36 protein-coding genes and 2 rRNA genes are annotated in these 43,208 nt (G+C 56.8%); 18 read left to right on the forward strand and 20 right to left on the reverse strand.

Annotated features, from left to right (window positions below):
- The first annotated feature begins 7 nt into the window (after positions 1-7).
- Positions 8-1,069, forward strand: a complete 1,062-nt coding sequence (locus tag BM395_RS12295) for a methyl-accepting chemotaxis protein (protein WP_483153952.1) — start codon at positions 8-10, stop codon at positions 1,067-1,069.
- Positions 1,070-1,287: 218 nt separating this feature from the next.
- Here the strand turns inward: BM395_RS12295 and cysS are convergent, their stop codons facing one another.
- A complete protein-coding gene (gene cysS / locus BM395_RS12300) occupies positions 1,288-2,670 on the reverse strand; it encodes a cysteine--tRNA ligase (RefSeq protein WP_170827749.1) in 1,383 nt (460 codons plus the stop codon).
- Between the two features lie 101 nt (positions 2,671-2,771).
- Positions 2,772-4,436: a glutamine--tRNA ligase/YqeY domain fusion protein gene (locus BM395_RS12305; RefSeq protein WP_090512205.1), complete on the reverse strand. Its 1,665-nt coding sequence runs from the start codon at positions 4,434-4,436 to the stop codon at positions 2,772-2,774.
- 397 nt (positions 4,437-4,833) lie between these two features.
- Between BM395_RS12305 and BM395_RS12310 the strand changes: the two genes are divergently transcribed.
- Positions 4,834-5,328 carry a peptidylprolyl isomerase gene (locus BM395_RS12310; RefSeq protein ID WP_069900155.1) on the forward strand — a complete coding sequence of 165 codons (495 nt, stop codon included), beginning with the start codon at positions 4,834-4,836 and terminating at the stop codon, positions 5,326-5,328.
- A complete protein-coding gene (gene lpxH, locus BM395_RS12315; protein WP_090512208.1) occupies positions 5,325-6,050 on the forward strand; it encodes a UDP-2,3-diacylglucosamine diphosphatase in 726 nt (241 codons plus the stop codon). Before BM395_RS12310 ends, lpxH begins: the two co-directional genes overlap by 4 nt.
- A 78-nt stretch (positions 6,051-6,128) precedes the next feature.
- Here lpxH and BM395_RS12320 read toward each other — a convergent pair whose 3' ends face one another.
- The 5 genes from BM395_RS12320 to BM395_RS12340 all read right to left on the reverse strand — a co-directional run bounded on the left by BM395_RS12320 (position 6,129) and on the right by BM395_RS12340 (position 11,609).
- Complete coding sequence (locus tag BM395_RS12320) at positions 6,129-7,658, reverse strand: DHA2 family efflux MFS transporter permease subunit (protein ID WP_069900153.1); 1,530 nt, start codon at positions 7,656-7,658, stop codon at positions 6,129-6,131.
- Positions 7,659-7,737: 79 nt separating this feature from the next.
- Positions 7,738-8,934, reverse strand: coding sequence for an HlyD/EmrA/EmrK family protein (locus BM395_RS12325; RefSeq protein WP_090512210.1), 1,197 nt, complete (start codon positions 8,932-8,934; stop codon positions 7,738-7,740).
- A gap of 15 nt (positions 8,935-8,949) precedes the next feature.
- A complete protein-coding gene (locus tag BM395_RS12330) occupies positions 8,950-10,419 on the reverse strand; it encodes an efflux transporter outer membrane subunit (RefSeq protein ID WP_090512212.1) in 1,470 nt (489 codons plus the stop codon).
- Entirely contained in the window at positions 10,416-10,889 is a 474-nt protein-coding gene (locus BM395_RS12335) for a MarR family winged helix-turn-helix transcriptional regulator (RefSeq protein WP_090512214.1), read from the reverse strand. Before BM395_RS12335 ends, BM395_RS12330 begins: the two co-directional genes overlap by 4 nt.
- A 114-nt stretch (positions 10,890-11,003) precedes the next feature.
- Positions 11,004-11,609 carry a MiaE family protein gene (locus BM395_RS12340; RefSeq protein WP_069900149.1) on the reverse strand — a complete coding sequence of 202 codons (606 nt, stop codon included), beginning with the start codon at positions 11,607-11,609 and terminating at the stop codon, positions 11,004-11,006.
- Between the two features lie 253 nt (positions 11,610-11,862).
- Between BM395_RS12340 and BM395_RS12345 the strand changes: the two genes are divergently transcribed.
- Positions 11,863-12,726 carry a universal stress protein gene (locus BM395_RS12345; RefSeq protein WP_090512217.1) on the forward strand — a complete coding sequence of 288 codons (864 nt, stop codon included), beginning with the start codon at positions 11,863-11,865 and terminating at the stop codon, positions 12,724-12,726.
- Positions 12,727-12,753: 27 nt separating this feature from the next.
- Here BM395_RS12345 and BM395_RS12350 read toward each other — a convergent pair whose 3' ends face one another.
- Positions 12,754-13,230 carry a DUF1289 domain-containing protein gene (locus BM395_RS12350; protein WP_069900373.1) on the reverse strand — a complete coding sequence of 159 codons (477 nt, stop codon included), beginning with the start codon at positions 13,228-13,230 and terminating at the stop codon, positions 12,754-12,756.
- Positions 13,231-13,824: 594 nt separating this feature from the next.
- On the opposite strand from BM395_RS12350, the gene acnB reads away from it, so the two are divergent.
- From acnB to alaC, 4 genes are all read left to right on the forward strand, one after another.
- Positions 13,825-16,434 carry a bifunctional aconitate hydratase 2/2-methylisocitrate dehydratase gene (gene acnB, locus BM395_RS12355; protein ID WP_090512220.1) on the forward strand — a complete coding sequence of 870 codons (2,610 nt, stop codon included), beginning with the start codon at positions 13,825-13,827 and terminating at the stop codon, positions 16,432-16,434.
- Positions 16,435-16,656: 222 nt separating this feature from the next.
- Entirely contained in the window at positions 16,657-17,862 is a 1,206-nt protein-coding gene (locus BM395_RS12360; protein ID WP_090512222.1) for a CmpA/NrtA family ABC transporter substrate-binding protein, read from the forward strand.
- 18 nt (positions 17,863-17,880) lie between these two features.
- Positions 17,881-18,459 (forward strand): ANTAR domain-containing response regulator, encoded by a 579-nt coding sequence (locus BM395_RS12365; RefSeq protein WP_090512226.1) that lies wholly within the window; start codon positions 17,881-17,883, stop codon positions 18,457-18,459.
- A 325-nt stretch (positions 18,460-18,784) separates the two neighbouring features.
- Positions 18,785-20,023: an alanine transaminase gene (gene alaC / locus BM395_RS12370; RefSeq protein ID WP_090512228.1), complete on the forward strand. Its 1,239-nt coding sequence runs from the start codon at positions 18,785-18,787 to the stop codon at positions 20,021-20,023.
- 46 nt (positions 20,024-20,069) lie between these two features.
- On the opposite strand, the gene BM395_RS12375 is transcribed toward alaC, so the two are convergent.
- Complete coding sequence (locus BM395_RS12375) at positions 20,070-20,462, reverse strand: hypothetical protein (RefSeq protein WP_069900143.1); 393 nt, start codon at positions 20,460-20,462, stop codon at positions 20,070-20,072.
- 203 nt (positions 20,463-20,665) lie between these two features.
- Here BM395_RS12375 and BM395_RS12380 point away from each other — a divergent pair, with 203 nt between their 5' ends.
- From BM395_RS12380 to cobA, 8 genes are all read left to right on the forward strand, one after another.
- A complete protein-coding gene (locus BM395_RS12380) occupies positions 20,666-20,980 on the forward strand; it encodes a transcriptional regulator (RefSeq protein WP_069900142.1) in 315 nt (104 codons plus the stop codon).
- 298 nt (positions 20,981-21,278) lie between these two features.
- Positions 21,279-21,722 carry a thioesterase family protein gene (locus BM395_RS12385; protein ID WP_069900141.1) on the forward strand — a complete coding sequence of 148 codons (444 nt, stop codon included), beginning with the start codon at positions 21,279-21,281 and terminating at the stop codon, positions 21,720-21,722.
- A 746-nt stretch (positions 21,723-22,468) separates the two neighbouring features.
- Positions 22,469-23,680: a nitrate/nitrite transporter gene (locus BM395_RS12395; protein WP_090512231.1), complete on the forward strand. Its 1,212-nt coding sequence runs from the start codon at positions 22,469-22,471 to the stop codon at positions 23,678-23,680.
- Positions 23,681-23,767: 87 nt separating this feature from the next.
- On the forward strand, positions 23,768-25,435 hold the full coding sequence (locus tag BM395_RS12400; RefSeq protein ID WP_090512233.1) for a bifunctional protein-serine/threonine kinase/phosphatase: 1,668 nt from the start codon (positions 23,768-23,770) through the stop codon (positions 25,433-25,435).
- A 271-nt stretch (positions 25,436-25,706) separates the two neighbouring features.
- Entirely contained in the window at positions 25,707-28,163 is a 2,457-nt protein-coding gene (nirB, locus tag BM395_RS12405) for a nitrite reductase large subunit NirB (protein WP_090512236.1), read from the forward strand.
- On the forward strand, positions 28,160-28,471 hold the full coding sequence (nirD, locus tag BM395_RS12410) for a nitrite reductase small subunit NirD (RefSeq protein WP_090512239.1): 312 nt from the start codon (positions 28,160-28,162) through the stop codon (positions 28,469-28,471). The genes nirB and nirD overlap by 4 nt, the downstream gene beginning before the upstream one ends.
- Positions 28,472-28,503: 32 nt before the next feature.
- The gene (locus BM395_RS12415) at positions 28,504-31,212 is read left to right on the forward strand and encodes a nitrate reductase (RefSeq protein ID WP_090512241.1); all 2,709 of its coding nucleotides are present in this window, start codon (positions 28,504-28,506) and stop codon (positions 31,210-31,212) included.
- Between the two features lie 30 nt (positions 31,213-31,242).
- Entirely contained in the window at positions 31,243-31,977 is a 735-nt protein-coding gene (gene cobA, locus BM395_RS12420) for a uroporphyrinogen-III C-methyltransferase (protein WP_090512244.1), read from the forward strand.
- 71 nt (positions 31,978-32,048) lie between these two features.
- On the opposite strand, the gene BM395_RS12425 is transcribed toward cobA, so the two are convergent.
- The 8 genes from BM395_RS12425 to ppsA all read right to left on the reverse strand — a co-directional run bounded on the left by BM395_RS12425 (position 32,049) and on the right by ppsA (position 39,981).
- Positions 32,049-33,014, reverse strand: coding sequence for an OmpA family protein (locus BM395_RS12425; RefSeq protein ID WP_069900133.1), 966 nt, complete (start codon positions 33,012-33,014; stop codon positions 32,049-32,051).
- A gap of 110 nt (positions 33,015-33,124) precedes the next feature.
- Positions 33,125-33,715: an RNA polymerase sigma factor SigX gene (sigX, locus tag BM395_RS12430; RefSeq protein WP_069900372.1), complete on the reverse strand. Its 591-nt coding sequence runs from the start codon at positions 33,713-33,715 to the stop codon at positions 33,125-33,127.
- Between the two features lie 90 nt (positions 33,716-33,805).
- Positions 33,806-34,630: a mechanosensitive ion channel family protein gene (locus tag BM395_RS12435; protein WP_069900132.1), complete on the reverse strand. Its 825-nt coding sequence runs from the start codon at positions 34,628-34,630 to the stop codon at positions 33,806-33,808.
- Position 34,631: 1 nt separating this feature from the next.
- Positions 34,632-34,877 (reverse strand): CrfX protein, encoded by a 246-nt coding sequence (locus BM395_RS12440; protein ID WP_069900131.1) that lies wholly within the window; start codon positions 34,875-34,877, stop codon positions 34,632-34,634.
- A gap of 55 nt (positions 34,878-34,932) precedes the next feature.
- Positions 34,933-35,928: a CorA family divalent cation transporter gene (locus tag BM395_RS12445; RefSeq protein WP_090512246.1), complete on the reverse strand. Its 996-nt coding sequence runs from the start codon at positions 35,926-35,928 to the stop codon at positions 34,933-34,935.
- Positions 35,929-35,973: 45 nt separating this feature from the next.
- Positions 35,974-36,462 carry a ribonuclease E activity regulator RraA gene (gene rraA, locus BM395_RS12450; RefSeq protein ID WP_069900129.1) on the reverse strand — a complete coding sequence of 163 codons (489 nt, stop codon included), beginning with the start codon at positions 36,460-36,462 and terminating at the stop codon, positions 35,974-35,976.
- A gap of 133 nt (positions 36,463-36,595) precedes the next feature.
- Positions 36,596-37,546: an alpha/beta fold hydrolase gene (locus BM395_RS12455; protein ID WP_090512250.1), complete on the reverse strand. Its 951-nt coding sequence runs from the start codon at positions 37,544-37,546 to the stop codon at positions 36,596-36,598.
- A gap of 62 nt (positions 37,547-37,608) precedes the next feature.
- Entirely contained in the window at positions 37,609-39,981 is a 2,373-nt protein-coding gene (gene ppsA / locus BM395_RS12460) for a phosphoenolpyruvate synthase (protein WP_090512252.1), read from the reverse strand.
- Between the two features lie 177 nt (positions 39,982-40,158).
- Between ppsA and ppsR the strand changes: the two genes are divergently transcribed.
- Positions 40,159-40,977 (forward strand): posphoenolpyruvate synthetase regulatory kinase/phosphorylase PpsR, encoded by an 819-nt coding sequence (ppsR, locus tag BM395_RS12465; protein WP_069900126.1) that lies wholly within the window; start codon positions 40,159-40,161, stop codon positions 40,975-40,977.
- Positions 40,978-41,066: 89 nt separating this feature from the next.
- Here the strand turns inward: ppsR and thrH are convergent, their stop codons facing one another.
- On the reverse strand, positions 41,067-41,684 hold the full coding sequence (thrH, locus tag BM395_RS12470) for a bifunctional phosphoserine phosphatase/homoserine phosphotransferase ThrH (RefSeq protein WP_090512255.1): 618 nt from the start codon (positions 41,682-41,684) through the stop codon (positions 41,067-41,069).
- A gap of 185 nt (positions 41,685-41,869) precedes the next feature.
- Between thrH and BM395_RS12475 the strand changes: the two genes are divergently transcribed.
- Positions 41,870-42,604 carry a phosphoadenylyl-sulfate reductase gene (locus BM395_RS12475; RefSeq protein ID WP_069900124.1) on the forward strand — a complete coding sequence of 245 codons (735 nt, stop codon included), beginning with the start codon at positions 41,870-41,872 and terminating at the stop codon, positions 42,602-42,604.
- 262 nt (positions 42,605-42,866) lie between these two features.
- Here BM395_RS12475 and rrf read toward each other — a convergent pair.
- A 5S ribosomal RNA gene (gene rrf / locus BM395_RS12480) occupies positions 42,867-42,982 on the reverse strand.
- A gap of 124 nt (positions 42,983-43,106) precedes the next feature.
- A 23S ribosomal RNA gene (locus BM395_RS12485) occupies positions 43,107-43,208 on the reverse strand; the annotation flags it as partial.

Consider the following 43,208-nt stretch of genomic DNA (forward strand, 5'->3'; position numbering starts at 1 on the left):
CGCACAGCTGATTGAAAGCAACTGGGCCTTGCTGGCGACCGTTGCTGCCTCGATCCCGCTGGGCTTGATGGCACTCAACTGGCAACAGCGCGGCCTCCAGCGCCTGCTCAAACTGTCGGAAGAAACCATCAGCGATCCGATGATTGCGCAGATGTACACCAGCAGCAAAGGCGCTGTAGCGCGCCTGGAAATGAGCGCACTGAGCCAGGAAGCGCGCCTTAAAACCTGCCTGACCCGCTTGCTCGACAGCGCCGAGAATCTCGCTGAACAAGCCAGCCAGGCCGATACGCTGGCGATCAACAGTTCTTCCGGTCTTGAACGCCAACGTCAGGAAACCGAACAGGTGGCCACGGCCGTCAACGAGATGGCTGCGACCACACTGGAAGTCGCCAGCAACGTTGCACGCACGGCGATTGCCACTCAGGAAGCCAACCGCCTCACCCGCGAAGGTCGCACTATCACTGCGCAAACCCGTGAAGCCATCGAGCGCTTGTCGGTGTCCGTGGGTGAAACCGGCGAAACCGTGACTCGTCTGGCGCAGGACAGCAACGAAATTGGCAGCGTGGTCGATGTGATCAAAGGGATCGCCGACCAGACCAACTTGCTGGCCCTCAACGCCGCGATCGAAGCGGCGCGTGCGGGCGAGATGGGCCGTGGCTTTGCCGTGGTCGCCGACGAAGTACGTTCGCTGGCGCAGCGCACCGGCGAGTCAACCGGACAGATCCACCAACTGATCGCCAAACTGCAGCGCACCGCAGAAGAGGCCGTGGTCGCCATGCAAATCGGTCGTTCGCAGGCCGATGAAGGCGTCAAGCAGGTTCTGCTGGCGGATCAGGCGTTGATGGGTATCAGTGACTCGGTGGAAAATATCGCCGGCATGGCCGACCAGATCGCCGCCGCCGCTGAAGAGCAAAGTGCGGTCGCCGACGAGATCAACCGCAACATCACCAACATCGCCCAGTTGTCGGACCAGACCGCAGAAGACGCACAACAAACCGCTCGCCTGAGCCAAGCCCTCACCGGCAACGCCAAAGGCCAGCAGTCGCTGGTGGAGCGCTTCAATCGCTAAGAACGGGTGCAATAGCGGCGGCTGAGCAAACAGCCCGCGCTGAATAAAAAAGCCGTTATCAGTTACCTGGTAACGGCTTTTTTTGTGGCCTCGGAAACGCTGCAAATGCAGGGCGTGGAACAGCCGGATCGACCCGGCTTTACTGACTACAGGTGCGAAAACTCTATCCCGCTGTAGCCAGCAGTTTCAGCGCAGAAGCGTTAAGCGGCGCTGCCAGCTTATTCAGCCAAACGCCAGGTCGTGCCGCCTTTGCCGTCTTCCAGAACCACACCCATTGCCGTCAGTTGATCGCGGATGCGGTCGGACTCGGCCCAGTTCTTGTCGCTGCGTGCCTGCAGGCGCGCGGCAATCAGTGCTTCGACTTCGGCTGCATCGACCTTGCCTTCGGCACCGGCCTGCAGGAACGCTTCAGGCTCCAGTTGCAGCACACCGAGCACGCCCGCCAGCTCTTTCAAGCGCGCAGCCAGACCCGCAGCCGCCTGGACGTCGGTGTCGCGCAGGCGGTTAACCTCACGGACCATTTCAAACAGCACAGCGCAAGCTTCCGGCGAATTGAAGTCGTCATCCATTGCTTCAGAGAAGCGCGCTACGAATGCATCACCGCCCGCCGCCGGCGCTTCTGGCAGACCCTTGAGCGCGTGGTAGAAACGCTCCAGCGCGCCTTTGGCTTCCTTGAGGCTGTCTTCCGAATAGTTGATCGGGCTGCGGTACTGGCTCGACACGAGGAAGTAACGCACCACTTCGGGGTGATACTTTTGCAGCACTTCGCGAATGGTGAAGAAGTTGCCCAATGACTTGGACATTTTCTCGCCATCAACGCGCACCGCCCCCGCATGCATCCAGGCGTTGGCGTAGAGCTTGCCGGTCGCCGCTTCGCTCTGGGCGATTTCGTTTTCGTGGTGCGGGAACACCAGATCCGGACCGCCGCCGTGAATGTCGAAGGTTTCGCCAAGGCAGCAGGTCGACATCACCGAGCACTCGATATGCCAGCCCGGACGGCCTTCGCCCCACGGCGACTGCCAGCTTGGCTCGCCCGGCTTGGCGCCTTTCCAGAGTACGAAGTCGAGCGGGTCTTGTTTCGACTCATCGACTTCGATACGCGCGCCGATGCGCAGGTCTTCGATTTTCTTGCGCGACAGCTTGCCGTAACCGACGAACTTGCCGACACGGTAGTAAACGTCACCGTTGCCTGGCGCGTAGGCGAAGCCTTTGTCGATCAGTGTCTGGATCATCTGGTGCATGCCGGCGATATGGCTGGTCGCACGCGGTTCGATGTCCGGGCGCAGCACATTCAGGCGCGCTTCGTCTTCGTGCATGGCGGCGATCATGCGATCAACCAGCACCTCAAAACCTTCACCGTTTTCCTGTGCGCGACGAATGATCTTGTCGTCGATATCGGTGATGTTGCGCACGTAGGTCAGTTCATAGCCGCGATGCCGCAACCAGCGTGCGATCACGTCAAACGCGACCATCACCCGGGCGTGACCAATATGGCAGAAGTCATAAACCGTCATGCCGCAGACATACATGCGCACATGGTTGCCTTCGAGGGGTTTAAGTTCCTGCTTGGTTTTGCTCAGCGTGTTGTAGATGGTCAGCATAATCAATCCTTAAACGCGGCCCTCACAGGCCACTTAATCTTCGAGTGGCTGCGCCCGCCATCACAATGGGCGGGCGCAGCTGACTCAGCGCTGCAACGGGCTCAGGCCCAGGAATCGCGCAGCGTTACCGTGCGGTTGAACACCAATGCTTCTGGCTTCGAGTCTTTCGAGTCGAGGCAGAAGTAGCCTTCGCGCTCGAACTGGAAGCGGTCTTCAAGGTTGGCATTGGCCAGTGACGGCTCAGCGCGGCAGCCCTTGAGCACAACCAGCGAATCGGGGTTGATGTTGTCGAGGAAGCTTGCGCCCTCCTCGGCTTTTTCCGGATTGGCCGAACGGAACAGGCGGTCGTACAGGCGCACTTCGCATTCGACGCTGGCGTCTGCCGGAACCCAATGCACAACACCCTTGACCTTGCGCCCTTCCGGGTTCTTGCCAAGCGTTTCGGGGTCGTACGAGCAACGCAGTTCGATCACATTGCCGTCGGCATCTTTGATCGCCTCATCGGCGCGGATCACGTAGCTGCCACGCAGACGGACTTCACCGCCCGGCTCAAGACGCTTGTAGCCCTTTGGCGGGTTCTCTTCGTAATCACCGGCGTCGATGTAGATCTCGCGAGCGAACGGCAGCTCACGCACGCCCATATCCTGCTTGGGATGACGCGGCAGGCTCAGCGTTTCGATCTGATCTTGCGGGTAGTTGGTGATGACCACTTTCAGCGGCTTGAGCACGCACATGGCGCGCGAAGCGTTGGCATCGAGGTCGTCACGAATGGCGAACTCAAGCATGCCGATGTCCACGACGCCACCGGCGCGGTTGACGCCGATCAGGTCGCAGAAGTGACGGATCGACCCTGGCGTGTAACCACGGCGGCGGAAGCCGACCAGTGTCGACATGCGCGGGTCATCCCAGCCACTCACGTGACCTTCGTCGACCAATTGCTTGAGCTTGCGCTTGCTGGTGATGGTGTAGTTGAGGTTCAGGCGCGCGAATTCGTACTGACGCGGCTGCGCCGGAACTGGCAACTGCTCAAGGAACCACTCGTATAGCGGGCGGTGATCTTCAAACTCCAGCGTGCAGATCGAGTGGGTAATCCCTTCGATGGCATCGGACTGGCCGTGGGTGAAGTCATAGCTCGGGTAGATGCACCACTTGTCACCGGTCTGGTGGTGATGGGCATGGCGAATACGGTACAGGATCGGGTCGCGCAGGTTGATGTTCGGCGCGCTCATGTCGATTTTTGCCCGCAGCGAACGCGCGCCGTCAGCAAACTCGCCTGCCTTCATGCGGGCGAACAAGTCGAGGTTCTCTTCAACCGAACGGTCACGGAACGGGCTGTTCTTACCCGGCTCGGTGAGGCTGCCACGGTAGGCGCGCGACTCTTCCGGCGACAAGTCGCAAACGAACGCCTTGCCTGCCTTGATCAGCTCGACGGCCCATGCGTAGAGCTGGTCGAAATAGTTGGAGGCGAAACGAATATCACCCGCCCAGTCGAAGCCCAACCACTGCACGTCCTGCTTGATCGAGTCGATGTATTCCTGATCTTCCTTGGCCGGGTTGGTGTCATCGAAACGCAGATGACAATCACCGCCAAACTCTTTGGCCAGGCCAAAGTTCAGGCAAATCGACTTGGCGTGACCGATATGCAGGTAGCCGTTCGGCTCCGGCGGGAAACGCGTGATCACCTTCGCATGTTTGCCTGATTCCAGATCTGCCTGGACGATAGGACGAAGGAAGTTAGTGGCGACAGGAGTCTCTGGCTTGCTCATGGGATCCTTTGAAGGTGCAGGTGCGCGGCATGCGCGGCCGACTAAAACAGGGAGACGCATCAACTTGAGAGCGCCCGGACCCATTACTGAAAATGCGTTGAACCCCGCAACAGAGGGGTCAGTGCCAGGCCAAATCGGCCACAAACACGAAGATTTTCAGCCACGGGGGCAGGCGCAATAGTTTTTTAGCGAATCCAAAGCGCCTATCATAGCCGAAGCTGTCAACCCCCTGACAGACCCAAGCGCTAGATCGCAACCGGAAATGTGCGTTGGAAAATGCACTCGGCAAGCGGCCTGACACCCCGTAAACTGTAAAGCCTCGGCCAACAAGCTCTGTACCTGTAGCGATACAGATGCAGCCAAGGCCTGCGGTTTCAATGACAGAGCGATTAAATCAATGATCAAGTTGCACACCAACTACGGCGTTATCACCCTGAACCTGTTCGAAGACAAAGCCCCGGAAACCGTGGCTAACTTCAAGGAATACGTGAAAAGCGGCCACTACGACGGCACTATTTTCCACCGCGTAATCAGCAACTTCATGATTCAGGGCGGCGGCTTCGACACCAGTATGAAGCAGAAGTCGACCCGCGCCACCATCAAGAACGAAGCCAACAACGGCGTATCCAACAAGATTGGTACCGTTGCCATGGCCCGCACCATGGAGCCGCATTCGGCTTCTGCGCAGTTCTTCATCAACGTCGCCGACAACACCTTCCTCAACCACACTGCACCGACCGTTCAGGGCTGGGGCTATGCGGTATTCGGCGAAGTGACTGAAGGCATGGACGTTGTTGAGAAGATCAAAGGCGTTGCCACCACCACCAAGAGCGGCCATCAGGACGTTCCGGTTGATGAGGTGGTCATCGAGCGTGCTGAGATCGTTGAGTGATCTTACTGATCTCCGATCTGCACCTTGAACAGGAGCGCCCGGACATAACCCGGGCGTTCCTGCATTTCCTGCAAACCCGCGCCGTTCATGCCGAGGCGTTGTATATCCTCGGGGACTTCTTTGAAGTGTGGATTGGCGATGATGCCATCAGCCCTTTTCAACGCACCATCAGCACCGCCCTGCGCGAACTGAGTGAAACTGGCACGCAAATTTTCCTGATGCATGGCAACCGCGACTTCCTTATCGGCAAAGCTTTTTGCCGTGAAGCCGGCTGTAGCCTGCTCAACGATCCAACCCTGCTCGAACTGCCGAGTGGCCCCGTTCTGTTAATGCACGGCGACAGCCTGTGCACGCGCGACGAAGCCTATATGCGCATGCGCCGCATCCTGCGCAACCCGCTGACCTTGTGGGTATTGCGCCATCTGCCGCTGAGCACCCGCCACAAGCTGGCGCGCAAGCTGCGCAATGAAAGCCGCAGCCAGACGCGCATGAAGGCCGCCGATATTGTCGATGTGACGCCGGATGAAGTCGTCAGCACCATGCGCCGGCATGGCGTGCGCACGCTGATCCACGGTCACACCCACCGCCCCGCTACGCACAAGCTCGAAATTGATGGGCAGACCGCTACGCGCATTGTTCTGGGCGACTGGGACAGGCAAGGCTGGGCACTGCAAATCGATGATCAGGGCATGCGCCAGAGCGCATTCAGCCTGAGCGACTAACAATACTTCAGCGATTAAAAAGCCTGCTGTGCGGTTAACCCAGCAGGCATTTTCATGTGCGTTTACTTTGCCCGCGAATCAGTGCCCTGCCGCTTCTGGCCCGGCCTTGGCCGTGAACGGCGGCTTGGCGAGCCACACCAGCAAGACCAGCCCGAAAAACATCCAGCCGAGCAAGGTGAAGTAGTCGACGGTGGACATCATGTAGGCCTGGCTGTTGAGTATCTGCTCAAGCTGCGCATAGGACTGCGGTCCCGGCCCGCCGAGTTGATTCAGCGCCTCACGCGTGGCCGGCTCATAGGTACTGAAACTTTCGCTCATGTACGCATGATGCTGATCGGCGCGACGAATCCAGATCCACGTGGTCAGGGAAGCCGCGAAGCTACCGCCCAAGGTTCTGAGGAATGTCGCCAGCCCTGAACCATCGGCAATTTCGTGGGGCGGCAGATCCGACAGCAAAATGCTCAGTGTCGGCATAAAGAACAGCGCAACGCCGATGCCCATGAACAACTGCACCAGCGCTACGTGCTGGAAGTCCACCTGATTGGTGAAGCCAGCGCGCATGAAGCAGCTCAGGCCAATCGCCAGAAACGCCAACCCGGCCAGCAAGCGCAAGTCGAAATTGTGTGCGTAACGCCCGACAAAGGGCGACATCAACACCGGCAACAGACCAATCGGCGCCACCGCTAAACCGGCCCATGTGGCGGTGTAGCCCATCTGAGTTTGCAGCCATTGCGGCAGGATCAGATTGATGCCGAAGAAGCCCGAATAGCCCAGCACCAGCACAATGGTGCCGATGCGAAAGTTGCGGTGAGAGAACAGCCGCAAGTTGACGATCGGATGCTTATCGGTCATTTCCCAGATCACGAAGATGCTCAGCGCAATAACTGAAATAAGCGTACCGATGATCACGAAGTTGGACTCGAACCAGTCAAGATCATTGCCCTTATCGAGCACCACCTGCAGCGCGCCCACCCCGATTATCAGGGTCAGCAGGCCAATGTAGTCGATGGGCTGGCGGCTGGTTTCGACCGGACGATGGCGCAATTGCTGGCGCACCACCAGGGTTGCGAAAATCCCGATGGGCACATTGATGAAGAAGATCCACGGCCAGCTGTAGCTGTCGGTAATCCAGCCGCCCAGAATGGGCCCGGCAATGGGCGCCACAACGGTCACCATCGCCAGCAGTGCCAAGGCCATCCCCCTTTTTGCCGGAGGATAAACCGCGATCAGCAGCGTCTGCGTCATCGGGTAAAGCGGGCCGGCAACCAGCCCCTGAATCACCCGAAAGCCGACCAATTCAGGCATCGACTGGGCAATGCCGCAAAGAAAAGAGGCCAGCACAAAGAGCATGGTGGCCCAGAGAAACAGTTTCACTTCGCCAAACCGCCGGCTCAACCAGCCGGTGAGCGGCAAGGCGATGGCGTTACTCACCGCGAACGAGGTAATAACCCAGGTGCCCTGCTCGAAGCTGACGCCGAGATTACCGGCAATGGTCGGCAAGGCAACGTTGGCGATTGTGGTGTCGAGCACCTGCATAAAGGTCGCGAGAGACAGACCGATGGTGCACAGCAACAAGCTCGGCGGGCTGAATGATGCTTGTGAGCTCATTACAAATCCTTGCTATCTAGTCGAGGCTGTAGAGCGCGAGCGCCAGACCTTGCCGGCGCTCGTGTCGATTACGGATGAATCAGCGTTTGGCCGACTTCAGCGGCGCGCTGTTTTCCTCGATCAGCCGGGCGATCAAGGCGTCGGCCTCGCTCATCTGGCGCTCATACACATTGGTGGTGAACGAGGCCTCCACAGGCGCTTGCTGCGCCAGCATCGGGCCGCTCTGGTCACGCAGGTTGACCGTCACCTTGGTCGACAGTCCGACACGCAACGGATGCTCGGCCAGTTGCTCGGCATTGATATGAATCCGAACCGGCACGCGCTGAACAATCTTGATCCAGTTGCCGGTGGCGTTCTGCGCCGGCAACAAGGCAAACGCACTGCCAGTTCCTGCACCGAGGCTGTCGACACTGCCGCTGTACTTGACGTCGCTGCCGTAGATATCCGATTCAATATCAACGGTCTGGCCGATGCGCATCTGGCTGAGTTGGGTTTCCTTGAAGTTGGCATCGATCCATAACTGATCGAGCGGAATCACTGCCATTAAAGCCGTGCCGGGCTGCACCCGCTGACCAAGCTGCACAGTGCGCTTGGCCACGTAACCGGTTACCGGCGCCACCAGCGTGCTGCGCGCATTGTTCAGATAGGCCTGACGCAGGTTGGCAGCGGCGGCCATGACGTCGGGATGCGAAGCAACAGTGGTGTCATCAATCAGCGCCTTGCTGCTGCTCAACTGCTGCTTGATGTTGGCCAGCGCACTTTCGGCCGACGCCAGATCATCACGTGCATGGGACAGCTCTTCAGCCGAGATCGCGCCTGTTGCCGCCAGCGTTTTACGGCGGTTGTAGTTGTCGCGGGCTTTCTGCAACGTGGCCTGCTGGGCACGTACCTGCGCTTTCATGGCGTCGACGTTGCTGAACATGCCGCGCACCTGGCGCACAGTCTTGCCCAGATTGGCCTCGGCACTCAGCAGGCCGATGTGCGAATCGCTTGGGTCAAACTGAATCAGCGTTTGGCCGGCATGCACCAAGTCGCCGTCATCAGCGCCAATGCTGATTACCGTGCCAACCACTTGCGGGGTTATCTCGACCACGTTGCCGTTGACGTAGGCATCGTCGGTTTCCTCGCTCCAGCGTCCAAAGAACTCGTACCAGGCCCACACCCCGAGTGCGCCGGCGATCACCAGAAACAGGACCACCAGCAAGCCTGTTTTACGCTTGCGCGAGTTGCTCGCATCCTGTGCTTGCTCGTTTGAATTTGTCGATTCAGTAGCCATGTTGATTACCTTGATTTATTCGCTGCGTGCGGCAGATACAGGGACGTTAGGCACGTTGTTGCCGACATTGAAGCCGCCACCCAGTGCTTGCATCAACTCGATGGATAGGTCGATATGTTCGACGTTCAGGCTGGCCAACTGACGTTGTGCCTGGAGCAACTGCTGCTCAATACTGAGCACGTCGAGGTAGTTGCCAATGCCCGAGGCGTAGCGCTGTACCACGGTGTCGTACGATTCCTTGGCGATGTCCGCGGCATGTTGCTGGGTGACAATCTGCTGCTTGATCGAGCGCAGTTGATTGAGCGTATCGGTGACATCACCCAACGCCCCGACCAGCAACTTGTTGTATTGCGCCACAGCCAGGTCGTAGTCGGCATCACGCGCATCGAGGTCGGCGCGCAGACGTCCACCGTCAAAGATCGGCAGTGTCACAGTTGGAGCAATATCGAAGAAACGGCTGGGTGAGCCGAACATGGCATCGCCCAACAGCGACTGCACCCCGGCGCCCATATTCAGGTTCAGGTTCGGGTAGAAACGCGTCTTGCTGGCATCAATGCCTTTACTGGCTGCCTCGACCCTCCAGCGCGCAGCGATAAGGTCCGGTCGACGCCCCAGCAATTCGGCTGGCAAGGTGGCCGGCACCGCCACTGCGGCAGCTTGCAGCACTTGCGGCCGGCTCAGTTGGTTGCCGCGGTCCGGGCCTTTGCCAAGCAGAATCGACAGCGCCACTTTGGCGCTCTGCAAACGCTTGCCGGCATCCTGCAACTGCTCTTGCGAGCTGGCCGCCAGGCTCTCGGTTTGCTGGTATTGGTAATGGCTGTCTATGCCAGACTGCAAACGGCTCTGGCTCAACTGGAGCATTTGGCTGGTGCGTTTAACATCTTCTTCAGCAAGGTCGTACAACACATAGGCCTGAGCCAGATTGTTATACGCCCGGGCGACATCCGCCGACACCGTCAAACCCGCGGCGCGCTGATCCACTTCGGCCGCGCGTGCCTGGCCCAGTGCAGCTTCCCAGCTATCACGCTGGCCGCCCCACAGATCGAAGGTGTAATTAAATTCTGCGCCCAGTGTACGCAAGGTGCTGTAGCGACCGCCCTCGCCTAACGGGTCTTCTATGCGCGACAAGCGCGAGCGCGTAACACCCGCACTGGCATCGACAGTCGGCAAGCGATTGGCATCTGCGGCAGCCACTACAGCCGTTGCCTGATGCGCACGGGCACTGGCGATTTGCATATCCGGGCTGTTGACCAGCGCTTCGCTGATCAGGCTGTCGAGCTGGGGATCACCGAGGTTTTTCCACCAATCCGTCGCAGGCCATGCAGCGGGCGAAACCTTCACATCCTTGAGCGACTCACTGCTCTTGAGGTTATTGGAGTCGAGCCCCAAACCCTCGGGCAGCAAACCGGAGTAATTGGCGCAACCGGCCAGGCTCATGGCCAGCAGTACGCCTGCAATGCGCAAGGCAGGAAACTGTGTGCTCATTTTGCACCTATGTGTAACGCAACAATGGGATCGTCAACAGCGAGCAGAATCTTCGTCAGGCTGGCTTCCAGCGCCTGAACTTCTTCAGGTTCAAGCACGCCGACGAATTCGCCCATGGCCGCCGCGCCGACTTCGGGCAAGTGCGCTGCCAGCTCAAGCCCGCTGGCAGTCAGGGCAAGTCGCACCTGGCGCCGGTCTGTTGCGCAGCGCTTGCGCACGAGCAGTTTCTTTTGTTCCAGACGGTCGAGCATGCGTGTCATCGAACCGCTGTCCAAAGCCAGATAGCGGCACAAGTCTGCCGGCGTATCGAGCTCATACTGCGCGATGATGATCAGCACCTTGAATTGCGCCGCCGTCACATCCAGCTCCGCCAGATGCTTATCGAGCAGGCGATCTTTGAGCAATGCAGCGCGCGCCACCAACAGGCCGATGGAGGCGTACTTAAAGTTTTGCGTGATAGATTTTTTCATTAGACACCCAATAGCTGCCTAGGCAGTTAGTGGGCGCAATTTAACTGCCTAGGCAGCTATTGTCAAAAATTAATTCCGTTTGTAACAAAGAATCAATTTTTTAAGAGGACGCGTTCAAGCGCTGGCAGGAATGCCGCTGTGAAAGCGGAACTCGGGATCTGGCGTTTCGATCAGTTCGCGCTCGACTTCCCTAACCCGCACGATGGCCTTGTCGACATCATCGGCCTCGCCAAAGTGGTAGGCAAAGCGCAGATAGTTCTCGTAATGACGCGCCTCGGACTTGAGCAAACCGAAGTAGAACTTACTCAATTCTTCATCAAGATGTGGGTATACCGCCGCGAAACGCTCGCAGCTACGCGCCTCGATAAACGCACCGACAACCAGTGTGTCGACCAGTTTGACCGGTTCGTGGGAGCGCACAACCCGACGTAAACCAGACGCATACCGCCCGGCATTCAGCGGCTGAGGTGCAATTTTGCGGCGTTTCATGATGCGCAGAACCTGCTCGTGGTGCACCAGCTCTTCGCGCGCCAGACGCGACATATAGGTGACCAGATCAACGTGCTGGTTGTACTTTGCAATCAGGCTCAGGGCAGTTGATGCCGCCTTGAACTCGCAGTTCTTATGATCAATCAGCATCAGGTCTTGCTGGCTCAGTGCAGCATCGATCCAGGCCTGCGGCGTGGCACAACCTAAAAAAGCATGTATTTCAGTCAACATTCCGCCACGTCCCAACCTTAGATGATGCAGATAAATTCTCAGCCTTGCCTTTACGCGCCGCACCGCGATACGCGCTGCGATCGACCTGCGACCAATCAATAGTCAGCAGGCCTTACGGCATCCAGCGCGCATTATACGAATGCTAAGCGCAACGACCAGTCATACCGTTGATATCAATCAACAACACACCCGGCTTGCGCCATCTATTATCTATATACAGCAGCACCCACAGGGTTAAATCAGGGAGTCGGTCATGCAAGCCATCCGCAGCATTTTGGTAGTTCTGGACCCGGGCATCACGCCGAGCCTGGCCTTGAAACGCGCCAGATTAATTGCAGGCGTCACCCAGTCGCACTTGCATTTGCTGGTATGCGACAAGAAGCACGAACACGCCGCCATGCTTGAGCAGCTGTGCAGCGAACTCGACCGCGAAGGTTTCACTGCCAGCAGCCACCAGGCCTGGCATGACAATCCGCATAAAACCATCATCCGCGTCCAGCAGGCCGAAGGCTGCGGACTAGTCATCAAACAGCACCTGCCGGACAACCCGCTGAAAAAAGCCCTGATCACCCCGGAAGACTGGAAGTTGCTGCGCTACTGCCCATGCCCGGTGCTGATGGTTAAAACCGAGAAGCCCTGGGCCGCTGGCACCGTCCTGGCCGCGGTGGATGTGGGCAACGAGGACACCGAGCACCGCGTGCTGCACGCCAGCATTATCAGCCATGGCTATGACATCGCCGGTCTGGCCAAGGCGACGTTGCATGTCGTCACCGCACACCCGACGCCCATGCTCTCGGCTGCCGACCCAACCTACCAGCTCACCGAAACCATCGAGGCCAGCTACCGCGCTCAATGCAGGGAATTTCAGGAGGAGTACGACATCAGCGACGACCGCCTGCATGTAGTCGAAGGCCCCGCCGACTCATTGATCCCCAACATCGCCCACCAACTCGGCGCTGCGGTCACGGTGATCGGTTCGGTTGCACGCACGGGTCTCTCGGGCGCGCTGATCGGCAATACCGCCGAGGTGATTCTCGACTCACTGGAAAGTGACGTATTAGTGATGAAACCGGATGACATCAGCGCGCATCTGGAAGAACTGGCAGCCAAGGCGTAGCTGGCAGGAGCTACTGGAGAGTTCGCCCTAAAGCGGATTCTCCAGACCAGCCTGGAGGAATTTCGGCGCGATGTAGCGCTCGTAATGCGCCTCAGAGAGCAGGAAAAACTCACGGTCAATTGCATCGCGCAGTACCGGCAAGGGACTGTCCCTGAATTCAGGTAACAACACCATGCCGTAGGCTTCAAGCTGGTTGATCACCCGCGCGCCCCGTGCAATTAACTGATAGGCCCAGCAATACGGCGACTGGTGCGCCACGTAGCGAATCTTGCGCTGCTGCAACTGCTTGAGCAGCAGGTCAGCATCGAACACCTCAAGTTTGGCCTGCATCACCTGCACCAGCAGCACTTCTAATCGCTGCCACACCGCTTGTTTCTGCTCTTCGGTGTAAGCATTCCAGCTAATCACCTCATGGTGGAAACGCTTACAGCCACGGCAAACCAGATCTCCGTAAACTGTTGAACAGAGACCGACACATGGCGTTTTGATGAGCTGATTGGGCATAGCAAAGCTTTCGGTACCGACTAAACAGACGGACATATTATCTGTTTGTCCTGCGCACTTCACTCACAACAGACCCGCAATCCCACTGCGCGATCGGGGCCGGCTATATGCCGCGCACAATAAATTCTTGCGTCTAAACGCAACCTGGCTGTGCGATGAATACGGGCTCAAGGCGCCACGTTTTCTGACCTTGGAATCCCGTGAGGAGTCAGAGGTACCCAGTTCTGACCCACCAGTCTTGACTTTTCAATCTTTCGGCCTGAGTGCTTTGGCTTAACTTTATGAAAGGATTCCAGTAGAATCTCCCGGCCTCTTAATAGGCGCTAAAGTCCGATTGAAGCTGTTTTCAAAGCGTCACGAGCACAGTTGATCCAGCAGGCACGATGTTGGCGCCGACTCCTGATACGCATTTCAGGAGCCGCGCCAACCCTCATCGCCCCTCGTCCTGCCGGCGTAAAACTTTGAAAACAGCTTCTGGAAGAAAGCCCTGAAATCAAGGCTAAGTGGCCCATAAAGCCGCGAAGCGCTTGGTTCAGTGTTTTCTTGATAAGCGTCCCGGACAACCCTTTGGGACAACTGATGAGGGTAATAACTGTGCTTGAAGCCTATCGCAAACATGTAGCAGAGCGTGCCGCTCAGGGTATCGTGCCCCAGCCGCTGAACGCCGAACAAACCGCAGGCCTGATTGAGCTGCTGAAGAACCCGCCCGCTGGCGAAGAAGAATTCCTCGTCGACCTGATCACCAATCGCGTACCGCCAGGCGTTGACGAAGCAGCCTATGTCAAGGCTGGCTTCCTCTCTGCTATCGCCAAAGGCGAAGTGACCTCCCCGCTGATCAACAAGCAACGCGCTGTTGAGCTGCTGGGTACCATGCAAGGCGGTTACAACATCGCCACTATGGTTGAACTGCTGGATGACGCCGAGCTTGGCGCAGTTGCCGCCGAGCAACTGAAGCACACCCTGCTGATGTTCGACGCCTTCCACGACGTTGCTGAAAAAGCCAAGGCTGGCAATGCCAACGCCAAAGCTGTTCTGCAGTCCTGGGCTGATGGCGAGTGGTTCAAAAACCGCCCAACGCTGGAAGACAAGATCAGCCTGCGCGTATTCAAGGTGACCGGCGAAACCAACACCGACGACCTGTCCCCTGCCCCAGATGCCTGGTCGCGCCCGGATATCCCGCTGCACGCGCTGGCCATGCTGAAAATGGCTCGCGACGGCATCGTGCCGGACGAGCAAGGCGTTACCGGCCCGATGAAGCAAATCGAAGCCATGCGCGGCGAAGGCTTCCCTATCGCTTACGTGGGTGACGTTGTAGGTACCGGTTCTTCGCGTAAATCAGCCACCAACTCGGTGCTGTGGTTCTTCGGCGACGACATTCCTTACGTGCCGAACAAGCGCGCTGGCGGTTTCTGCTTCGGCTCCAAGATCGCTCCAATCTTCTACAACACCATGGAAGATGCTGGCGCTCTGCCGATCGAATTCGACGTTTCGAACATGCACATGGGCGACGTGATCGACCTGTACCCGCACGCTGGCAAAGTTTGCAAGCACGGTACTGACGAAGTCCTGGCTACCTTCGAAATGAAGACCCCGGTTCTGCTCGACGAAGTACGCGCTGGCGGCCGTATCCCGCTGATCATTGGTCGCGGTCTGACCGAGAAAGCACGTGCTGAACTTGGCATGGGCCCGACTGATCTGTTCAAGCTGCCTCAGCCGCCTGCATCCAGCACCAAGGGTTTCACCCTGGCGCAGAAGATGGTCGGCAAGGCCTGCGGTCTGCCGGAAGGTCAAGGCGTTCGCCCTGGCACTTACTGCGAACCGAAGATGACCACCGTTGGCTCCCAGGACACCACTGGCCCAATGACCCGTGACGAGCTGAAAGACCTGGCTTGCCTGGGCTTCTCTGCTGACCTGGTTATGCAGTCGTTCTGCCACACTGCGGCTTATCCTAAGCCGATCGACGTGACCACTCACCACACCCTGCCAGACTTCATCCGCACCCGCGGTGGCGTCTCGCTGCGCCCTGGCGATGGCATCATCCACAGCTGGCTGAACCGCATGCTGCTGCCGGATACCGTTGGTACTGGTGGTGACTCGCACACCCGTTTCCCAATGGGTATCTCGTTCCCAGCAGGTTCGGGTCTGGTTGCGTTCGCAGCAGCCACCGGCGTTATGCCACTGGATATGCCGGAATCCATTCTGGTTCGCTTCAAAGGCAAAATGCAGCCTGGTATCACTCTGCGTGACCTGGTCCATGCAATCCCTTACTACGCCATCCAGAAAGGCCTGCTGACTGTTGAGAAGAAAGGCAAGATCAACGCCTTCTCCGGCCGCATCCTTGAGATCGAAGGTCTTGACGAGCTGACCGTTGAACAAGCGTTCGAACTGTCTGACGCCTCTGCAGAGCGCTCTGCAGCCGGTTGCACCATCAAAATGCCGGAAAAAGCCATTGGCGAATACCTGCAGTCGAACATCACCCTGCTGCGCTGGATGATCAGCGAAGGCTACGGCGATGCGCGCACCATGGAACGTCGCGCTCAAGCGATGGAAGCCTGGTTGGCTGAGCCGAAGCTGATGAGTGCTGACGCCGACGCTGAATACGCTGAAGTGATCGAAATCGACCTGGCTGACTTGAAAGAGCCAGTACTGTGCGCACCTAACGACCCGGACGATGCACGTCTGCTGTCGAGCGTTCAGGGCGAGAAGATCGACGAAGTGTTCATCGGTTCGTGCATGACCAACATCGGTCACTTCCGCGCTGCCGGTAAGCTGCTGCAAAAAGTCACTGGCGGTATCCCGACTCGTCTGTGGCTGTCGCCGCCGACCAAGATGGACGCTCACCAACTGACTGAAGAAGGCTACTACGGCATCTTCGGCAAAGCCGGTGCGCGCATGGAAATGCCGGGTTGCTCGCTGTGCATGGGTAACCAGGCACGTGTTGAAGCCAACTCCACTGTGGTGTCGACTTCTACCCGTAACTTCCCGAACCGTCTGGGCGATGGCGCCAACGTGTACCTGGCCTCTGCCGAACTGGCAGCGGTTGCTGCAATCACCGGCAAACTGCCGACGGTTGAAGAGTACATGGGCTACGCGAAAGACATCGACAGCATGGCTGCCGACGTTTACCGCTACTTGAGCTTCGACCAGATTGCCGAGTTCCGTGAAGCCGCTGCGAACGCCAACATCCCGGTTGTTCAAGCTTAAGCTGCACGCGCTTAGCGTCTGAAAAAACCCCGCCTCGTGCGGGGTTTTTTTATGCCTGAAACAAACCCGAAACCAGGCGTAACCGCTCAGTGGCACATGGCTTGCTTATATCGAGGCATGCGCTGCAAAGGTGGAGCGCATGGTCTGACAATGGCGTCGTTTCTGTTCTGCTTGAAGCAGTCACGGATACGACGCTTTTTTGTGTTGCGAAAGGAACGGGCAATGAGCGATAGCACTCGTCGCAGTGATGTACTTGATTGGGTTAACGGCTCAGACGCACCCGAAAAAAGCGTACTCAACCTGGGGTTTATGGCCCTCACGGATTCAGCATCACTGATAGTGGCAGCAACACAAGGCTTTGCTCAGCCCTACGGGTTGACCTTGAACCTGCAGCGTCAGGCGTCCTGGGCCACGCTGCGCGACAAGTTGCTCAGCACCGAACTCGATGCGGCTCAAGTGCTGTACGGACAAATCTATGGCACGCATCTGGGTATTGGCGGCCCTGCCACAGACATGGCCATTCTCATGGGCCTCAATCAGAACGGTCAGGCCATCAACCTGTCAGCGCAACTGATGCAGGCCGGCGTGACCAATGGCGAGGCACTGCACCAGCACGTGCATCATGACGGTGCAAAACTGACTTTCGCCCAGACCTTCCCAACTGGCACGCACGCCATGTGGCTCTACTACTGGCTGGCCAGCAATGGCATCCATCCACTGGAAGATGTACGCACCGTAGTAGTGCCGCCAGCGCAAATGGTCGAGCATCTGCAGGCGCAGCGCATTGATGGCTTTTGTGCTGGCGGGCCATGGGGCGCACTGGCGGTCGATCAGAATCAGGGTTTTACGGTGGCCACCAGCCAAAGCATCTGGGCGGATCATCCGGAAAAAGTTTTGGGGGTTACCCGCGAATTCGTCGAGCTGTACCCCAACACGGCACGCGCACTGACCATGACCGTGCTCGAAGCCAGTCGTTTCATTGATGAAAACCCGGAAAACAAACGCAGCACCGCCAAGCTGATCAGCAGCAGCGAATACCTCAATGCGCCGCTGTCGAGTGTCGAGCCGCGCTTTCTCGGGCATTATCAAGACGGCCTCGGCAATGCCTGGGCTGACCCGCATCCGCTGCATTTTCACGCGGGCGGCGCGGTCAACATGCCGTACTTATCAGATGGCATGTGGTTCATGAGCCAGTTCCGCCGCTGGGGTTTGTTGCGTGAAGCCCCCGACTACCTGGCAGTTGCGCAGCAGATACATCAGCTGGAACTGTATCGTCAGGCCGCCACGGCGCTGGACATCAAAATTCCGGCGCCTATGCGCAGCAGCACCCTGATGGACGGCAAGTGCTGGGACGGCCTCAATCCCGAGCGCTACGCCACAAGTTTCGATCTGCATGCCTTGAGCACTCGCTCAGGCATTGCCAACTAACTGGCAGGAGACCGAAACATGATGCGCGTTCTACTGATAGACGACACCCCGAAAAAAGTCGGACGCCTCAAAGCCGCGCTGATCGAAGCCGGTTTCGAGGTAATCGAAGAGTCCGGGCTGACCATCGACCTGCCCGCCCGCGTCGAGGCGGTAAGACCTGACGTGGTGCTTATAGACAGCGACTCACCGGGGCGGGATGTGATGGAGCAAGTGGTCTTGGTCAGCCGCGACCAGCCGCGACCGATTGTGATGTTCACCGATGAACACAACCCGGCGGTTATGCGCCAAGCGATTCAGTCTGGCGTGAGTGCTTATATTGTCGAGGGTATTCACGCCCAGCGCCTGCAACCGATTCTTGATGTGGCAATGGCGCGCTTCGAGAGTGATCAGGCGCTACGTGCGCAGTTGCACGCCCGCGACGCTCAACTGGCCGAACGCAAGCGAATCGAACTGGCCAAAGGCCTGCTCATGAAGATGAAGAGTTGCGATGAAGAAGCGGCCTATACCCTGATGCGCCGCCAGGCCATGAGTCGCCAGCAAAAACTGATTCAGGTGGCTGAGCAGATCATCGCGATGAACGACCTGCTCGGCAGTTAGCGGCTGTTATCGGCCATAAACTGTACCGGCAAAATAGTGACTGCTGCGTTGCAATACTCAGTCGCGCGGCGCTGTCAGCGTTCGGGCAACCTTTTGCGCGGCAGCGCTGGCGTCCGGCCGGCTCTGGGTAGGCCCGACTGTGTGGCAAGGCCAGCTGGCTTCTAGCCTGAGTGTCAGCTCATGGAGCAACACTGGCCTGAAGCTAATGCCTCTGCATGCCCCGCGCTAGACAAGCCGCTCAGGCTCGCATATCTTTGCATCCAGGCCGCCGCAGCGGCCAGCGTCGCTCGGACGGTTCCGGGCGCTTACGTACTTCGAGGTTCCAATGGCTGAGCAAGCTAAGCGCCGCTTTGCGCGCATCGATCGTCTCCCCCCTTACGTTTTCAACATTACTGCTGAACTGAAAATGGCTGCTCGTCGCCGTGGCGAAGACATCATTGATTTCAGCATGGGCAATCCCGACGGCCCGACGCCGCCGCACATTGTTGAAAAACTCTGCACAGTTGCTCAACGCGAAGACACCCACGGGTACTCCACTTCACGCGGTATTCCACGCCTGCGCCGGGCTATTTCGCGCTGGTACGCGGATCGCTATCAAGTGGATATCGACCCGGAAGATGAGGCCATCGTCACCATCGGCTCCAAAGAAGGTCTGGCGCATTTGATGCTCGCCACCCTGGACCATGGCGACACGGTACTGGTGCCAAATCCCAGCTACCCGATCCACATCTATGGCGCGGTATTGGCAGGTGCGCAGGTACGTTCGGTGCCGCTGGTGCCAGGCGTCGATTTTTTTGCCGAGCTTGAACGCGCCATTCGCGAATCAATCCCGAAGCCAAAGATGATGATTCTGGGCTTCCCGTCAAACCCCACGGCGCAGTGCGTAGAACTGGACTTCTTTGAGCGCGTTGTAGCGCTGGCCAAGCAGTACGACGTGCTGGTGGTGCATGATCTGGCCTATGCCGATATCGTTTATGACGGCTGGAAAGCGCCATCGATCATGCAAGTGCCTGGCGCCAAGGATGTCGCGGTTGAGTTCTTCACGCTGTCGAAAAGCTACAACATGGCGGGCTGGCGCATCGGTTTCATGGTCGGCAACAAAGAGCTGGTGAATGCACTGGCGCGCATCAAGAGTTATCACGACTACGGCACCTTCACCCCGCTGCAAGTTGCTGCGATTGCAGCCCTTGAGGGTGATCAACAATGTGTGCGTGATATCGCCGAACAATATCGCCAGCGCCGCAACCTTATGGTCAAAGGCCTACACGAAATGGGCTGGATGGTCGAGAACCCCAAAGCCTCGATGTACGTCTGGGCCAAGATACCGCAGCCGTATGCAGCCCTGGGCTCGCTGGAATTCGCCAAGAAACTGCTGGCCGAAGCCAAGGTGTGCGTATCGCCCGGGATCGGCTTTGGCGACTATGGCGATGACCATGTGCGCTTTGCCCTGATCGAGAATCAGGATCGAATCCGTCAGGCCCTGCGCGGTATCAAGAACATGTTCCGCGCCGATGGATTAATCCAGCCCTCCGCTGCCAAACCGCGTAAAGCTTCGGACGACTGAAGCACCAGCGCAATGCTCCCTGTTGGCACCACCCGCCAGCAGGGTTTCAGCTTGAGTAATCCAGCACGGTCCATACCCGACTCAAGCCCTCACCAATCACACACGACGAATCAGCCAACTGCTTGTTGTAGTGCAACGACATCAGGCTGGTTGCACCGTCTGCTGCATCTTCGCGTTCCGTCAGCCACTGCACACGCCCGCAATTGGGGGTGTCGATCACATAGCTGGCCGCTACGGCCGTTACCGGACTGTCGAGATGTATGGCGCCGATAACCGTACCGTGCTCCTCAACTCGCACACCGTCGGCGACCAGTACGGCCCACGCCTCGTCGTTATCGATCACCAGGTAATTACCGTTGGCCTTCGGGCCTTCAACCTGCGGCTGCGCGCAGCCCATCAGTAAGGCCGACAGCAAAATTGTCATAAGTATTTGTTGCATTGCTCGTGTACCTCCACCTTGTTCCGAACATCTGGATGGGGCGACATTGCTGCTTGAGTGAGAGCATTTGCCGCCAGCGTGGAGATACTAAAGCTCAATACTGTTTATTTGTACAGTGCTTTTGCATTATCCTTTGATCCTCGAACTGACACACCCGCAGCCAGGCAGGTGGTTCTTCTTTCAGCGCCGACCGGAGCAAAATCATGCAGGATGTAATGCAACTCAAGTCCTTAGTAAACCGGATGAGCCTCGATAAAATCCGTGCGACAGTCGATGAATTGCACCTTGAGGGGATCGTTACCGAAGGCAAAACCCCATTCAACCGGGTTCACTTCAACACCTGCTTTGCAGAAATAGAGGCGCTGCTGCAACGCGGGGGGTATCACAAGCCGTTGGATGTGGTGGGTTATCAAGGGCTGGCCTATGCCATGTTCGATCCCACCCGCTGGGATGCGGTAGAAGTACTGCGTTGGCTCAAGGACTTCGTCGAAGAGCCGCGCATGTGCCCGGCAAATTGAGCCGACGATAAGGGGCTTAAACTCTATACTCGCGCGCTGGAGCGCGATTGCATGGCACCAATGGCGCTGCCGTGCAATCGCCAGAGCGGGTCCTTTTTACCTAACAAATAACATCAGATTACTCTCTTATCTAGATGATATTTAAATAATTATAATCCAACTCTAAGCATTCACTTTAAATGCTCAATATCCTTCAATCAGTCTAACTGCGGCGTAATGCACTGCCGCCATTCCCTCAAAGCCACGTACAATATCGCGCATTGCGTTATGCCTAACCGCCGCCCTTGCGAGAATTATCATGGCCCGACTGACCCTGCAATTTCCTGAACACCAGTACTGCTACAGCACTCAACTGACCGTACGGGTGACCGATATCAACGCGGCCAACCACCTTGGCAACGACTCGATGATTTCCATGATCTCCGAGGCGCGAGCACGTTTTCTGTTTGAGTTCGGCATTGGCGAACCTGGCACTGAGGGAGCCGGTATTATCGTGACGGACCTTGCGACCACTTACCGCAATGAAGCCCATGCCCGCGATCAGTTGCTGTTTGAAGTCGGCGTTATGGACTTCAACAAATACGGCGGCGATATCACCTTCCGTATCACCCGCCCTGCCGACAACGCGCTGATTGCGATGGCTAAATCGGGCTTTGTGTTTTTTGACTACGTGGCCTCATCCGTCGTGCGCATGCCGGCAGACTTCAAAGCCAAATTCCCTCAGGTGAATTGGGTCGACTGACTGAAATTATTTTTCAGCCCCGCCGTGACAAAGCGTGATTGCTCTGCTACGCCTAACACAATAATCATAAATGTACGGGGGAATCACAATGTCAGCTATGCGCAGCCACCTTCGCCAAGCCGGATTCATGTCCAACGTTCTGGCTATCGTCTTACTCACCGCACCGCTCCCCACCCATGCACAAAACACTACAGGTAGTGCGGCGAGTAGCAGTGAGACAGTAACTGTGGCCACTCACAGCCGACAGGCGGAGCGCCAATCCATCGCCCGCTAAGCCACTTGGCATCACCCAGCGCGCAGCGTTTGTCGGAACATTACGCCATACGCTGCAGCGCAACCCTCACGCACTTTTTCGTGCGCTGCTCGCGTCTCTTGCACCGCTTTAAATCACTGCACTTTACAAGCGAGCCATACAAACCGCTCTAGCGCGGCACTTGGCAATATTGGCTCATGTTTTGCTTTGGCTAACAGCAGGTAGCCAAAGGCGGTTGCCACCCTACGACAAAGACGTCGCCTCAGCTTTACGCAATTTGCGTTTGGTTGATGCGGCGTTTTTTGCGTTTTACCCCAGCGATCGGGGCTTGCACAGCCGGCCAGCACGGCGCGTTGTGCCCGTTACTCAATAACCCTGTTGTGGCTTTAAGCCACGGTGACGCACTTGTGCGACGCACCGTCAGGGCGCAACCGCCATTTTGACGTTGTTGGTCGGATTCGCCCACGGTCATTAATTGCTGATGAGGTGTTCGATGAATACAAGCTTCTGGAAAGCGGGCCACACACCCACGCTGTTCTCTGCATTTCTGTATTTTGACCTGAGTTTCATGGTCTGGTATCTGCTCGGGCCACTGGCGGTACAGATTGCTACCGATCTCGAACTGACCACCCAACAACGCGGGTTGATGGTCGCCACGCCGATTCTCGCCGGCGCAGTTTTGCGCATCGTCATGGGCCTGTTGGCGGATCGCTTATCGCCCAAAACCGCTGGCTTGATTGGCCAGGTGATTGTTATCACCTCGCTGTTTGCTGCATGGCAAATCGGCATCGAAACTTATGAGCACGCCATCCTGCTGGGGCTGTGTCTGGGCGTTGCGGGTGCTTCCTTCGCGGTTGCCCTGCCGCTTGCCTCGCAATGGTATCCGCCAGAGCATCAGGGCAAAGCCATGGGCATTGCCGGCGCCGGGAACTCTGGCACCGTGCTGGCCGCAATCTTCGCGCCGGCATTGGCCGCCATGTTTGGCTGGCAGAATGTGTTTGGCTGGGCGCTGATTCCACTGGTTATCACGCTGGTGGTGTTTGCTCTGCTTGCCAAGAACTCACCGAACCGGCCCAAGCCGAAAGCGCTGGCCGATTACATGAAGGCGCTGGGTGACCGTGACAGCTGGTGGTTCATGTTCTTCTACAGCGTCACATTCGGCGGCTTTATCGGCCTTGCCAGCGCCCTGCCGGGCTACTTCAGCGACCAGTACGGCCTCAATCCGGTGACGGCTGGCTACTACACGGCCGCCTGTGTGTTTGCCGGCAGCCTGCTACGCCCTCTTGGCGGCGCTTTGGCTGATCGTATTGGTGGCATACGCGCCCTGTTGATGATGTACACGGTCGCGGCGGTCTGCATCGCGGCGGTGGGTTTCAACTTGCCAAGCTCTGCGGCCGCACTGGCCCTGTTTGTCTGCGCCATGCTTGGGCTGGGCGCGGGTAACGGCGCAGTCTTCCAATTGGTGCCGCAGCGCTTCAGCAAGGAGATCGGGGTAATGACCGGCCTTATCGGCATGGCAGGTGGCGTCGGTGGATTCCTGCTTGCAGCGGGCCTTGGGGCTATCAAGCAACACACCGGCGACTATCAACTGGGCCTATGGTTATTTGCCAGCCTCGGCATTCTGGCCTGGTTCGGTCTCTACGGGGTTAAGCAACGCTGGCGCACCACTTGGGGCTCTGCTGCATTCACCGCAGCACGGGTCTGAGGAGTTGCTGCCCCGCACGCGAGCCCTTTTGATGGTGCCGCGTGCGGGGCAGCGCTCGTTTCGTTATCAAAAATTGCCGAGGTAACTGTGGCATTGCAATTATCGTTTGGTGAAGCCAGTGCAACCGGGCCACGTGCGGAGAATCAGGATGCCATGCGCATCGTCACGCCCGCGCCTGCTTTGGCTGAAAGCAAAGGCCACCTGTTCGCATTGGCAGACGGTGTCAGCCAGTGCGCAGACGGCCAGCTTGCTGCGCAGGCGACCCTGCAAGCGCTGGCACTTGATTACTACGCGACGCCTGAAACCTGGTCGGTTAACCAAAGTCTCGACCGCGTGCTGATTGCCCACAATCGCTGGCTACAGGCCAACGGTGGCGGCCAACCCCTGCTCACCACTCTGAGCGCGCTGGTGGTGCGCGGCCGGCGCTTCACCCTGGCGCACATTGGTGACTGTCGTGTTTACCGCTGGTTCGCCGGCAAGCTTGAGGTGATTAGTCAGGATCATGTCTGGCAGCAGCCGGGCATGCAGCATGTGCTCAAGCGGGCGATGGGCTTGGATCAGCATGTAATCATCGACTATCTGGACGGTGAGCTGCGCCAAGGTGAGAGCTTCCTGCTGCTCACAGACGGCGTGTGGGCAACGCTAAGCGATAACACCATTGCGAGTATATTGCACGATGCCGGCGACCCTGAGGCGGCCGTGCAGGCGCTCATACACGCGGCGCACCTTGCGGGCAGCCAGGACAATGCCAGCGCAATGATGGTCAACATCGAAACACTGCCCGAGACTCACCTCGCCGACACACTGGCGCAGCTGCATCAGTGGCCCGCCCCTCCCGTTTTACAGCCCGGTAAAGAGTTCGAAGGCTGGCACGTAGAAGACCTGCTCCATCAGTCGCGCCAATCACTGATGTACCGCGTGCACGACAAACAGGGCCAGCACTGGCTGTTAAAAACCCTGCCCGCCAACCGCGCAGATGAACCGCAGGCAGCCCCCGCATTGTTGCTCGAAGAGTGGTTTTTGCGCCGGGTAGCGGGCAGCCATTTTGCCGAAGTGCACCCGTTACCTCAGCGCCAGCATCTGTATTACCTGCAACGCCAATACACCGGGCAGACCCTTGCCGAAATGCTCAAAGCCGATGGCCCCCTGAGCCTGGCCGACTGGCTGCGTATTGCGCCAAGGCTGATCAAGGCACTGGGCATGCTGCACCGGCGCAATATCATTCACCGCGACATCAAGCCGGAAAACATTCTTTGCTGCGATGACGGTGAGGTGCGCATTATCGACTTTGGCTTGGCCTTCTGCCCCGGCTTGTCGCCGGTCGAGACGACAACCGTGGCGGGTACACCGAGCTATATCGCCCCCGAAGCCTTCAACGGCGTTGCCCCAAGCGCCAGCCAGGATATTTTCGCAGCCGGCGTTACGCTGTATCAGGCGCTCACCGGCCATTACCCCTATGGCGAGATTGAAGCCTTCCAACGCCCGCATTTCAAACAACCGACGGCGGCCAGCCGTTATCGCCCGGACCTGCCGGTCTGGGTCGATCAGCAGTTGCTGCATGCCATTTGTGCAGACCCGGATGAGCGTTTCGAGACGGCTGAGCAGTGGTTGCTTGAGATAGAGCATGGCGAACGCCAGTCACTGGCTATTCGCCCCCGGCCATTACTGGAGCGCGAGCCGCTGGCTGTATGGCGGACAGTAGCGCTAATCGCACTGGCGCTTAACGTGGTGCTGTTCATTGCTGTACTGCGCTGACCAATGCACCAAAAGCAGCCATACCGCATTAAAGCAGTGCAAAAGACCCGTAAAAATCAAACCCTCAGCCCTTCAGCGCCCTTAAAAACAGCGGCCTGGGGAATTGGCACGGTAACTGCTTTAAGGAATTTACAATTTAAATAAAGCGCGATCTTCAACGAAGAAGACTGCACTTCCCGACAGAACGGGACTTGGACAAAGGCGTCCTCGCTAGGCAACTAGCGGGACGCCTTTTTTGTTTTCCGTGATTTTTATGCAGGAGATCGTCCGCATGAAAAAGCTAAAACTGGTTCTCATCGGTAACGGCATGGCCGGGATACGCACGCTGGAAGAGCTGCTGAAGCTCGCCCCGGACATGTACGAAATAACCGTATTTGGTGCCGAGCCGCACCCCAATTACAACCGCATTCTGCTGTCGCCGGTTTTAGCCGGCGAGCAAACCTTTGATGAGATCGTCCTCAACGACCTCAACTGGTACAGCGATAACGGCATCAATCTGCTGCTGGGCCGCAAAGTGGTCGAGATCAATCGCAAGCAGCGCCATGTCATCGCCAGCGATGGCACCGTGGCCGAATATGATCGTTTGCTGATTGCCACCGGCTCAACGCCGTTCATCCTGCCGGTGCCCGGCAGCAAACTCGAAGGCGTGATCGGCTACCGCGATATCGCCGACACCCAAGTGATGATGGAAACCGCCAAGACCCACAGCCATGCCGTTGTAATCGGTGGCGGCCTGCTGGGGTTGGAAGCTGCCAACGGACTCAAGCTGCGCGGCATGGATGTCACCGTGGTGCATATCGGCGAATGGCTGATGGAACGCCAGCTCGACCGCAATGCTGGTGAGTTGCTGCAGCAATCGCTGAGCGAACGCGGCCTGAAATTCCTGCTGCCCAAGCACACCGCCGAATTGCTCGACAATGGTGACGGCCGCGTCTGCGCGGTTAAGTTTACCGATGGTGATGTGATCGCCGCGGATCTGGTGGTGATGGCGGCCGGGATTCGGCCGAACACCGAACTGGCGGAAAAATCCGGGATTGCCTGCAACCGCGGAATTTTGGTCAACGACACGCTGCAAACGTTCGATCCACGGGTTTACGCCATCGGCGAATGCGCCAGCCATCGTGGGATTGCCTATGGCCTGGTGGCGCCGCTGTTTGATCAGGCAAAAGTCTGCGCCAACCATTTAGCGCAACTCGGCTTCGCCCGCTATCAAGGCTCCGTCACCTCGACCAAACTCAAAGTGACCGGCATCGACTTGTTCTCGGCTGGCGAGTTCATGGGCGGCGAAGGCACCGAGACCATCACCCTGTCAGACCCGATCGGTGGCGTTTACAAGAAGCTAGTGATCAAGAACGACCAACTGATTGGCGCGTGCCTGTACGGCGACACGGCAGACGGCGGCTGGTACTTCCGCCAGATCCGCGAGCTGCAGAATATCAGCCAGACCCGTGATCACCTGATGTTTGGCGAAAACGCGATTGGCGATGTCGGCCACCAAGGCCAGGACAAAACCGCCAACATGCCTGATACCGCCGAGGTCTGCGGTTGCAACGGTGTATGCAAGGGCACCATCGTCAAGGCTATTCAGGAGAACGGCCTGTTCAGTGTCGATGACGTCAAGAAGCACACCAAGGCTGCCAGTTCGTGCGGCTCATGCGCCGGGCTGGTCGAACAGATCCTTATCAGCACCGTTGGTGGCGCGGCAGACGTAAAGCCCAAGAGCGAGAAAGCTATTTGCGGCTGCAGCGACAGCACCCATGGCCAGATCCGTCAGGCCATCCGTGAGCACCACCTCACCAGCATCGTGGCCGTACAACAGCACCTGAACTGGAGCACGCCCAATGGCTGTGCAACCTGCCGCCCCGCGCTCAACTACTACCTGATCTCAACCTGGCCGGGCGAGGCAATCGACGATGCACAGTCGCGCCTGATCAACGAGCGCGCTCACGCCAACATCCAGAAAGACGGCACCTATTCCGTTGTTCCGCGCATGTGGGGCGGTGTAACCAGCGCAGCCGAATTACGCCGCATCGCCGATGTGGCCGACAAATACCAGGTGCCAATGGTCAAGGTTACCGGCGGTCAACGCATCGACCTGCTGGGCATCAAGAAAGATGACCTGCCAAACGTCTGGAAAGAGTTGGATATGCCGTCCGGCCACGCTTACGGCAAATCCATCCGCACCGTGAAAACCTGTGTCGGCAGCGAGTTCTGTCGATTCGGCACGCAAAACTCCACGCAGATGGGCATCGATCTTGAGCATGACCTTTTCAACATGTGGTCACCGCACAAGGTCAAACTTGCTGTTTCGGGTTGCCCGCGCAACTGCGCCGAGGCCGGCATCAAGGATGTCGGGATTATCGGCGTCGACTCCGGCTGGGAGATGTATATCGGCGGTAACGGCGGGATCAAGACTGAAGTAGCCGAGTTCTTCGTCAAACTTAAAACAGCCGAGGAAGTGCGTGAATACAACGGCGCCTTTCTGCAGTTGTACCGCGAAGAAGCGTTTTATCTGGAGCGCACCGTGCACTACCTGCAACGGGTCGGCATGGACTACATCAAACAAGCCGTTATTGAAGATGCCGAAAACCGCAAAGCGTTGAACGAGCGACTGCAGTACTCGCTGTCGTTTGAACAAGACCCGTGGAAACAGCGAATAGAAACGCCGCAGTTGAAAAAAGAATTCCAACGTATTCCTGTAACCGTCGTTGAAGAGGTGCCGGTATGAGCTGGCTGGATATATGCGCCCTCGAAGAGATCAATCCACTGGGCTCGCGCATCGTGCTCGGCCCGAGCGGTGATATCGCTGTGTTCAGGACCGCTGATGATGAAGTCTTTGCGCTGGACGATCGCTGCCCGCATAAAGGCGGCCCGCTCTCTCAGGGCCTGATTTACGGCAAGCGCGTCGCCTGCCCGCTGCATAACTGGCAGATCGAACTGGAGACTGGCGAGGCATTAGCGCCAGACCAAGGCTGCGCGCACCGGCATGAGGCCAAAGTTGAAAACGGTCGCGTGCTATTGGCTCTGCGCAACTGAGCCGCAACGTTAAGCTTTTGGGAGATACGGCCATGGCCACGACAACTACCGCGTCTACCTGCTGTTATTGCGGTGTTGGCTGTGGCGTTCTGATCGAGCACGACGGCGACACAATAGTCGACGTTAAAGGCGATCCGGAACACCCTGCCAACTTTGGAAAGCTCTGCAGCAAAGGCTCGACTTTGCACCTTACTGGCGACCTCGACGCACGCGGTTTGTATCCGGAGCTGCGCCTGGGCAAACAACTAGCGCGGGCGCGTACTTCATGGGATGAAGCGCTGGACCACGCCGCCAGTGTATTCGCCGAGACTATTCGCGAACATGGCCCCGACAGTGTCGCCTTCTATGTATCGGGGCAACTATTAACCGAAGACTATTACGCGTTTAACAAGTTGGCGCGCGGTCTTATTGGCACTAACAACATCGACAGTAACTCCCGCCTGTGCATGTCTTCGGCAGTTGTCGGTTATAAGCGCAGCCTGGGAGCAGATGCACCGCCGTGCAACTATCAGGACATTGAACTGAGCGACTGCATCGTGATTGCCGGCAGCAACATGGCCTATGCGCATCCGGTGCTGTTCCGTCGGCTGGAAGAAGCCAAAGCGGCCAATCCTGACATGCGCGTTATTGTCATCGACCCACGGCGCACCGACACCTGTGATCTGGCCGATGTGCATGTGGCCATTCTTCCGGGCACTGACGTAGCACTGTTTCATGGCATCTTGCATATCCTGATGTGGGAAGGCTGGATTGATCGAAACTACATCGAACAACACACCGACGGTTTCGACGCATTAAAACAGTTAGTCCGCAATTACACGCCTGGCGTGGTTGCCGAGATCTGCGGCATCTCGCTGGAGCAGTTACAGCAGTGCGCGCAGCTGATTGGCAAAGCCGAAAACTTCTTGTCGTTGTGGTGCATGGGACTTAATCAATCGAGTGCCGGCACCGCCAAGAACAGCGCTTTGATCAACCTGCACCTGGCGACTGGGCAAATTGGCAAAGCTGGCGCGGGGCCTTTCTCGCTGACCGGCCAACCCAATGCCATGGGCGGGCGTGAAACCGGCAGCCTGAGCAACCTTCTGCCCGGCCACCGCGAAGCGGCCAATGCGGATGATCGCCAGGCTGTTGCTGATTACTGGGGCGTCGAAAGCCTGCCCAGCTCGCCCGGCCTGAGCGCTATTGAGCTGTTTGAGCAAGTTAACGCCGGCAAGATAAAAGCCCTGTGGATTGCCTGCACCAATCCCGCACAATCGTTACCAGACCAGAACAACGTGCAAAAAGCCTTGGCAAGTTGCCCGTTCGTGGTGGTGCAAGAGGCGTTCTTCACCACCGAAACCTGCGCCTTCGCTGACCTGCTGCTACCGGCAGCAAGCTGGGGCGAAAAGGCCGGCACAGTGACCAACTCGGAACGCCGCATCAGCCATGTGCGCCGCGCGGTATCTGCCCCAGGCGCTGCCCGCCCGGACTGGGCAATTACCACCGACTTCGCTCGGCGGCTGGAACAGCGCTTACGCCCCGGCATGCCCGGACTGTTTGAATTTGAAAGTGAAAAACAACTGTTCGAGCAATACAAACAGCTAACCGCTGGCCGTGATCTGGACATCAGCGGACTCACTTACAGCCTGCTTGATGAAATTGGCCCGCAGCAGTGGCCCTTCCCTGCTGGCGCACAGCACGGAACCGCGCGGCTGTATAGCGACGGGAAGTTCGCCACGGCCAACGGTCGGGCACAATTTGTCAGCGAAGCTTACGCGGCGCCGAAAGAGAAGCGCGATGCACGCCATTCACTCACGCTCAATACCGGACGCCTGCGCGATCACTGGCACGGTATGAGCCGCACCGGCAACGCGGCCCGGCTGTTCGGCCATGTGCAAACGGCTGCATTGTCTGTACATCCGGATGAATTACGCCGTCGCCGCCTGCAAGACGGTGACTTGGTAAGAGTAAGCAGCCGCCGCGGAAAACTGGTGGTTGCCGTGCAAGGCGATGACTCGGTCCGCAGCGGCCAGGCCTATTTGCCGATGCATTGGGGCGATCGGTTTCTCAAAGGGCTCGGCACCAATGCGCTGACATTGCCAGCCGTAGACCCGCTTTCCCGCCAGCCCGAACTGAAGCATTGCGCCATCAATATAGAAAAAGCCGATTTACCCTGGCAGTTATTTGCCTTGATCGAAGGCAACGTCCAACAGCGTTTTAGTCAGTTACGGCCGCTGTTCGAATCATTCAGCTATGCCAACTTCGCCCTCACCGGACGCGACCGCCCAGCCTTGATGATTTCCGCCGCGAACGAGCAAGCGCCGAGCAGCGAACTCCTGGCCATGATCGACCAACTGCTGGCCGTTGATAATGGGCCGGTACTTGCCTATGACGATCCGGTGCGAGCGGTCGGCAAACGGGTGCGCATCGAACAGGGCCGCATCACCTCTATTCGCCTCGCCGGTGAAACGGCTGCACGCCATTGGCTCAAAGATTTATGGAACAAGGGCCAGGCCGACGAATCACTGCGGCGCTGGCTTCTGGCCCCGCTATCGGCAGCACCTGGCACGGTATCAATTGAATCCTCCAAAACCCTGTGCAACTGCATGAATATCAGCCTGCAGCAGGTCAATTCGGCCATCGCTGGCGGCGCCGATCTTGCGCAGCTGAAAACCCAGCTGGGTTGCGGCACAAGTTGTGGTTCGTGCATCCCGGAGATTAATCAACTGCTGCGCAGCCATCACTGCGCACTCAGCGCTTAAGCACTTTTTAGCGACTTTGGAGTAGAGCCCATGAAAGGCAAAGTCTGGTTAGTTGGCGCAGGCCCGGGTGATCCGGAGCTGCTGACCCTCAAGGCAGTGCGCGCACTGTCTATGGCGGATGTGGTACTGATTGATGATCTGGTCAATCCTGCCGTGCTTGAGCACTGCACCAGTGCACGCGTGTTGCCGGTTGGTAAACGCGGGGGTTGTCGTTCAACACCTCAGGCATTCATCCAACGGCTGATGCTGCGCTACGCGCGTCAAGGCAAATGCGTTGTCCGGCTTAAGGGTGGGGATCCGTGCATTTTTGGTCGGGGCAGCGAAGAGGCAGAGTGGCTTAAGGATCGCGCTATCGACGTCGAGATCGTCAACGGCATTACCGCCGGCCTAGCAGGCGCGACCAACTGTTCAATTCCACTGACACTGAGAGGTGTTGCACGTGGCGTCACGCTGGTAACCGCCCACACTCAGGATGACAGCAGCCTGAACTGGCAAGCCTTGGCGCAGTCGGGCACAACGCTGGTGGTATACATGGGTGTGGCCAAACTTGATGAGGTTGCCAGCAGCTTGATCGCCGCCGGTATGCGCAGCGACATGCCGGTCGCCATGATTGAAAGCGCTTCATTGCCCGAGCAACGGGAGTGCCGTTCAAATCTGGCGCAGATGAGCCAGAGCGCCAAGGCATTCGAGTTGAAAAGCCCCGCGATCCTGGTGATCGGCGAAGTGGCGCAAACAGCCGTGGCGTCAATTGCAGCCCAAGCCTGATGCACTAAACAGCAAATTATGCGCATAAAAAAACCCGGCCGAAGCCGGGTTTTTTACAAGCTTACAACCAATTACTTGGCTTCAGCTTCTACAGCAGCTTCTACGCGACGGTTTACAGCGCGGCCGTCAGCAGTAGAGTTGTCAGCAACTGGGCGGGACTCGCCGTAGCCAACAGCGTCAACACGCTCGCCACCTACACCGTACTGGTTAACCAGAACGTCACGAACAGCGGTAGCACGCTTCTCGGACAGGCTCTGGTTGTAAGCGTCAGTACCGACGGAGTCAGTGTGACCTTCAACAGTAGTGGTGGTTTGTGGGTACTGATTCATGAAATCAGCCAGGTTTTTGATGTCTGTGTAGCTTTCTTCTTTAACCTGAGACTTGTCGAAATCGAATTTAACGTCGAGTTCAACGCGAACGATTTCAGCAGGCTCTTCAACAACTGGAGCTGGCTCTGGCTCAACAACTGCTGCTGCAACTACTGGAGCTGCGCCGCCGAAGTTCAGACCGACACCAACACCGGCTTGCCATTCAGTGTCACCCTGGTCGATGTTGTACAGAGCATCAACGCCTGCACGTGCATAGAACATTTCGGTGAAGTAGTACTTGGCGCCAGCGCCAATGGTAGCCAGAGTGGAGCTGTTACGGCCACCAGCAACAGTGTTGCTGATGCTCTGGTGGGCGAAGCCGCCAGATACGTATGGACGCAGACCGGCGCCTGGCTCACCAAAGTGGTACAGGGCTTTAAGGTCAGTCTGGCTGCCTTTGATGTCCTTGTTACCCAGAGCGGAGTCGCCGTTCAGGCTGTGGTATTCGCCGTAAGCCAATGCCAACTCGACGTCCTTGGTCAGGAAGTAACCAATGGAACCGCCGTACTCACTGCCTTCGTCGTGTGCATAGTTGCGTGACGAGTCGGTGAAGTATTCGTTAACAAAGCCTTCCACCTCGACTGCGCCTTGGCCTTGAGCCAGCACGCCCATGGAAGAAGCAGCGACAAGTGAGCCAACAGCTATGCCTAAGGTGTTTTTCAGTTTCATCCGTAAATCCCCATCTTGGTGATTGATTGAAATGCGTGAATCTATTCCACACAAATCTGCGACGAGCTTATCAGAACTCGTCATTACGCAAAAGAAAATTTGCAATCGCACTAACTTTCGGTAATACCTGCAAACTTCTCTCGTAATTTATCCAGCGCCCGCTTGTATCGCATTTTAGTAGCGCTCAAGCCCATGTGCATTATATCTGCGATCTCCTGAAACTCGAGCTCTGCGACAAAGCGTAGCACTAAAATTTCTCTGTCAATTGGATTTACATGCACTAACCATCGATCCAATCCAACAGGGTCTTCAACTTTCGGCGCCTTTTCATCTGACGCCTCTTCCAGCGGGTCCAAACTTAGAGCATCCATCAACCGACGTTTACGGCGCTCTTTGCGGTACTGGGTAATACATTCGTTGTAAGTGATGCTATAAAGCCATGTTTTGAATTTAGACTTCCCTTCGAAACTCTTCAAACCATATAAGACTTTTAGCATTACCTCCTGACAGACATCATCCGCATCACGTTCGTTCCCTAAATATCGCGAACACACGTTAAAAAGTGTTCGCTGATAACGACGCATCAGCTCTTCGTAGGCACGCGTTATGTGAAACAACTCACCGTGTGCACGCACAACCAGCTCTTCATCGGTGAGCTCGCGAGGATCGTAACGCTGTGACGTTTGTTGAGTATTATTCAAAGCGAGTTTAGCCAACTTCAGGGCAAAATCGAAAACAGCCAGACCTGACCAGGACCGGCTGATGGCTCAGGTTAGCAGGGATCTGCAGATTTAACGACTGCTTACCCGCTGATCTAGGAGTGTACGGTTGGCTATCGACACCAATTCACCTTCGTCTGTCAGCAACAGGGTCTTCACCGTACCGATTTCCTCGATCACACCTTCAATGTCAGCGACCTGAACGCTCTGCCCCACTTGGTACAACTCACGCACATAAATACCCGCAAGGATCTGGCCGGCAATTTCACGGCTACCCAAGCCCAGTGCCAGCGCGACTGCCAGCCCTACCGAAATAAGTACGATTGCAATGACGTTATTGAGCAAGTCGGTTTTAACTTCGAGCTGACCAATAGCCACGGAGATGCTGATGATAATGACCAGACCCTGAGCGATACGGCCCAGACCACCGGCATAATCAAGCCCGACTCCATCGGCTGCGCCACGCACGATGCCACTGACCAGATGAGCAAGCAGCACGCCAACCACCAGCACCAATGCGGCGCCAAATACTTTGGGCAGGTACAAGGCCAAGACATCGAGAGTCGCGGAGACGCGCTCAAGTCCAAGCGACTCGGCCGCCGAGACCAGGAAAATCAACAACACGAACCAGTAAACGATGCGCCCGATCAGCGTTGAAACGGGCGCATGAATACCGGCCCGCGCAAGAATCTTGGTCAGGCCGGTGCCGGCCATGAGCCGATCAAGGCCGAGTTTGCCGAGTAATTTTGACAATAAGGTGTCGAGTAACTTGGCAACCACAAAACCCAGCAGCACCAGAATAAGGGCAACAAACAGGTTGGGAATAAAGCCGGCAACCTTGGTCCAGAGTGCTGTCATTGCAGCCACCAGGCTTTGAGTCCAGGGATCGAGTTCCATTTCAGTCAGCCTTATTTGTCGTACGAGCGGTAGCCGAGCGTCGCGAAACCGGGGCGACGTGAGCTGAACCGTTATTCAGGGCCATCATTACCGCGCCGACCCAATTGCCCATCAATGCGAAAAGATCTCCCGCACCGACCTGCCGGTTGGCTGTCTTGAGCACGCGATGAAGGCACGCGTCATCGTCACGACTCGACGAAGGCGTGTTCAACAAATCGCGGAGTGAATCTTCAAATGGGTCGCGCATCAATTACCTCATCAGGTGTGCATATCTAGATGCACGAATAACGTCACAAGTCACATCAGACCCATTTCAAACGACGGAATAACCACCACTGGCCAACCGCCAGCACCGCCATAATCGAGCAGGCGATGGCAAATCCGTAGTGATTATCGGCCCAAGGGATTCCGCCGACATTGATGCCGAGCAAGCCGGTGAGAAAACTCATCGGCAGAAAAACCCCGGTGATAATGCCGAACCGGTACATGATCCGGTTCATGCGAATGTCCATTTGCCGACTTTCGGCTTCGAGCAATAAGCTCAGGCGCTCACGGTTGAGGTCGAGCTCCTCCAGATACCGGGTCAGGCGGTTGTGCAATTCATTCCAGTAATCACTGTCATCCTCAACGAACCAGGGCTGCTGATTACGCGCAAGTTGCGCAAATATTTCGCGTTGCGGGGCCAGAAAACGGCGCAGATTGGCGGCACGGCGACGCGCCTGCAGCAACAAGCCATGGTCCGGAGTGAAGGCCGGGTCGTTATCGAGCAGGTCTTCCTGCTCATCAACCTGTTCGGACAACTCGGTAACCAGCAGCTCAACCTTGTCGGTCAGATAATCCGCCATTGCCAGCAGCAACTCGGACGAGGTTTTCGGCCCCTTCCCGGCATGCAGGTCTGCAATCACACTTTCAGTGGCACGCAACGGCCGCAAACGCAAAGAGATGGCCCGGCGCGCATCCGCAAAAATACGCAGCGATACCATGTCCTCAGGCTCAGCGCCGGGGTTGAGATTCAATCCCCGCAGGAACAGCAGAAGCTCATTGTCCGGCAATGTCAGCAGGCGCGGCCGGGTATTTTCCTCAAGCAGCAGGTCGCACGAAAACTGGCTGAGCCCGCTTTCATAGCGCAACCACTGCTGAGTATCTGGATGGCTTCGATCCCAGTGCAACCAGAGGCTTTCTTTCTCCTCCAATTGCAAACTGACCACCTGCTCCCATTCAAGCGGGCGACCGCCGCCCAAGCCATCGAGTAAATAGGCGTGAACAAGCCCCACGGTTGAGGCCTTATCCGCATTCATCCCTGAGCTCCCCCATCTGCTGGCAATGTTGTCTTAATTTTTATCTTACTCAGGCATCTGCAATGCGACGGGCGATACGATGATGCCGTTGTTGTCTGCATAGACAAACTCACCCGGGCGGAACGTAACGCCGCCGAATGTCACTGTAACGTTGAGATCGCCGATACCGCGCTTATCCGTTTTCATCGGATGGCTGGCCAGCGCCTGAATACCCAGATCGGTTTGTGCCAGTACATCAACATCCCGCACACAGCCGTAAATAACGATGCCTTCCCAACCATTTTTGGCAGCCTTTTCGGCCAGCATGTCGCCCAGCAACGCGCGGCGCAGGGAACCGCCACCGTCGACGACCATGACCTTGCCTTTGCCCGGCTGATCGACCTGCTCTTTGACAATGGAGTTATCTTCAAAGCACTTGATAGTGACAATTTCACCGCCGAAGGAATCATGACCACCGAAGTTGCTGAACATCGGCTCTACGACCTGAACCTGTTCAGGGTAGGCGTCACACAAATCTGGAGTGATGTAATGCATAAGAATGCTCCTCTGGAAGATGGTTTGGAAAACGTGGCGGGCGCAATCAGGTCGCCCAAATAACGTCCGATAAGCAGCACAATGTAAAGTCAGGACACCCGGTAACGCAATCCGCCAGCGCCACCGGGCAACTTCAAGCCTGGCATTGCGTGATCCAGTTCCGTAGCAATGGCCAGACTTCCTGCTGCGCAGTCTTACTCACCAGCATCTCGATGTGCCCGTAATCCGTCGCGTAGCCATCAGCCTTGCTTAGCTGAATGAATTCACGAGCAGACGAGCCGAACTGCTCAAGCAACTTGCGGCACGCCCAAGGCGGATCCTGTTTGTCCCCTGCCCCCGCCACAGCTAACACCGGCAAACTGACGCTGCTCAGGCCCTGCCACCAATTGCGTTCAGCATCAGCAAAACGACCGAACAAGCCGTGCCAACGCAACGCTTCAATCGCTAAACCAATCGGCTCGTCTTCCGGGCCGCGCTTTAGGCGTGAGCCCGACAACACCTCAAAACGCTTGAGCACAAAGCGCCCCACCCACTGCAGCGGTGGCACCTTGAGCAGCCAATAATTGCGACTGACTTGACTGCCGCACAAAGCAACCGAGGCGATTTGAGAAGGATCCATGTAGCTCCCACCCAATGCTGCCGCCAGTGTTGTTCCGCCCAACGAGTGACCGATCCAGTGTGCCGGACGGGCATTTTGCTCATAAATGAAGTCGCTGATCGCAGGCAAATCGTAACGCGCATAATCGCCAACGCAGTTGCTTTGATAACTTTGATTGCGAGGCGACAGACCGTGACCACGCATCTCGGCAATCCACACATCAAACCCTGCTCGCGCCAGATACGGTCCCAAACCAATACATTTTGGGGAATACCAGAAGCGTCGGTTAGAAAAGCTGCCATGCAGCAGGACCACAGGTATACCGCTGGTGTTGGCAAAGCCCGCATTGCCCAGGCGCGTCAGGGCAATCTCGACACTGCGATCCGGGCTGTTGCCAGGTTTTAACCGATAAACATCCTCACTAAGATCACCGCGATTTTCGGCGCTTACCAAGGCGACAGGGAACAGCTTGCTGCTACTTTGCATTTTCAACCTGACACAAAAAAGGGCGGAAGAACCCGCCCTTAATCAATTGTATTGAAGGGTTATCAGCCTTGCTGGCCTTCGGCAAGGAAGAACCATGTATCCAATACAGAGTCCGGGTTGAGCGAGACACTTTCGATGCCCTGCTCCATCAGCCAGCGTGCCAGATCAGGGTGATCGGATGGGCCCTGACCACAGATACCGATGTATTTGCCGGCCTTGTTACAGGCTTCAATCGCATTAGCCAGAAGCTTCTTGACCGCAGGATTACGCTCGTCAAACAGATGGGCGATGATCCCGGAGTCACGGTCGAGGCCCAGCGTCAGCTGAGTCAGGTCGTTCGAACCAATGGAGAAGCCATCGAAGAACTCGAGGAACTCTTCAGCCAGAATGGCGTTGGATGGCAATTCGCACATCATGATGATCTTCAGACCATCCTGACCACGGGCCAGACCGTTCTGCGCCAACAGATCAATAACCTGACTGGCTTCGCCCAGGGTACGTACGAACGGCACCATGATTTCGACGTTGGTCAAACCCATTTCATTGCGCACTTTCTTCAGCGCACGGCATTCGAGTTCGAAGCAGTCGCGGAAGGCTTCGCTGATGTAACGCGAGGCACCACGGAAACCCAGCATCGGGTTTTCTTCTTCAGGCTCGTACAACTTGCCGCCGATCAGGTTGGCGTATTCGTTGGACTTGAAGTCGGACAGGCGCACGATGACCTTTTTCGGCCAGAACGCTGCTGCCAGGGTACTGATACCCTCAACCAGCTTCTCGACGTAGAAGTTGACCGGATCGTCGTAACCGGCGATGCGCTTCTCTACGCTTTCCTTGATATCCGCTGGCAAGCCGGCGAAATTCAACAAAGCCTTGGGGTGCACGCCAATCATGCGGTTGATTATGAACTCAAGACGCGCCAGACCTACACCTGCGTTAGGCAGCTGAGCGAAGTCGAAAGCACGGTCCGGATTACCGACGTTCATCATGATCTTGAACGGCAGATCTGGCATCGCTTCAACCGAGTTCTTGCGGATGTCGAAGCCCAACTCACCTTCAAAGATAAAGCCGGTGTCGCCCTCAGCACAGGAAACGGTTACGCCCTGGCCATCCTTGAGCAGTTGAGTCGCGTTGCCACAACCCACTACAGCAGGAATACCCAGCTCACGCGCGATAATCGCGGCGTGACAGGTACGGCCACCACGGTTGGTAACGATCGCGCTTGCGCGCTTCATGATCGGCTCCCAATCCGGATCGGTCATGTCCGAAACAAGCACATCACCCGGCTGAACCTTGTCCATTTCAGCGATATCGTTGATGACACGCACCTTACCAGCGCCGATCTTCTGGCCAATTGCGCGGCCTTCAACCAGAACAGTACCGGTTTCTTTCAGCAGGTAACGCTCCATCACTGTGGCGCTGGCACGGCTCTTAACGGTTTCAGGGCGAGCCTGAACGATGTACAGCTTGCCGTCATCACCATCTTTGGCCCACTCGATGTCCATAGGACGCTCGTAGTGCTTTTCAATGATCATGGCCTGCTTGGCCAGTTCGCTGACTTCTGCATCACTGAGGCAGAAACGCGCACGATCAGCGCGGTCTACATCAACAACCTTGACCGACTTGCCGGCTTTGGCTTCGTCACCGTAGATCATTTTGATGGCTTTGCTGCCGAGGTTACGGCGCAGGATCGCAGGGCGACCAGCCTCAAGGGTATTTTTGTGAACGTAGAATTCGTCAGGGTTTACAGCGCCCTGCACGACTGTCTCGCCGAGGCCGTAGGCACCGGTAATAAACACGACGTCACGGAAACCGGATTCGGTATCAAGGGTAAACATTACACCAGCGGTGCCAGTTTCCGAGCGAACCATGCGCTGAACGCCGGCAGACAAGGCGACCAGTTTGTGGTCAAAGCCCTGGTGCACGCGGTAAGCAATAGCGCGGTCGTTAAACAGCGATGCAAACACTTCCTTGGCCGCGCGGATTACGTTATCGACGCCACGAATATTGAGGAAGGTCTCTTGCTGACCGGCGAATGAGGCGTCCGGCAAGTCTTCAGCGGTAGCCGATGAGCGCACAGCAACAGCCATATTGCTGTTATCGCCAGCCATTTCAGCAAACGCTTTGCGGATTTCGCTGTCCAAACGCTCAGGGAACGGAGCTTCCATGATCCACTGACGAATCATGGCGCCGGTTTTAACCAGCTCATTAACGTCATCAACGTCGAGCGCGTCGAGGGCCTGGTGAATTTGTGCGTTGAGGCCGCTCTGCTCAAGGAAGTCACGATACGCTTGCGCAGTAGTGGCGAAACCGCCAGGAACCGAGACTCCGGCGCCGGCAAGATTGCTGATCATCTCGCCCAGGGAGGCGTTCTTGCCCCCTACGTGCTCAACATCGTGGACGCCGAGCTTATCGAGGGAAACTACGTACTCTACCAAGGTGATCTCTCCACTAAAGGTATTGGAAAAGCTCAGGAGCTGGGCAATCGCAGCAAAGGGAATATGCCTGATTGTGGCCGGGCCCTGGAAAATAAGTAACAATGCAGGCTGTTGGGCCTGCTTGAGCGAGGCCTATCATAGCCAAGAAATGTACTCAGCTTAAGGCCCATTGCGCAAATGAAACGAACCGCCTTCTTCATCTCCGATGGTACCGGCATTACAGCCGAAACGCTTGGCCAGAGTCTGTTGGCACAATTCGAGAACATCAGCTTCACTAAACTCACGCGCCCATACATCGACAGCGTGGAAAAGGCGCGCGCCATGGTACAACAAATCAACACGGCTGCCGAGCGGGATGGCACTCGGCCAATTATTTTCGACACCATTGTCAATCAGGATATTCGCGAAATCCTCGCTGAATCCGAAGGTTTCATGATTGATATCTTCTCATCGTTCCTGTCACCGCTCGAACAGGAATTGTCTTCGCACTCCTCCTACTCGGTTGGTAAGTCGCACTCCATTGGACACAATTCCAACTACATGGAGCGCATCGAGGCGGTCAACTTCGCACTCGACAACGATGACGGTGCGCGCACGCATTACTATGACAAAGCGGACTTGATCCTGGTCGGTGTTTCACGCTGCGGCAAAACGCCTACGTGCCTGTACATGGCAATGCAGTATGGCATTCGCGCCGCCAACTATCCGCTGACCGAAGAAGACATGGAACGCCTGCAACTGCCCGCCTCGCTGAAAAAGTATAAAGAGAAGCTGTTTGGCCTGACCATCGACCCAGAGCGCCTGACCGCGATTCGCAACGAGCGTAAGCCCAATAGCCGCTATGCCAGTTACGCCCAGTGCGAGTTCGAGGTGCGTGAGGTCGAGAACCTGTTCCGCCGCGAAAACATCAACTCCATCAACTCAACGCACTTCTCGGTTGAGGAAATCTCGGCAAAAATTCTTGTCGAGAAAGGCGTAGAACGTCGCTTTAAATAACGCGCCAGCGCCAGGCATAAAAAAACCACGACAGCCAAAGCTCGATCGTGGTTTTTTTGCGCATTAATAAATGCAGCTTATCTAGAGCCCTAAAGCTTCAGGTCGCGGTTTGAAGCCTTGATGAACTCACGCTTAAGGTCTTCATAAGTGTGCACGGCCGGAAATTGCGGGAATTCAGCAATTACGTTTTGCGGTGCATGGAACAGGATACCGGCATCCGCTTCGCCCAGCATGGTGGTGTCGTTATACGAGTCACCTGCCGCAATCACCCGATAATAGAGGCTCTTGAACGCCAGCACCGACTGGCGCTTCGGGTCCTTTTGACGTAACTGATAGCTGACGACCTGATCCTGCTCATTGGTGATCAACTTGTGGCAAAGCAGCGTCGGGAAACCGAGCTGACGCATCAATGGCTGTGAGAACTCGTAGAAAGTGTCAGACAGAATGACTACCTGGAAACGTTCGCGCAGCCAATCAACAAACTCAACTGCACCCTCGAGTGGCTTGAGGGTGGCGATCACTTCCTGAATATCAGAAAGCTTCAGCCCGTGCTCGTCCAGAATACGCAGGCGCTGCTGCATCAACACGTCGTAATCGGGAATATCCCGAGTGGTCGCTTTAAGCGATTCGATACCAGTTTTCTCGGCGAACGCGATCCAGATTTCAGGAACGAGGACACCTTCGAGGTCGAGACAAGCGATTTCCACAGGATGCTCCAGGATTGTTTTTAGTCGAGGCGGCACTCTAGCGATTTGGCAAACGCCATGCAACGCGTGCTTATACGCAAATATGGCAATAGACATGGCTGAAGGTTATTTAGACGCATAACAGGATTTTGTTACCATCCCCCGCACAAGGTGCCAGACACCACGATAACTAAGGATACAGCCTGATGAACCACCCCTTCGATGTCGCCGAAGCGGCTGCCTCATACGCCAGCAAATCTGCACAAGACATCCTCAAACTGGCCTTCGAGCATTTTGGCGATGATCTCTGGGTTTCGTTCAGCGGCGCAGAAGATGTCGTCCTCGTCGACATGGCCTGGAAACTTAATAAGAACGTCAAAGTATTCAGCCTGGACACTGGGCGCCTGCACCCTGAAACCTACCGGTTTATCGATCAGGTGCGTAACCATTACGGCATACAGATCGAGATACTTTCACCGGATGCAGAAACACTGCAGGCCATGGTCAAAGAAAAGGGTCTGTTCAGTTTTTATCAGGACGGCCATTCACAATGCTGCGGCATTCGCAAAACAGCCCCGCTGCGCAAAAAACTTTCGCAAGTACGCGCCTGGGCAACAGGCCAGCGTCGTGATCAGAGCCCTGGCACCCGTAGTCAGGTAGCCGCTGTCGAGATTGATGGCGCGTTTGGCACCGAAGAGAAGCCGCTCTACAAGTTCAATCCGCTGGCACAAATGACCAGCGAAGAGATTTGGGCGTATATCCGCATGCTCGAACTGCCTTACAACGCGTTGCATGAACGTGGCTTTATCAGCATTGGTTGTGAACCATGCACCCGCCCTGTTCTGCCCAACCAGCACGAACGCGAAGGTCGCTGGTGGTGGGAAGAAGCAACCCAAAAAGAATGCGGCCTGCACGCTGGTAACTTGATCGCCAAGAACTGACAGCTCACACGCCTTTTCGAAAGCGCTTATGCATGACTGCATAGGCGCTTTTTTATGACCGGCTTTTTATAGATGCAACCTGTACTGGATAACAACGCCGTGGACTGCGCTGTTTAGCACCGCGAAGCGGGGCTAAACAGCCTGCGATAGCGGTGGTGCCGCTTTGCTGCCTGCTGCCCGCTGCTTCCGAACACCCGGCCATTTTCCAGCGCGCAAAGTAAAACCCCAGACCGTTTTCACGATCTGGGGTTTCGGTATAGGCGCTTGACGATGACCTACTCTCACATGGGGAAACCCCACACTACCATCGGCGATGAATCGTTTCACTTCTGAGTTCGGGATGGGATCAGGTGGTTCCAATTCTCTATGGTCGTCAAGCAATTTGGTTGAAGCCTCGTCAGTGACGCTGCTTCGAATCGGGTATGTGATGTTTTGTAGTTTCGCAAACTTTCGGTGTTTCTACTTCCAGAGACACACAAACATCAAATTGTTTGGGTGTTATATGGTCAAGCCTCACGGGCAATTAGTATGGGTTAGCTCAACGCCTCACAGCGCTTACACACCCCACCTATCAACGTCGTAGTCTTCGACGGCCCTTTAGGGA

This window comes from Pseudomonas marincola (assembly GCF_900116605.1).
In the GTDB taxonomy this organism is placed as follows: domain Bacteria; phylum Pseudomonadota; class Gammaproteobacteria; order Pseudomonadales; family Pseudomonadaceae; genus Aquipseudomonas; species Aquipseudomonas marincola.

Coding starts and splice junctions, on each gene's coding strand:
- cysS (WP_170827749.1), bottom strand. CDS start 2,670: ATGCTGACCATCTACAACACGCTGAGCAAAACCAAGCAGGAACTTAAA.
- BM395_RS12305 (WP_090512205.1), bottom strand. CDS start 4,436: ATGAGCAAGCCAGAGACTCCTGTCGCCACTAACTTCCTTCGTCCTATC.
- BM395_RS12310 (WP_069900155.1), top strand. CDS start 4,834: ATGATCAAGTTGCACACCAACTACGGCGTTATCACCCTGAACCTGTTC.
- BM395_RS12320 (WP_069900153.1), bottom strand. CDS start 7,658: ATGAGCTCACAAGCATCATTCAGCCCGCCGAGCTTGTTGCTGTGCACC.
- BM395_RS12325 (WP_090512210.1), bottom strand. CDS start 8,934: ATGGCTACTGAATCGACAAATTCAAACGAGCAAGCACAGGATGCGAGC.
- BM395_RS12330 (WP_090512212.1), bottom strand. CDS start 10,419: ATGAGCACACAGTTTCCTGCCTTGCGCATTGCAGGCGTACTGCTGGCC.
- BM395_RS12335 (WP_090512214.1), bottom strand. CDS start 10,889: ATGAAAAAATCTATCACGCAAAACTTTAAGTACGCCTCCATCGGCCTG.
- BM395_RS12340 (WP_069900149.1), bottom strand. CDS start 11,609: ATGTTGACTGAAATACATGCTTTTTTAGGTTGTGCCACGCCGCAGGCC.
- BM395_RS12345 (WP_090512217.1), top strand. CDS start 11,863: ATGCAAGCCATCCGCAGCATTTTGGTAGTTCTGGACCCGGGCATCACG.
- BM395_RS12350 (WP_069900373.1), bottom strand. CDS start 13,230: ATGCCCAATCAGCTCATCAAAACGCCATGTGTCGGTCTCTGTTCAACA.
- BM395_RS12360 (WP_090512222.1), top strand. CDS start 16,657: ATGAGCGATAGCACTCGTCGCAGTGATGTACTTGATTGGGTTAACGGC.
- BM395_RS12365 (WP_090512226.1), top strand. CDS start 17,881: ATGATGCGCGTTCTACTGATAGACGACACCCCGAAAAAAGTCGGACGC.
- alaC (WP_090512228.1), top strand. CDS start 18,785: ATGGCTGAGCAAGCTAAGCGCCGCTTTGCGCGCATCGATCGTCTCCCC.
- BM395_RS12375 (WP_069900143.1), bottom strand. CDS start 20,462: ATGCAACAAATACTTATGACAATTTTGCTGTCGGCCTTACTGATGGGC.
- BM395_RS12380 (WP_069900142.1), top strand. CDS start 20,666: ATGCAGGATGTAATGCAACTCAAGTCCTTAGTAAACCGGATGAGCCTC.
- BM395_RS12385 (WP_069900141.1), top strand. CDS start 21,279: ATGGCCCGACTGACCCTGCAATTTCCTGAACACCAGTACTGCTACAGC.
- BM395_RS12395 (WP_090512231.1), top strand. CDS start 22,469: ATGAATACAAGCTTCTGGAAAGCGGGCCACACACCCACGCTGTTCTCT.
- nirB (WP_090512236.1), top strand. CDS start 25,707: ATGAAAAAGCTAAAACTGGTTCTCATCGGTAACGGCATGGCCGGGATA.
- nirD (WP_090512239.1), top strand. CDS start 28,160: ATGAGCTGGCTGGATATATGCGCCCTCGAAGAGATCAATCCACTGGGC.
- BM395_RS12415 (WP_090512241.1), top strand. CDS start 28,504: ATGGCCACGACAACTACCGCGTCTACCTGCTGTTATTGCGGTGTTGGC.
- cobA (WP_090512244.1), top strand. CDS start 31,243: ATGAAAGGCAAAGTCTGGTTAGTTGGCGCAGGCCCGGGTGATCCGGAG.
- BM395_RS12425 (WP_069900133.1), bottom strand. CDS start 33,014: ATGAAACTGAAAAACACCTTAGGCATAGCTGTTGGCTCACTTGTCGCT.
- BM395_RS12435 (WP_069900132.1), bottom strand. CDS start 34,630: ATGGAACTCGATCCCTGGACTCAAAGCCTGGTGGCTGCAATGACAGCA.
- BM395_RS12440 (WP_069900131.1), bottom strand. CDS start 34,877: ATGCGCGACCCATTTGAAGATTCACTCCGCGATTTGTTGAACACGCCT.
- BM395_RS12445 (WP_090512246.1), bottom strand. CDS start 35,928: ATGAATGCGGATAAGGCCTCAACCGTGGGGCTTGTTCACGCCTATTTA.
- rraA (WP_069900129.1), bottom strand. CDS start 36,462: ATGCATTACATCACTCCAGATTTGTGTGACGCCTACCCTGAACAGGTT.
- BM395_RS12455 (WP_090512250.1), bottom strand. CDS start 37,546: ATGCAAAGTAGCAGCAAGCTGTTCCCTGTCGCCTTGGTAAGCGCCGAA.
- ppsR (WP_069900126.1), top strand. CDS start 40,159: ATGAAACGAACCGCCTTCTTCATCTCCGATGGTACCGGCATTACAGCC.
- BM395_RS12475 (WP_069900124.1), top strand. CDS start 41,870: ATGAACCACCCCTTCGATGTCGCCGAAGCGGCTGCCTCATACGCCAGC.